This is a genomic window from Methanobrevibacter arboriphilus, from assembly GCF_019669925.1.
Classification (GTDB): domain Archaea; phylum Methanobacteriota; class Methanobacteria; order Methanobacteriales; family Methanobacteriaceae; genus Methanobinarius; species Methanobinarius arboriphilus_A.
This window is the reverse complement of record NZ_AP019779.1, coordinates 860,064-917,734: the sequence shown is the minus strand read 5'-3', so window position 1 is coordinate 917,734 and position 57,671 is coordinate 860,064. Positions and strand designations below refer to the sequence as shown.

Genomic DNA, 57,671 nt, shown 5'->3' with positions numbered 1-57,671 from the left:
ATTGTTTCTAATCCCCAACCTAAAGCTAAAGATTTTACTATGACTGCTAATATAAACCCTATTATTACAGCGCCCCATTTTACCATGTAATCACCTATTTTTTGTTAATTGTTTTTTCATAATGTTTTTAAATAAAATCATTATTCTTTATTTATAACATTATTACTTGTTTTAATATATGTTAATAATATTAAATATAATTTTTGATTTGTATAATAATTTATAAAAAATAGTAAAGTAAGCTTATGATAAAATAAACTTATAATAAAATAATAATATAATATGCATATAATAAAATAGGTATAAAGTAAAATAGCATATAAAATTAAAATAGTTTAGATAAAATAATTTAGAATTAAAATTAGTATATAGTAAAATAGCTTATATTATAATAAGTATGTGATAGGTTATTACTATGTATGTTGTTATTTAAACAATAATTTATAAGTTTTCTATTTACACATACTTAATAAAAATTTATAATATTTCTTTTCTTAATTCACTAGGGGATTTCGGTGAAAGCATTCCTAATGGAACATCAAAAACAGTTATACACCCATTTTCACCATTATTGTGCATTTTTTTCACAGCTCTTGCATAAGCTACAAGAACACTAGCTGTAAATTCAGGATTACTTTCAAGTTCTAAAACAAATTCTATTCTTTGTTTAGATCCTGTTTCAGACTGCCCAGTTCTTAGAACATATCCTCCATGAGGCATACCACTATGATTTTTTTCTAGTTCTTCTTTAGTTATGAAATTTACTTCTGTATCATATTCATCAAAGTAATTAGGCATTGTTTTTATTTCATTTTCAATTCTTTCTAAATCTTCTCCTTCTTTAGCAACTACATAACATACTCTAAGATGTTTTTCTCTTGTAGTAAATTCTGGATTTTCCCCTGATCTAACTTTCTCCAAAGCTTTTTCTATTGGAACTGTGTATTGTTTTCCATCTAAAACACCATCAATTCTTCTTATTGCATCAGAATGACCTTGACTTACTCCTTCTCCCCAAAAAGTGTATGTATTTCCCACTGGAAGTATGGATTCTCCTATTATTCTTTGCATTGAGAATAAACCTGGATCCCAACCACTAGATATTAAATTTAATGTTCCTTTTTCTTTTCCTACTTTATCAACATTATCGTAGTGTATAGGGATATTTGCATGAGTATCAAAGCTATCTACAGTATTGAACATTTTAGCTATCTCAGGAGTTTGCTCAGGTAAATCTGTAGCTGAACCTCCACACAAGATCATTACATCAATCTTGTCTTTATAATCTGCAATATCTTTAATATTTCTCATTAATGGATTGTTTAAGCTATCTGGATCTCTTCTTGTAAATATAGCTATAAGTTCCATATCTTCATTTTGATTAATTGATAGTTCAACACCTTTTCCTAAATTACCATAACCAACAATTCCAATTTTAATCTTCTGGCTCATTTTTTTTCTCCTTTTTTCAATGATCATAATCTAAAATTTGATTTTTATACTTTAGCATATTTATACTTTTTTCAATTAATCTTTATATAAAATATAAATTTACATTTTTTTATAGATTTATTGATTTTCAATATAAAAATAATAATATTTAAATAAAAAAGTGAATATATATAGCTTTTATAATATAAAATTAATATTAGTTTTAGTATTATTATTATTAATTATAAATATATTATAAATATTAATTATAGAAATGTGAATTTATAATATTCCAAAATTATAAAAATTACTAGAAATTATTTTAAAAATAATTAAAAAATAATTAAAAATGAAAGAAATAATAGGCTATAATTTATTATTATTATTATTATTATTATTTTTTCATTGATGAATAAAAATTTTTTAGGTCCTTTTTGTCTTTTTTTGAAAGTTCATGCCATCTAATCCTTTGTAAGGCTCCTTCTAAACCACAAAGCCTATTATAACATGCAGAACTATCAATTTTTCTTATTAATAACCACGCTTCTTTAGAACCTATATTTTCCAATTCTTCAATTGTTTCTATGCCTATTTCATTTAATTGGCTTTCTAAAACTTTTCCAATATTTGGCAACTTTGATAGTTCTCCCATTTTAATTCACCAGTGCTTTAATTAATTCCTAATCTATGATTTTTTAGCCTCTTTAGATTGTTCTTCAATTTTTTTCATAATTTTATCAACCTTAGAATCTTTATCTTTTTTAGAAATTTTTTCTTTTTTATTAATATCTTCATCATTAAATAATTCTGCAATTCCACCAATAGAACCAAGTATTCCAGACATTTCTGCAGGGAGGAATATTTTTGTAGAATTTCCATCAGCTACTTTTTCAAGAGCTTCTAAATATTTAATTGCTATTAAATCATTTGTAGGATTTCCTTTGTGGATTGCATCATAAACATCTACTGTAGCTTCTGCTTGTCCTTCTGCAATAGCTATTTCTTCATATTTTTGTGCATCAGCTACTTTTTTAATAGCTTCTGCTTGTCCTTCTGCTTCAAGAATAGCTGCTTGTTTGTCTCCTTCAGCTTTTTTAATTTCAGATTGTTTGTAACCTTCTGCTTCAAGAATTGCAGCACGTTTCATCCTTTCAGCTTTCATTTGTTTACTCATTGCATCTACAATGTCTTTTGGAGGTTCAATTCTTTGGATTTCTACTCTAACAACTCTTGTTCCCCATTTATCTGTTGCTTCATCAAGAACTTCACGGAGGTGTGTGTTTATCATTTCTCTTGAAGTAAGTGTTTGATCAAGTTCAAGGTCTCCTATAATATTCCTAAGGTTTGTTTGAGCTAATTTTGTTATAGCTTGATAGAAGTTTACAACATTGTAAACCGCATTAAAAGGATCGGTTACTTCGTAAAATATAACACAATCTACTATAACTACTGTGTTATCTTTTGTAATAACTTCTTGTGGAGGTACATCTACTACTTGTTCACGAAGATCTACTTTTCTTATAGATTCAATAAATGGTATTAAAAATACTAGTCCACTTTCCACAGTTCTTTGGTATTTACCAAATCGTTCAACTACAGCTTTTTCATATGGTCTTAAGATTTTAACAGATTTAAATGCTAGAACAAATACTATGAGTATTAATATAATAACTATTATTAGATAATCCATTTTATTCACCTTTAACTTAATTTGATAATCCGACTATAAATAAATTACATATAAATAGATTATATATAAATAGATTACATATAAATAACTTATATAAATATGTAAGTTATGTAAATATTTCTTGTGTAAATATATTAAGATATTAACAACAATATTTTATTCTTTTTTTCGCACTATTAGTCGAACTCCTTTAATTTTTTCAACAACTACTTCTTCTCCAACATCAATACTCTCGTCAGATATAGCTCTCCAAAGTTCTCCAGAAATTTTTATCATTCCTGTATTTTCAGGATCAATAACTTCAGTTACTACTCCTTGTTGTCCAATAAAACGGTCTGTAGTGGCCTTTTTAGATGGTGATCCTTTTGTTAATTTTCTAGCAATAGGTCGTGATATGATTAAAAATATAACTGTAAATATTGCAAAGAAGATTAACTGTGCAATTGGATCAAATCCAAGATAATTGGCAATAACTGCTGCGATTCCTCCAACTCCTACTGACAGTAAGTAAAATCCAGTAGTAATTAGCTCTAATAATAAACATATAGCTGCTAATACTATCCAAAATTCTAATGAAAATGTTATCATTTTTTCTCCTTACTTAAACTAAGTATTATTTTTTTTGGATTGATTAATATTTAGATTAATATTTAAATTATTATTTATTTAGATATTATCTTTTTAGATATTCTATTTATTTAGATATTTTTAAATATTTAGATATTAAATTTATTAAATTTAGATATTACCTTTATTAAATATTTTTAGATATTATTTTTTTTAAATATTATCTTTATTTAAATATTATTTTTAATATTTTCAGCAAACTCATGTATTTTTGTTTCGTATGAAGCTTCTAAATCCTTTTTATTTAGAGAAAGTGTTTTTAAAGGTTTTTTGGATATTAGTTTTTCCATATTCTCAAAAGTGCTTCCTTCGTTTCCACCGCATGTACAGAAAAAGGCAATATCATTAAATTTTTCTTTATTTTCTTCTAAATAAGCTAAAATAGGTGTTGACATTGTACCTGCCCAAACAGGAGTTCCAATTATTACTAAATCATAGTTTTCAGGGCTTTTTTCTATTTCTTTTATATCTGCTGGAACACTCCTTACAGCCTGAAAACCAGATATTAAATAAGAAATAGGGCCTGAACGATTTTTTTTATCAATAATTTCTTCTAAATCACAGTCTAACTCTTCTTTTAATTTGATAGCAACTTTTTCTGTTATATTGGTTCTTGAGTAGTATGTTATTAAAATATTCATGATATATTATATTATTCTTAAAATATTTATTTTTTCTTATAAATTATATTTTTATATTATATATATCACACTTTTCATAATCTCTTATATAAATCAAATTTTCATATTAATCGAGTTTTCAGATTTATTGTTAATTATTTTAGTTTATTACATTTTGTTTATTTGTGTAAAAATAAATTTAAGTTTTAGAATGTAATATAAGCATAATTAGCATTATATTGAAAAATTATATTAAAAATAGCTATAAAATTATTTTTTAGATAATTATTTGTAAGAGAAGTTTTGATTCCTAGCTTCTCCCCGAATTATTATAATAACTATTAATATTTACTAATTGAGAAGTGATCAATTTTTTTAGTAATTTTTAATAATAATCATATAACTAGGAAATACTTCTCCTACACATATTTTTTAAGACTTTTTTATTATTTAAACTTTCCGTTATTATATGGGTATAGTATTATTATTAATATTGTTCAATAATTTTTTATTAGTATTTGAGGTTGGCTCATAATTATTTTTATTCAGTAGAGATATAAATTAAAATGAACAATTTCTAAAAAATTTTGATATATAATATTTTTTATAAATATATTTCTAAATTCTAACTTTTGTCCATTGAACTTGTAATTATGAGCCATCTTCATTATTTTATTTTTTAGTTTTTTTCTTTTTCCTCTTTTTAGCTTTTATTTTTCTTTATTTTTTATTTTAAATAGTTTTAATAGAGTTTTTATGTTTAAAACTTTTTAATTATAGTCGGGGGTAGCTGATTTTTTTTCTTTTTTTCTTTTTTATGGCTTTTTTGGGGGTTAGTTTTATATATTAGTTTATTTCATAGTATATTATATGAACATAGCGAATGTTCATTTTTATCATATGAATTTTTTGTTAGGTATTTTTTTGTAGAGTATAAAAATAGGTTATTGAATTAGATATGGTGTATATGATGTTTATTTATTATAAAAATATCTAATATTATTTAATAATATCTAATAATGTTGTATAAAAGAATAAACTTTTAAATAACAATTAATATCCTAATTTTATATTAGAAGATAAGATAAAATTATATAAAGTATATAATTAAAGAGGTGAATAGTTTATGTTAACATTAAATAAGAATTATTCATTGATCCTTGTTGTGTTATTTACAATGATATGTGCTGTAGCTGTATCTGGAGATGTACATGCAGTAGAACCGGGTTATAATACATCTGGTGATTGGGTGAATGAATATAATGGTTTAGAAGATAATTTGACTAAAGCAGATGAAGATTTGAAAAATGCTAATGATTCATTTAACTCAGCTAACAAGAGTTTAAATGATAGTGAAGTTGCTTTTGAAAATGCAGTGAAAAAGCTTAATACTACGTTATCTAATCAGGAAAAATCTCTTCAGATTAAGGTATCTAAATATTCTGCTTATAAAAATAGTGTAAAAAATTACAACACTGCTAAAAATAACTATCTTAAAGTGAAAAATACTTATCTTGAACTTTTAAAAGAGTATAAGAAAAAGAAAACTAAAGATTTGAAAACTAAAGTATTGAAAAGCAAAGAAACTGCACTTAAACTTAAAAAAACTGCTTTAAGTAATAGAAATAAGGTAACTTCTGCTAAAAATGCATATATTGAAGCAACTAACGATTATTACATTAGTGTATTCCTTACAACACAAGCAGGATCCGAAATAAGTGCAAAATATGATATTGTAAATCAAAATGTAAGAAAATTTAATGATGCAAAAGATATTTTAGAGATAGCTGAATATGAGCAAGAGTCTGCTGATATTATTTTTAGTAATGCAGAGCAAGTTCTTAATAGTATTAATGATACATTCATTAAAAATATGAATGATTTATATAATCAATTATTAGCTGATGAATATATAGGTAATTTAAGTGCCTTTAATTCATTTAACTGGTCTGATCATTATATAGATTTGAATTGTTTAGGCGTTGGTTATTTATCTACTGTTTTCTTTGGTTCATTTTATGGTAATTTAACTAAGATTTTTGAAGAAGAGAATGCTACTAATGTAGGTAATGAAACTTTTATTAATCTAGCTAAAGATTCATTCTTAAATAATTATACAAATGTTGTTATGAATGATTATTTCACTAATGGTTTTGTTAATGATAATATTATTGAGGATTATATAGTTGATGTTATTAATGTGACATTGCCTGGTGAGTATAATAATGTTTATAATGATTTTATAGGTAATGCTAGTTTTAGAGCTAATGAATCTGGAGTAATTGCAACAATACTTGGAGGACAAGAATTAATAAATAATATAACTGATGTTGTAAACAATTTAGTCGAAATTGTATTAGAGGGTCAAGAAAAATTAGCTGAAATAAACAATACATTAGGAGATCTAAATACAAGTGCATATAATCTTAATCAAACAGCAGCAGATGGTAATGGTTCAACCATTGCAAATATTATAGCTTTCCTTGCAGATGGATTATATTCTACTGTAAATGCTTATATTCCTGAATCTGATGCTGAAATAAGTAAATTAATAGTGATTCAAGGTTATATAAATGGTCTAAATAATAGTGCAGGTTCTGCAACAACTTTAGATGATATAATATCTGCTTATAATCAAACAATAGGCAATGCAACAGAAATAGACGTAAATACAACTAGTGCAATAAAAAATATAAACCTTGCACTTGTACTTGCAAATGAAACATTAACAAATATAACTAACAATGTAACTGTATTAGAAGCAATAGGCAATGAAACTCTCAATGAATCATCTGATTTAGCTAATTTAAAAGGAAATTTAACATCTGTCGATACTTCTAAAGGGGAATTATCAGATATAATATATTATGTTAAACAGTATGATGATGAATTAGCTATGTTGTTACCTATTTTATGAAGTATAATTATTAGGTCAATAGGGAGAATTATATGGGTATGTAAAGGTGATTAATATTTTTTGAGCTTAGATAATTATATTATTTGAGTGGTTATTTTTCTTTTCCATTTTTCTCCCAATTTTTTATTCTTTTGTAAATCTTTTTTTTTCATTAGTAATATTCTTCTTTTAATTTGTCTTTGATCTTTTCTAAAATAGCTTTGTGCATTCTTTTTGAAAATTCTGCCTTGTCTGTCTGTGTTAAAACATCCAAATATCCTTGTGAAACAAGATTAAATGCAAATGGTGATGGAATTATTGTGTTAATCGTTTTTATTTCTAATTGCCCACTTTCTATCCATTGAAGGACTCTTGTTGCATTTTTAACATCCATAAAATCTTCAATAACTTCTCTTCTAGCTTCTTTAAGAATTGAAAAGTTATCATCCATATCTTCTACGAATTTAAGAAGAATCTTACCTCTTACTTGCTGTCTTCCAACAGATTTATCATGTCCTTTATATCTTCTAAGAGTCATTAAAGACCTTCCTGCACAGTGTCTAAAACGACTAGCTAAAGTTTCAGTTTTACTAATAGCTTGTATAAGAATATTTCTTAGGTTTTCTGAGCTTAGTTTTTTAAATGCTTCAAATCCTCCCATTTTTTTATCTGAACTTAGATAAAATCCATTGTCTGATATGGATATTGTAATATCAATATTACTTTTTTTAGCTATGATGTATGCTATTGCACGAGAGAGTGCATCATTCACTTGTCTACCAAAAAGTGAATGGAATATAAGGAACTTTCTTCCACCAAAACCACTATAATATTCAATCAATAATTTTTTGTTACTTGGAATTTGAGCATAAAGATACTGTTCTTTAAAATATTCATATATAGAATTAGCTGCAAAATCATCAACATAAAGATATTCATCTAAAAAAGATAAAATTTCATCTTTAGATCTTTTGTATTCAAATTTTCCATCCATTATAGCTCTAAATCTTTGAATATCAAGGGCAAGGTCAAATGCTAATGGAAGTTGCTCTGAAAACCAAGAAGGTATTGTTGGAGGTCCACTAGCTGGTGAAACATTGATGGTCATTCCTCTACCATAATTAAATCTATATATTCCACCTCCAAGAACAAATGTATCTCCTTTTTTAAGTTTTTCCATAAAATCTTGTTCAATTCTCCCTATAACTTCACCATCACACTTTACAGCAACACCACTACTATCAGGTATTGTTCCAACATTGGTAGAGTATAACATTCTAGCTAATCTTCCTCTTTTACCAAATTGATTTTTTTTATAGTCAATCCAGATTTTAGCATAAACATATCTCTCTTCCAACTCCCCATATTCACCTGCAAGATAGCTTAAAACATCTTCATAATCATCACGACTTAAATCCTTATAACAATAGCTTTTTTTAATTACATCATATGCATAATCAATATCCCACGGATTTTCAATACTCATACCATAAATATGTTGAGCTAATACATCAAGAGCATTATGAGGGATTTTAATTTTATCAATTCTTCCTTCTTTAGCATTTTTAAGAAGAACAGAGCATTCAACAAGATCATCTCTATCAGTAACAATGATTCTACCTTTAGACTTTTCATGTAATCTATGCCCACTCCTTCCAATTCTTTGAAGTGCTCGGGATACAGATTTTGGAGAGTTTATAAGTATAACTAAGTCTATATAACCAATATCAATTCCAAGTTCAAGGGATGTTGATGAGACAACAGCTTTAAGCTTACCTTCTTTTAGTTTATCCTCTGCCTGTAGACGAATTTCTTTCGAAAGAGAAGAATGATGTGCCATTATATTATTGGAGTTATAATTTTCAGAAAACATCTTTTTAAGATTATAAACAAGACTTTCTGTTCCTCGCCGAGTGTTTGTAAAAATAAGAGTTGTTTTATGTTCCATTATTAAATCATCAACAAGATTATACATTGCAAGTCTTGTTTCTTCTGCATCTGCAACTACAATATCATCTACTGGACTCAACACTTCCATATCCAATTCTTTTAAATAATTAACATCAACAATAAGACAATCTCTTTCTATTCCATATTCATATCCAACTAAGAAGTTAGCTATCTTTTCAAGTGGTGAAACTGTAGCAGAAAGTCCAATTCTTGTATAACCTCCTATTAAATGCTGTAATCTCTCAAGTGATAAACTAAGATGAACTCCTCTTTTGTTTTCAGCTAATGAGTGAATTTCATCGATAATAACATATTTAACATTACTCAGCTTTTCTCTAAACTTTGGTGCTACAAGCAGAATAGCTAATGTTTCAGGTGTTGTAATCAAGATGTGTGGAGGTTTTTTTAACATCTTTGATCTTTCATATTGACTTGTATCTCCAGTTCTAACAGCTTTTCTTATTCCAAGACCTTTTTCAGTTTTTTTAGGAGTTTTTTTGTAGGTTGCTCCATTTTTTATAGCTATTTCTTCTATTTTTTTTAGAGGTTCTTCTAAGTTTTTCTCAATATCATTATCTAATGCTTTAAGAGGGGATATATATATGCAGTAAACTTTATCTTCCAGTTCTTTTTTTTCTGCAAGGCTTGTTAGTTCGCTGATAACTGATAAAAACGCGGTTAATGTTTTTCCAGATCCTGTTGGTGATGAAACAAGTACATTATTTCTTTTATGAATATCTACAATAGCTTGTTTTTGTGATGGTGTAAAATCCTCGAATTCATTATCAAACCATTCTTTTACCCATGGATGAAGAATTTTATATATTTCCTTTTTAGAATAATTTTCAGTCTGTTTTTTTATCATTTTATCCTAGATTATTTTATTTTAAATATAAATTTTCAATACTTATTTTGTTTTTATTATAATTAGAATTTTTCTATTATAATTTTTTATAATTTAGTAAATTTTTTATTAGTTTAATTAAAATTAATAATCTATTGTTTTGTTTTTTCTTTTGTTTTTAATTATTTAATATTATTTTTAAATGTTTCTTAGATTATAACTGTTTTTTAACTTTCTTGTGCATTTTTACTTTTTTAGTTATATTTTCAAGTTATATTTTCATTAACTTAATTGTTATAATATTACTATTTTTTAGTATTTATCATCGAAATTATAATCTTTTTGAATATACTTATAAAGATTTCAACAAAAACTTCACTGAGCTTTTAAAATACACTTATACTGGAGAAAAAATAGAATTCAATGAAAATTTCACAAATATTATTAATTTGCCTCTTTCAGAGCCAATAAAAACTATTTTCATCATGCAAATGAAACAATTATAAGGGATGAAAAAATAAATATAATGAGTTACTATCCACCAGAAATTAGTCCTGGATTTGAATTATTGGTTAAATAAAAAAATAATTATCCAATAGTTTATGAAAAATCAGCTTATGGAACATTCATGACTGCATTAAACACTATATGGTTAAGTGATTCTAGTGCGTATGTTTTAATGGATGAATTAAATGGTTCCGGATCTAAAAATGCAGCTAACGACTATGCCATTAATTATATGGCTGAAACATGGTTTAATAACATTTTAGATAAACTAAAAGTTCCTAGCTAAGGAGTGAATATATGAGTTCGATTGCGTTATATGTTTTTTTAGCAATGATTATTGGAGTAGTTTTTTATCATTTTGAAGATAAAATTCTATCTTTTATAGAAAAAACTTTAAATGTTAAAATTAAAAGGGGAAACTGTAAAAGTTTGGATTGTTATACATATTTTGGTTTAAATATACTGTTATCCTTAATACTTATTATTTTTCTCTTTTGTTTATATTTTCCAGTAGTTATTGACACTAATAACCTCCCAGTATTTATAGGTTTTATATTTATGTTTTTATATCCTTTAATATTTATGATGATCCGTAAAAACACTTTTAATGAGAATACAATCAGTTATGCAGGATTAGGACACTCTCCTCGTAATATGCTTGAAAAGTGTACTGGCTACTGCCCTATATGGTATTGGTTACTTTCTTTGATAATAGGGGGTTCCTCTACTGTTTGGGGGTTTTCAATGCTGAACTTTCCAGAAATACCATTATATGCGGGGTTAATAATTTTATTTTCAGGTTTAATCTCTCAAACTGTCATATTATTCCCTGATATTATAGATAAATTTGTTTCTATTGATATGAAAACTATTAAAGGATTAAAATTAATGTTAATAATAACTGTCCTATTGTCTATTATTTTAATAGCTTTGAGAGTTATTATAATAACCTTTTTGATATAGTATTTTATACTGTACTCTCATTTTTCTTTATATTTTTGTTTTTATTATAATTTTATGAATATCTTTATTATGCTATGATTCGATTGGAGTTGGTTGTGCAATTCTTGTTCAAGGTTTGAGATTTTATTATTTCAATTTGTAATTTTATTAATAACTGAGTGGATGTTAAAGTTAAATCAAATTATAATAAAAATTCAAGTAAAAATAATAAGAAAAAGCTAAATTCTTCTATTAAAGCTTATAATTCTGCTAACAAATTTCATGGCTGTGCTAAAAATAATTATAAAAAATTTAAAAAAGCATATACTAATTATAAATCTACTGCTTCTTTATATAAAAAAAGTATAATCTTTGTAATAATAAAATAGTTTAAATGAGTTTAATTTTGATTTAGACACTTAGATTAATAAATATATATTAATATAGTATAAATTAATAAATATTTTTAGTTTTATATTATTATTTGTACTGTGATTATATATTTTTAGTTTTTAATTATATACTTATTATTTTATATATATCTTTATAGATATCTTTATAATACGCTTTAGATATTTTACAAATATTTTTTAGATATTTTATAAATATAATTTTATAAATATATTTATTATTTAATTATCAATTGTTTAGTGGTGAGATTATGACTAAAGATCAAGAAAAGTTATCTGTGGATGAAGCTATATCCAAATTATCTGATGATGATGTTGAGTTGAGGAAACTTGCAGTTAATAGTTTAGAGGGAGTTGAAGATGAAAAAGTAATAGAGCCTTTAATCATGGCTTTGAATGATGAAAATACTCCTGTAAGACATAAAGCTGCTGAAAATCTTGGAAATTTAAATGGAGAATTAGGGGATTTAGCTGTTGATAGGCTTCTTGAAGTAGCAGATAATGAAGAAGGAGAGTATAAAAGATTTGCTTCTTTTGCTTTAAAAGCTTCTGGTAGTGATAAAGCTATTGATTACTTTTCTAAAAGTATTAATGATGAAGATTTTGGTGTTCGTAAAGTTGCTGTAAGGTCTCTTGGTGAGTTAAAAGTAACTAGTAAAATCGATGATATTGAAAAAATCATGTTAGAAGAAGAGGATTGGGGTGTTCGTCTTGCAGCTATAAGAGCTCTTGGTGATATGGAAGTTGAAGAAGCTATAACTCCAATTAAAAAAGCTAGAAGAAAAGAAAAAGACAAAGACTTTAAAAAAGCAGCTAATAAAGCAATTAAAAAGATTGAAAAATCTATTAAAAAGAAATAATTCTTTTTAATTTCTTATTTTTATTGTTTTTTATTATTTTTTATTAATCTTTTATTATATTGTTTTTATTAGTCTTTTATTTTATTATTTTAATTATTCTAATTATTTTGACCGTTTTAACTGTTTTAATTATTTTTCTATATTTTCTAGCTTCAGTTAATTTTTTATTTTTTTTATTCTAATTATTTTCATTGTTTCAATTATTTTTGCACAATATTTATATACTACTATGATAAATATTTAGGTATACCTAAATTTATTTAGGCATGCCTAAATTTTTGTCTAGATATTTTTATCATATTTAGTTCAATTTATTTCAATTGAATTTTAGGGATTTCTGGTGATTAAAAAATGATTAATAAACGTATAAACTCTGATAGAATTTTTAATCCTATTTTAAATAATCATAAAGGGATTAATTTAAATAATAAAAATAAATATGAGAATATTTCAAGTTGTAAGTGTAATTCGACTTGTTCTTGTAATGGCAATTGTGGAAAATCATGTAAATGCACTAAATTTTATGCTGAAGATGATGATAAATTAGTATTTTTCAATGATGATAGTTATGCAGTCTATAGATTAGGAGAATGGAGAAATAAATATAAATTAAATCTATTAGGGATAGATAATGAAATTCCTGCTACTCATATAACTAAAAACCAATCATTAAATATAATTGATGAAATTAGAAAATATAATTTTAATTTCAAAGGATTTAGAATCAATGGAATGGTTGGATTAGCTATTAGATTTAATGGACTACAAAATGAAGATGTTGGTGAATTAATAGATACTGAAGAGAAAGAATATTATAATATTAAAAATGAATTGAATAAATTAAAATTAGAAAATCCATCTGATTTTATTGAAATAAATAATGAAATGTTTCTTATTTATAAATTAAAAGAAAATTGTCATGGTGCTATTCTATCAAAACCTGTTAATGAATTTACAAGAAAATATAGTACTGTTTATTTAAGCAAAATAAAGCTAAGTGGTATTTAATTTAATATAATGATTAATACTTAAAATTATAAAAAAGACATTTAATAGATTGAGTTGTTTACTTTAACACTATTTAGTTTAAAGCTATTTACTTTAAAGCTATTTGGTTTATTTCTTAATTGAAGATTTTCCAGTGATTTCATTAACCGATAATTTAAAAACTATTGTTTTTTCAACTACTTTTGATTTGAAGTCATCATTACTAAAATTATTGCTTGAATATTGTTTCATTATATATTTCAATCCTTTTAATTTCTCTTCTTCTGACAATATGCTGATTTTTCCATTTCCACACACACTTTCAAATTTCATGGTATATCTACATGGATTACTACCTTTAATTAATTCTGTAGAACAATCCATTTCAAATCCTGCTTTTTTATTGTTTTTAATAATATCTAATTTTTTACCAGTGTTTGCTCCATGAAAATATAATTCTAATTCTGACTTGTTTTTATCATAATAATATCCAAAATTAAGAGGGATTATATAAGGGTATTCATTATCAAATAGACCGATTCTTATTATATCGCATTTTTTAATAATATTAATTATATTATCTATATTTTTTACTTCTTTATCTGTTCTGTTCATATTTTAGCTCTTTATTTATATTTTAGATTTATATTAATATTTTATATCTAATTTATATCTAAATTATGAGTTAAAATGTATTTTGTTTTATTTCTTAATAATTTTTGTTTTTAATTAGATTTAGATTATTAGTAGTTTTAATATTATTTTTAATAAACTTTATTTTAATAAACTTTATATTAAACAAAATATAATTTAAATATATCCTATATGATAAATAATTCACATCGAATAATAATAAAAAATAATATAAATAATTTTGTTAATTTAACTAGTTATATCTAATTTAATATTTAATTTAATATCTAATTTAACTATTTAATTAATTATTATATCTGATTTAGTTAGTTATATTTAATCTAGATGGTTATATATAATTTAAATATTTATATTTAAGGGGATAAAATGAATAGAAGCTATATTTTAATAGTTATTTTTGTTTTGGGAATATTTGCATGTTTAAATGTGGCCTCAGCTGCCCCATCTAATTTAATACATGTAAATCCAAATGGGAATGATTTAAACAATGGAATGTCTGAAAACTCTTCTAAGGCGACACTTTCAAATGCTATTGATAGTGTTGGCCCTCAAGGAACAATACTTCTTTCTAGTGGAGTATATAAAGGTGAAGGTAATTATAATATTACAATTAATAAGAATCTAACTATAAAAGGCACTAATATCACTAATAAATCAATTATAGATGGTCAAAATTTATATAATTTGATTAATATTAATAATGGTTCAATTGTTAGATTTGAAAATATTGTTTTTACTAATGCTTATCGAGATACTAATGGTGCTGCAATTTATAACTCAGGGGATGCTACTTTCATCAACTGTATTTTTAATAATAATTTTGCAAACTGTAATGGTGATATAGCTTGTTCTGAAGGTGGTCGTGGTGCAGCTATATTCAATATTAATGGAAATCTCACTGTTTTTGACTGTTCTTTTACAAATAACACAGGAAATATGTATGGTGGAGCTATTAACAATAGATTCGGTGAAAAAGTTATTATAAACAACTCTGTTTTTATAAATAATAAAGCTTATAGTGGTGGAGGAGCAATTGACACAAATGGTGGGAAATACATGCTTATAACAAATTCTCTATTCATTGGAAACAACTTGTTATTATTTAATGGTTTAATTGGTAGAGATGGTGGAGCTATAGTTAATAAAGAAAGTAATCTCACTGTTAACTACTGTGCTTTTTATAATAATTATGATTATTATGGAAACACAATCTTTAATAATGCAGGAAGCACTAATGCTGATTTTAATTTTTGGGGAACTAATGATAACATAAGTAGCTTATATAGGGGATTTAATGTTAATAATTATTATAAATTATTAATAAGTCCAACAGTAGCTAACAATACTCTTAAAATAGGAGATAATTTAAATTATAACACTTATTTTGCTTTAAACACTGATGGATCTAAAAAAGGAATTGAAAATTTACCTATTTTTAATATTAGTGTCTATAATAATGGGAAATTATTAGGAGAATTTAGTACAAAAAACACCCCTGCAAAAACAACTAAATTAATGTCTAATGTTTCCACTTTAACTATTAAATTATTTAACTCTACTGTAAGTAGTTATGGATATAAAGCTAAAAAAGTTTCAAATACTAATGCAAAAACTCATAAACCTGATTTGAAAATAGTTAAAATTGTAAGAAAGAATAATAGGTATTATATTAAGGTTAAAAACATTGGAATTATTACATCAAATAAAAATTATCTTGGAGTTTATAGTAAGGGTAAATTAATTAGTAAAATAAAGATGAAATCTTTAAAAAAAGGTTCTAGTACTGTTCTAAAGTTAACTTTCAATAAGAAATATTTAAAGTTATTGAAGAAATTTAAAGTAGATTATAAGAATCAAGTTAATGAATTAATTGAAAATAATAATATAGCTATTTATAGATGATTTTTTCAATCTTTTTAACTTTTAATTTTTTAAGCTATACCATTCTTAAGTTATACTATTTTAAATTACAATATTTTAAAAATTATAATATTTTTAATTTTTAATTTTTTCATAATTTTATAATTTACACAATATAAAATTTAGGCATACCTAAATATTTATATACTATGAAAAACAATACTATAATTGGTGGTGTAATCCTCCAAAAAATTACATCATATCACTCAACAAAAGTTCTTAAAACTATAGTAAAAAGGTTATTAGTTCTTTCATATGTCATCTTAACTACTTATTTTCTAAACCTTTGCTATAGGTTTAAGAGCTACTCTCTTTTCTTCTTTAATAGATAATTTTTTTAAAACTTAAATTTAAAATAAATAATAGAATAAATAATAGTATTATCATATATTTTAATTAGATTTAACCTAATTTTCTAATCTACTAATTTTTAACCTCATTTATGATCTATTTTTAATCTAAGTTTTTTAACTCATAAATGTCATTTCGTCTATTTTTTAAAATAGGGAGCTCTTCTCTTACTTTATCCACTTCTTTAAGATCTATTTCAGATATTAAGAGTTCTTCTTCATAACTAGCTTTTTTAACAATCTTTCCCCAAGGATTACAAACTATAGAATGGCCATAAGCATGATAACTATTAAATTCATTAAGTGATGGTGAAACACCAATAGTAAAAACTTGATTATCAAGAGCACGAGATCTAAACAATAATTCCCAATGATCAGGTCCAGTGGTTAAATTAAAAGCTCCAGGATATATTAAAATTTTTGCACCTTTCAGTGACATGATTCTTGAAAGTTCTAAAAAACGAATATCATAACAGATACCTATTCCTATTTTACCTATTTTTGATTTTGTGTCAATTACCGTAACACTATTTCCAGAATTCAAGGTATCTGATTCTTTAAAGTAAATCTTATCTTTAACATCTATATCAAATAAATGCATCTTCCTATGATAACCTAATATTTCACCAGTATCATCAAATAAAAAACTAGTATTATAAATTTTTTCTTTTCCTGTTTTTGTATTGATTTCTTTTTCAGGAATGGAACCAGCTAAAACATGAATATTCTCATTTTTACTAGTTTCAGCTATTGATTTTAAGGTATAGCTATCTTCACTAAATTCAGCATATTCTTTAAATTTTTCATTTTCATAAGGGCAATTAAACATTTCCGGTAAAATAGCTATATCCGAACCTTCATTTTTAGCTTTTTTTATCATGCTAATAGCTTTTTTGATATTTTTTTCTTTATTATCAACTACATTCATCTGGCATAAAGCTACTTTCAGTTTCATAATCACACCTAAGTAATAGTTATATGACTAAAATTATATATTAATATCTAATATTTATATTTAATATTCATATCTCATATTCATATATTAATATTTAAAATAATTTAGAGGTTTTCAAATGGAAGGAAATAAAAGTAATATGAATGATATAAAAAATAATAATGAAAACAATAATAAAGATAATAATAAAGATAATAAAAAATATAATAAAAAATATAATGATATAGGTAATAATAAAACTAATAATAAGAATAACATCAAACCAAGTAATGAAATTAATGAAAATGATCCAAATTTTGGGAAGATTAATATTTCTTTTAGCGATGTAAATTATGCAATATACAGAATAGGAAAATGGAAAAATACCTATAAAATAAACTTAATTGGAACTTCTAATGAGATTCCAGCTACTGAAGTTACAAAAGTACATGTTTTATCTAATATTAATGAAATTAGAAATTCAAAGTTTGAACTTGGTGAAAATGAAGTTAATGGTATTGTTGCTCTTTCTATTCAATTAAATCCAGAACTCCAAGGAATGGATATTGCTCAAATAATAGCTGATGAAGAACTTGAATATAAAAATATCGTTGATGAGATAGAGGGATTAGAACTTGAAGATCCAAATGGTTTTATTGAGCTTGAAAATGATAAATTTTTAATATATAAATTAGAAAAAGATCATCATGTTACTGTAGCTAAACCAGCCAATGGATTAACAATGAAACACCACGCAGAAGAAATCCAAAGGCTTAAAGAGCTAAATAAATAATTTTATTCTTTCTTTCTTTATTAAAAAGATAGAAAGGTAATTAAATTGAAATTCACAGAAACAGATACAAAATTAATACAACTAATAAAAAGAAGAAACCTATCATTTCAACGAGAAAAAGAATATAATATTGTATTTAAGGAAATATATCAATTATTTGATAAAACACCCACACAACTTATAAAAGAAGCAAGAGCAGAACAACAACCTTTTATAGATGATAAAGGAAATCCAAGAATTTTAGAGCTAGATGAAAGAAAAGTGAATAATTATCAATTTTACTTTGTTATTTCAATAATTTACTTTTGTTTTTTAAATGTTATGTGGATCTGTATCAAATAGATTCTAAGAATTTATCAATGATATTGACTGTTTCTTCTTCTTGTTTTTCTCTAGAAATGGTAGCATTGTTATCTCCTTCTTGAAATCCATAATATCCAAAATAGCCGTGATTGCCCCCATTTATAATTTCAAAAGTAGTATTTTTTGGAAACTTAGAAATAGATTCATCAAAACTTTTCTTATCTAAAACACCATCTCTAGTTCCAACAATAGAAAGTCCTTTTATATTAATGCTTGATAAATTTTCATTGGGGTATGATGCTAAAAACACAATTCCTTTTGCTTTTTCAGGATTATTGTGAACAAAAATACTGGCGGCTGTCCCTCCTAAAGAATGACCTCCAATAATCCATTCAACATCATTATGTTTTTCAATAATAATATTAGCTTTGTTTGTATCAATTATAGCTAAATTCAATGGCATTTTCACAATAGCTACATCATAACCTCTTTCAGAGAGTTTTTTTGCAAAAGGAACATAAGATTCATATGCTACTTTTCCACCTGGGTAAAAAATCAGACCTTTTTTAGTATTTATCTGTTTATTGGATGTATTAGTCGTATTAGTGATATTAACCTTTTCTTTATATTCAAAATAAATATAATTATCAGTTTCAGTTATAGAGACATTATCACTACTTAAGTTGTTATTATTTGCTAAAATTTCAGTTGCATAAGGCATTGGACGATAATAATCATTAATATAAATAATACTAGAGATTGCGACAATAGCTAAAATTGCAGCAATAATACTAACCATTTTTATCTTTTTAGACATCTTATCACTAACTATCAAATAATTAAGAAAATGATTAATAAAAATAAAGCCTCCCTAACAATTTATTGGAATAAGAACTAAATAAATTGTTTTTCTAAAAGCGTTATTAGTTTTTTGAAATTAAACTCAGCAATTGATTATTTTCTTGATTTTCTATAAAAAAATGACTTTACTATTTAAAATCAGATTTTTAATAACATATATTAATAATTTGTTAAATGTAAAATAAATATTTTTAGGACGCTAGATTTTTTATTACATTTTAAGGTTTAAGCTAGTTTATTTTTCTTATTTTTTTTATTAAATTGTTTTTTATTTTTTAGAAGTTTTACATTTTTTAGTTGTTATATATTTTTATTTTTTCTGAATTTTTTAGATTCATGATTAATATTATTGTTATATGCTTTAATTGTTTTTCATATATTAAATTTCTAAATATTTACAAAAACTGTAAATATTATCAAAATAATATTTAAAACAAGAAAAAAAAGAACAAAATCAATTTAAAAAAAACTCAACAAGAATAATCATGTTAAATAGCTAAACTAGTCATAGATTAACAATGAAACACCATGCAGAAGAAATCTAAAGATTAAAAGAAATGAATGACGTTTGTCCTTTTTTTCTAAGTGAATCCAAATCCCATTATAAAGAGATCAAATCTGATTAACCTGTGTATCTAATCTAAATGGAATGTTAATAATTGTACAATAAATATAATCATTAAATGCAGAATCATTTAAATAATGTTTAGCAAAAATCAGACATAAACCCTTTAATGAACATTTAACTCCAAATTATTTATTTAAAGAACTATAATTAACTATTAAAAAAGTATAGTTCTGAATAATGGATAAAACAAAGATTAAAAATAATATATTTTTTTAAAGACTTAACAACCGAATTTAACCACTTATGTGTTAAAAATGATTTAGATTTTCTTTATTAACAAATAAAATTACTAAATAATGGGATAATATGATAATAAAACTGTATAAATAATTTAAAATATTAAAAAAGAAAAACTTCTGGAATTTAGATTAAATGTTCCTTTTTTATTATTTTTTTCTTTTTTCTATTTTTTAATAATTTGGTTTTTATTGGATATTCCTTAATTTTTTATACTAATTTTTCTTTTATTTTTCCTATATTTTCTTTACTTACACCAATGTTTTCTAGATATGATTCTGCATTATTATAATTTTTTTCAAGATATTTTAATAAATTCCCAATATATTCTGGTTTTGAATAGATTAGTCCTTCAGAATACTGTTTTGCTTGTTCTATTACTTTTGGATTTTCTTTTATATAGGTATGGGTTACTTGGTAGTTAGCTATAATGTCTGACTTTTTAACACCAGCTAAATCTAATAAAAGTGCAGATATAACTCCTGTTCTGTCTTTTCCATCAGTACAATGGAAAAGTATCCCTCCTTCACATTTTGCTATATGATTAAATACTTCTTTCATTGCAGATTTTGCTTCACTTAGTGCAGCTATATATACTTCTATTAAAAATTCTTCTGGATTTTCAACAATCATTTTAGTTATATCTTCAGATTCAGCCTTTTCAATATCACCAAATAATGAAATTTGTTTATATTCTAAGTTTGAATTATCTCTTATTATTTTTACTTCATCACCTATTTCAATATCTCCTCTTAAATCCAGTATATTTTTTATCCCATATTCTTCTAATAACTTTAAATCATTATTAGTGATTTCTTCAAGACTATCTCCTCTTAAAAAACTATTAAAAGAAGTGATCCCATTGTTTATAGAATAACCTCCCAATTCTCTAACATTATATGCTCCTTCTAATGGAATATGTATATATTTCATAATTTTCACCTTTTTTAATTATTATAATTTTTTCCAGTATTCTATAATTTATTTATTAATATTTTAAATATTTTCTTTATTAATTGTTTCGAAATTATTTATCATTGATAATGGCACAATGAATATTATTTTTATTTAGTGTTTCTGTAATTATTTTTTCTAATTTTTCATAGTTATATTTTAAATGGCTAAAATAATAAATAGTTAATAAAATATCAATAAAATATCATAAAATATTTACATAATGCTGCATAAATAATACATAGGTATTTATAAAATATTATGAACAGTGGGGGTTGTTAAATATTTTATTAGAAGAGAGTTTTTCTTTATTGATTTCAGATTATGAATTTTTCATGGATTTACTAATTCAACATATCCAACTTTCTTTAATTTCTATTTTAATCGCAATTGTTGTGGGAATGATTATTGGAATTATTGTTAGTGAATATGAAAAAAATAAATGGATATTAAGTGTAGTTAACTTTGTTTATACCATACCTTCAATAGCATTATTTGGATTATTAATTCCAATATCAGGTATTGGGGATGTTAGTGCAATAATAGCTCTTACAATTTATGCTTTACTTCCTATGGTTAAAAATACTCATTCAGGTATTACTAACATTGATAAAGGGATTTTAGAAGCAGCAAAAGGAATGGGAAGTACAAAATTCCAAATGTTATATAAAATAAAAATTCCATTAGCAATGCCTCATATAATGGCTGGTATTAGAACAATGGCTGTCATGACTATAGCATTAGCTGGTATAGCTGCATTTATAGGGGCTGGAGGATTAGGTGTAGCTATTTACCGGGGAATAACAACCAATAACATGGCTATGACAATAGCAGGAAGTATTTTAATAGCTATATTGGCTATCGTAGTAGACTTTATTTTAGGCCAAATTGAAAAAATAACGAAATATGGTAAAAATGATTCTAAATTTGTAAATAAATTAAAGAAAATAAATAAAATTAATGAAAATAATAAAAAACCAGTAGCAATAGTAGCTATTATATTAATCATAGGTTTAGTAGGAGGGGGAATATTATATGGTTCTAGTAATTCTGAAACAATAAACATTGCTAGTAAACCTTATACAGAACAATATATACTGGGTTATATGTTAAAGGAATTGATTGAAGAGAAGACTGATCTTAATGTTAAATTAAGTACTGGTATTGCAGGAGGAGTTAGTACAATTCATCCAGGAATGGAAAAAGGGGATTTTGACTTATATCCAGAATATACTGGAACAGGATGGATGGAAGTTTTAAAAGAAGGTGGAACTTTTACTAAGGAGCAAAATTCCGAGTTAAAATCAAAATATAATGAGAAATATAATATGTCATGGGTGGGAATGTATGGATTTGAAAATACTTATGGTATAGCTGTTAATAAAGAAATAGCAGATAAATATAATCTAAAAACTTATTCTGATCTTGCAAAAGTATCAAATGATTTAACTTTTGGTGCTGAACCAGATTTTTTTGAAAGAAATGATGGATATGATGCAATTTCTGAAAAATACAATTTCAATTTTAAAGATACTAAAGATATGGACGTTGGATTAAAGTATAATGCTATTAATGACAAAAAAATAGATGTAGTAGTAATATACACAACTGATGGTCGATTAATATCTTCAAATATAACTATATTAAAAGATGATTTAGGATTCTTTCCATCATATGAATGTGGAAATGTAGTAAGAAATGAAGTCTTAAATGAACATCCTGAATTAAGGGAGGTTTTATTAAAGCTTGAAGGACTTATTAGTAATGAAGATATGGCTAAAATGAATTATCAAGTAGAAGTTGAAAAGAAAGATCCTAAAGATGTTGCCCATGAATTTTTAAAAGAAAAAAAATTGGTAGATTAATAATTTGGAAAAATGAATGATATTGATAAATAAGAGTATACTATTGAAATTTATTGAGGTGTGAAAAATATGGATGATCTTGATAATAAAAAAGTAATCATTGAATTTCAAAATATATCTAAATCATTTGATGATAATAAAATAATCGATGATTTTAATCTTAAAATATTTGAAAAAGAATTTTTAACAATAATTGGAAGTTCTGGGTGTGGAAAGACCACTATTTTAAAAATGATCAATGGTCTTGTCAAACCTAGCTCTGGAAAGATTTTTGTAGATGGAAAAGATATCTCTAAAGAAGATATGGTTAATTTAAGGAGAAAAATCGGTTATTCCATTCAAGGAACATCATTATTTCCTCATTTAAGTGTAAAAGAAAATATTTCATATGTTCTAAAATTAATAAATAAAAAAAATAAGAATAAAATAGAAAATGATGTTGAAAAATGGATGAAAATAACCAATTTAGATCACGATCTAATTGATCGTTATCCTGAAGAATTATCTGGAGGACAACAACAAAGAGTAGGCATAGCAAGAGCTTTAGCAGCTTCTCCAAAAATATTGCTGATGGATGAATCTTTTGGAGCTGTTGATGCAATAACAAGAAAACAACTTCAAAAAGAAATAAAAAAAATACATGAAAAAACCCAAATCACTATTGTTTTTGTAACACATGATATAAATGAAGCACTTGCACTAGGGGATAGAACATTAATAATGAATAATGGAACAATCGAACAATTAGACATTCCAAAAAATGTTATGGATTGTCCTTCTTCTGATTTTGTGAAACAACTAACTGAACCAATATACTAAAAACAATATTGTTAGAGAATTTAAATAAAAATTATACTAATTAATATTGAAATATGGCTTTCAGTTTTATGATATTTCATATAACTGACTTCCAACCTCTTTTTAAGTTTTATAGAATATTTAAATTTTCCTAGAATGAAAAGTATCTTTATATAAAAAACCAGCTAATTTTTTAAAAACAAAAAAAATCTTGCTGAAGAAATTCAGGGATTAAAATAAAAAGAATGGATAAGATTAATAGGATATTATCCATTTTTGAGAAAAATATTTTCCATGCATTTTTTATTTATTCCTTTTTCTATTTATTGTCTTTAGCTATTTTTTATTTAGCTATTGTTTATTTTCGCATGTTTTGAGGTATATTTATATGCGATTAAAAGTGTTATTAGTATTATTGGGAGTAATATATCATTGTATAATGCGAAACCTGCATTTCCAGGAGCCATATTGCCTACTTGAATTATATTCATAATGTGGATATAACCATCTCCTAAATAGAATATAGATATAGCTATTATTGTTGCTGTCCAAAAATTGTCTCTTAATTTCCAACATAGAATACCCAAAATTCCATATGACAAGTTTGCAATTCCGACTTCTAACTGAAATGGACTTCCAGTAGGCCACCCTATCATCTTAGCAACCATATCTGCCATGAAAACATGACCAAAAAAAGCAAATAATGACCCAAAACCAACCATTATTACTAAAAACCATAGTAAGAATATTTCAAAAATTCTATTTTTAGTTCTTTCTTTTTTACTTAAAAATAAATGTATTAAAGCCCCAAATATTGTTATGATCCAAAATATGTAAACCATTTCCATAGGAATACCTCCTTAGTTACATAATGGAGTATTTGTTTTGATTTGTTTAAATACTTATTGATATTCTTTATTTTAATTTCTTAAATAAGAGATAAATTCTCTATATGTCTTTTATATATATCTAAATTTAAAATATTTGTTTAAAAATAAATATTATTTGAATTAAGTATTTATTCAAATATAAAATATTAATATTATTGATAAAAATATTCCAATTAGAGAAAGAGCTATTTGTATATAACCATGTTTTTTAACAGACTTATTTTGGGATTGGATTAGATAAAATGGTAAAAATAGTCCTATAATACCAAAAAATCCATAGCTATTAAATAATAAGTTGAAGACAAGTCCTCCCCAGCTGAATATTATTGTAACAACATAACTAATAATGATTAATTTTTTATAATCTATAATTAAGTTTTTTTCTTCTTTAAGGATTAATGGTCTTCCACAGTTAGAACAAAAGTTAAAACTTTCTTGATTTTCACAACCACAATATGAACATATTTTTACCATTTTTATCAAAAATATATTGTTTATATTACTATAAAATATTTTTTGTAAAGCAATAATTAAAAAATAAGAAATGATTAAAAAATTAGGATTTATAAATAATAATTTATAAATAATATAGTAAGAAATAATTTATAAATAAAATAGTAAGATTCTAAATTTGCTTATTTAGAATCATAATTAACTTTAGCTTCCATATTTTTACCAATTTTAAACTTTTTCATTTCTCCTTTAATTTCACTCATATTTTCTGATTTTAAATCTTCATCTTTACCAAGATGTAATGTTTTTGCCCATGTTCTTTCTTTTCTAGTTAGCATTTGATAACAGGTAATAAAGAATAATGGAATAAGATGGAATGAATAAATCCAATATCCAACAATACCTTTAAATATTTGAGGTATTGAAATATTATCTCGATTTAAAGTCACAATTACGCCTGGGAAAAATCCAAATGCAGAAACCATTCCTATAATTAAAGGCGCATTCATCTTTATTATAAAGTCATTTAAATAGAAATATGAAATGATATTTAACCCAAGAACAATAAAACCAAAGAATATAAATAAGTTTAAACCGTAAAATGCCACATGTTCTATGATTCCAAATGTTCTAAAAACTGGAATTTTAGATTTTATTATTTTTGGAGTGTATATAAATAGTGTTTCAAAGTTTCCAATTGCCCATCGAGTTCTTTGTCTAAATAATTGCTTCCAATTTGGTACTGCTTCTTGATAAACACAAGCTTCTCCACAATATCTGATTGCAAATCTATCTATCATTAATCTAATACTTAAGTTTAGATCTTCTGTTATAGCAAATCCATCCCATCCTCCAATATTATAGATTGCTTCTTTTTTAACTATTTGTCCATTTCCACCTAAAAAACCAGCTTTACCTAAAACATCTTTTGCTCTAACAATGTTTCCAAATACAGCAAGTTCAATATGCTGCATAGCTGTAAGAAAATTTTCATTTTTGTTATACATCTTTATACGAGATTGAACACCTTGAACTTTTTCATCATTTAAATAAGGTATGATTTTAGTGAGGAAATCTGGATCTACACGAGCATCAGCATCAAAAACAGCTATAGCTTCTCCTTTAGATATTTCTAAACCATCATTTAGTACAAATCCTTTTCCTTTTCCTGATCTTGGAGGTACTCTTGTAATTACTTTTAAATGATTGAATTCTTTTTTTAATTCATTAAGAACTTCTCCGGTTCTATCTTCTGATCCATCATTAATAACAATAAGCTCAAAATTTCTTTTTCCTTTGTAGAAATAATCAACATTTGCAAGTGATCTAACACAATCTGCAATTGTATGTTCTTCATTATGAGCTGGAACCATCATAGTAACAAAAGGTGGAACCTCATAAGGTGTAACTTTATCTTGCTTAAATAAACTCATAACTGCTAAAAATATTGTAATAGCAGAGGGTACAAATAAAACCCATTGTAGCACTGTAAAATTAAGATATAAAAATGAATAAAGTATAAGTATGGAAGAAATTCCAAGCATACCAATAACACATATTTTTTCTATTAGAAGCTCTTTATTTTTTTCTTTAACATCATCTTCTATTTTTTTAATTTTATTTAAGTTATGGGCGTGTTTTTTAAGTGCTATATTTACTGTATGTTTTAATTCAGAATCATTATAAGGCTTTGAAATAAACCCATAAGGATATGTTATTATAGCATTTTTTATATTTTCTTTTTCATCATCATTGACTAAATATATTATAGGTATATCTAATTTTTCAAGTTTCTTAGAAGTTTCTATACCATCCATATCTCCTTTTAACTCAATACTCATAATAATAAGGTCTGGATGAAGTTTTTTAGCTTTTTTTATAGCTTTTTTCCCAGTATCCTCGGTATCAATTACATTATACCCTATATTTTCAAGTTTTTGTTTGATATCTAAAGAGACAGATTCATCTTCTACAATTAAAATATTTTTTTTATTGATTGAAGCTATTTTTTCATTTTTTTCAGAGTTTTTAGAAGAATCTTTAGAATTTTCATTCTTTTTCCTTTGATAATAACTTTTTTTTGCTTTTAAATTTAAGTGTGAATTTTCATCTGTTTTATCAGAGTATCTAGAATCATTATTTCCCACTACTCCCATAGCAAGATTTAATTTTTCTGTTTCAATTTTATTATTGTTTATAGCTATTTTAACAGATCTATTAAGTTTTTCAATCTCTATTGGTTTTAAAATAAAACCTGATCCTAGGTCGATATTTTCTTTGAATTTTTCATCATTAGTATTGGAATTTAGGTCATCTATACTTGCTATGAATAAGACTGGTAGATCTAATGCTAATATTTTTTTAGATACTTCAATTCCACTATCATTTCCTTTTAAAACAAGATCTATTAAAATTAAATCTGGTCTTTTTTCTATAGCGATATTAATTCCTTCTTCTCCTGTAGGAACAATATCTATTACTTTGTAATTTAAAGATTCAAGTTTATTTTTTAAATCAATTCCAGTAAATTTATCATCTTCGACAATAAGAATATTTTTAGACATATTCTCCCCCCTTTTAATGTCGAAATTATAAAAATATTATTAATTATTTATAATATCTTTACATAATTCCCTTTATTTAAGTTAATTAACAATAATAAGCCTTATTATGTAATTATTCATACAATTATTCAAGTTAAATAAATATTAAATATCGTATGCTATTTTAATAAGTTAAATAAAATATTAATTAATATTTCAAATAGTTATAGCTATATTAAATAAAAAAAGTAAAAACATATAAGCAATCTATTAAATCATTGAACAATTGATAAATAAACAATTGTTGAATAAACAATTGATAAGAATTTGTATATTAATTTGTATATTGTTGTAAAAATATTATTATATTAATATTATTGTACTTTTTCCTTAAATAATCTATAAAATTTATTTTCATATATATGATTTTTATAATCAAATAAAAATAAACTATATATTTTTTTTGTATTATTAAATTATATGTTAAAGTATATAATGTTTTGGGTTTCTAGTACTTTATAATAATAATATATATCTTTGGACGATTAATAATGAATTAATACTTTTTTGTGTAATAATAAGAACTATTTAATAAATTTTAAACATTATTAAATTGACCTTTAAATATGAACAATACTAATTAAAATTTTTAAATATATTAAATATTAAATACTTAATATTAAATATTAATTATCTCTTATTTTTATCTCTTATTTTTTTAATCTTTTCTTTATTTTATTTTATTTTCAAGTTTTTTCTTTATTTTGCCGTTTTTTTCAGATTTAAATTTATTATAATTCTTAAATATCTATATAAACCATTTTAAATCTTCTAAATATTATATTAAATTTTTTTATTTTATTAGACGAGTTAGTATATTCATACTTCTTATTATGATATTGGTAGTTCTCTTAATTCCAATGATCATTAATTTGAAACCTTTTTAATTTCTTTTTTTTCATTTAAAAAGATTTCAAGATTCTTATTTTTAGATTTTATGCCCAAATATTTATATATGAGTTTGTTCAATATTACTTTCTCTAGAAATTGACTTTTATAAGAAAAATTTCTAGATAGTGGAGGCGGAAAATATTAATTTAAATAAAATATATTACGCAGTATTTATTATCTGTGTAGCATTTTCCATAGTATCTGTTTCAGCTACTCAAGAAATGCCAAATACTAAAAATGGAACTTCTATCTCCGATGATAAAGTTTCAAATAATTCAAAAACTATTGATCATACGTTAAAGTTTGGTGATAGTGGTGAAAATGTTGTTTCACTTCAAAAAGCCCTTTATTCTGGTGGATTTTACATTGGAAAAATTGATGGTGATTTTGGTCCTTATACTAAAAAAGCAGTAGAAATATTTCAAGCTGAAAATGGTTTAAAGACTAATGGAATTGTTGATGAAGTAACATCTTCTTATTTAAAAAAATTAGGTTATTTAAAAAATTATAATAAAAATTATGATTCTAATGTAGTAGATAGTTCTAAAAAAATGACTAGTGATTCTAAAAATCTTAAATCTAATGATAAAAAATCTAGTGATAAATCAGTTTCTAAAGATTCTTCTTTAAAGAAATCTTCTAGTGATTCAGTAAAATCTGAAAAGTCTAATATTAACACTGAAAAATCTAAAAAATCAAATATTTCTGATAATAAGTCTAAAAATTTAGATAATTCCTATGATGAGTCTAAAAAATCTTCAAATAATCATAAATCTTCAACAGACAGTTATGAATCTTCAAAAAATACAACAACTAAAAATACAATAACTATCACATCATTACCAAGTGCTGGTGGAACTGGACTTCCTTATAAATGGACTACAAATACTTGGGAAAACTACTGTCCTTTATGTGGAAAGTATGGAGGATTAGTAATAAATCCAAAAGGCGTTTATGAGAAAGAATTAACTTGTAAATACTGTGATGCTGATTATTGTGGAAGTTCTGGTAAAGATAAAGCATATGGATCTAGAGCTACATTAATTAGAGCATAATTCTAATTAATCGAGTAATATAATATAATTTAATATATTTAATATAATTTAATAATGTTCATATGATTTGAACTTTTTTTTATTATATTTTAATTATTAAAAATATTATTAATTATAAAAGAATTAACTATAAACAGATAGTTTATAATAAAAATTGTTTAATAAAGATAGTTTATAATGAAATTTATAATGATAATTAATTTATGATATAGTTTATAATAATTTGATCATCATATAATTTACATTATAATTTAATTTTACATTATAACCTATTCTTTTATATTTTTTTAAATTTATTATTCAAACGTGTTTGTATAAAAATTAAGAAATATACAAGTCCACAATAAAGTGGTATGAAAACAGAAACAATCATACTTATTATAGGGATGATTATAAAGCTTTTTTTACTTTTAGATATGGTATCAATTTCTTCTTTAGATATATCTGGAATTAATAGATTATTTTTAACTAGATGATTCCATTTAGTAATGTTTATAATTCCAATAACTAATAGATTAATGTTAAATGGGATTGTTCCTACTGTAAAGTTTCCATAGCTTGTAAAAATTGCTGTTGTTAAAGGAATACTAACAATAGCTATTAATTCATATATACTAAGCCATAAATAGCTACTATTTATATTAGTTATGTATTTAAATTGAGCATGGGAATTTAACCATAATATGCTTATAATTAAAAAGCTTATTATAAAACTTATATATTCGGGGATTATGCTTATTAGGTAATTTATAACTTGTGGTTGTGTTATATTCCCTACATTGGATGGTGGTGTTACTCCAAGAATTAATATAGTCATTGCAATGGCAAATATTCCGTCCATTAATGCTGAAAGCCTATTTTTACTTAATCTTGGATCAACAATAGTCATTAAATCATTCCATTTATTATTTATAATATTTTATTAAAAAATTGTATTTTTCTATATAAATTTCTATAATAACTTACTATAAATAATTTATATAAGTTTTAATACCTCATAAATTATACTTTTATATTATAATTCTAGAAACTATATTATTCTATATAGTTTTATTAATATTTAATTGGTAATGATTTAATTTTTGTATATAATTAAAATATTCATATAATTATTTATATGTTAATCTAATACTAAATAATTATTTAAATACTTGAAGTTTTTTATTTTTCAGTATTTATTATCAAACTATTTTTCTTATTAGAACTGATGTGTTGTTTATATTTCCTGTTGGAAGTATCATTACTTCTTTATGGAACCCTCTAGTTTCTTTTTCAGTTACAGGAGAATATAATATTGCCCTCATACCAGTATATGTTCTATATAGAACAGGTGTTTTCTCATTAATCAGCTCCCAAACATTTGCAAATACTCTTTCTTTTGGTTCAGCAAGAGCTGCAACCATAATAATATCATAATCGATATTTTGTATTGTCTTTTCATCACCAACAATTATTTCAATTTTTTCTTCCATATTTATTTTCTTTAATACTTTACGAGATAAATTAGCTATCTCTTCATCCATTTCAATCCCAATACATTTTGATTTAAAAATTTTATTAAACATGATAAGTGTTAAAGGTAAGGGACCACTTCCAATAAAGACTATTTTTTTATTTTCATCAAATTTGACAAGTTGACTTTCATTTTTAATCAAACCTTTGTATCTATCAAAGAATGTGAATGATTCAAGAGTTTTTTCAGGATTTTCTGATTCTAAAATCTTTTTTGCATTTTCAGTTTCTAATCTTGATCCAGTATAGACATAAAATTTTCTTATTAGCTGTAAAGCTTTATTCATTTTTGGATCATCTAGAATATGCTTTGCTGAGTCGAAATCAATTATATTATCATGAGCAATTATTTCAACTTCATCTAATAGTTTTAAAATGTTTTCTAGTTTAATACTATCAAGTTTAGAATCTCCGTATTTATCAATATCTCCATAGTCTTCCAATGCAGTAGCTATTTCTTCTATTTTGCCCCAATATTTATAACAGCTCATTTTATCATCCTTTTTTATCCTTTTTTATTCTTTGACTAGGTGTTCTCTTTGATAATGGAATTAATATTTCATCTTCATTTGTTTTATTGAAAATACAATTTTTTATCTATGTTTTTTAATTAGCTATTTTTTTAATTATTTTTAATAGTATAATTCTTTGTATATTTTATTATTATTTTCATTTTAATTTTCATTTATCATTAGATTTATTTTATGTATTATATTTTCATTTTATATCTCAATTATTATTTTATATTCTATATTTAATAACAAGATATATATAATTAATTTGATAATATATTCTTAATTTTAAAATAACTCTCTTAAGTATTACAATTTCGTATTTTTAGGCTTAAAAAGTAATACTTCTTGCAATAAATGGTTTGAGTATTATTTAATTGGATATAAACTTATAAAAAGTAATACTTTTTACAAGTAATTCTTCCATTTAATACTTTTATAATTATATTTGCAGATAATATTATTTTACTTATAAAGCCAAGTAATATTTTTTATAAGTAATAATCTTTTATACTACTTAATAACTGTTCATATTCTAATATTTTTATTGTGTTGGTGTAATTTTGAAATATTATAAAATTAGAACTTTGGATAATGATGGAATTTTCCCATTGAAAACTAAAAAATTTCTTTTTAAAATGATTAAAAGGGAATATGGTTATGGCTACATACCAAAATATCATGGAGATATAAAAAATTTGGAGGAAGTCTATTTAAATAATAAACGAAATAGTTTTTTCATTGCACAGGATAAAGATGAGAATATTATTGGTACATTAGCTATTAGAGAGTATGATAGGGAGTTTGAACAATTTAATAATCTTTATTGTAGGGATTCTACTGCAAGTATATGGAGAGCTTTTGTAGATGAAAATTATCGTAGATTAGGAATAGCTTCTGCACTTGTTAATGAAGCAGAAAAATTCTCAAAAAATAGTAACTATAAAAAAATATATCTCCATACTCATAAAAATGTCGATGGAGCATTAGAATTTTGGAAATCTTTAGATTATAATATTACTCTTGATACCGATAATCATCTTCAAACTGTACATATGGAAAAGAATATTAATAGTGTTTTAGGGAATATTGATTTTAATATTAAAGATTCTATAGCTTATATTTAGATTATAGCTTCATTCTTATCTTTATTTTGAAAAATAATAATTAATTAAGTTTTATTAAAATTTAAAAAGATTTACTTTTTAAAACTAGAATAAATACTAAAATAAACACTAAAATAACTACTAAAATAAACAATATAATTAAAAATAATAATTTTAGGTTAAATTTTAATTTAATAATTAAAATTAATAATAAATAAAGAATAATACTTTTTTAAAGATTATTCTTCATCTAATTCTATTCCTAACTTTCCTAAGGATCTTCCAATTATTATTGTAACAATTACAGCTATTATTGTCACTATAACTGCATATATAATTAATCCAATTGTCGCAGACCCTGCTTTTAAAAACTCATTTATTACAGCTTGTATAGCACCATTCCATGCTAAACCTGCAACAAATGCAAAAGCAGTTGTCATCAATGTGGCTAATGTTTTTAATGTTTGAACTTTCATACTATCTCCCATATTTATCACCACTTATATATTATTCATTCAATATTAATTAATATTTCTATTTAACTCTTAATTTGATTGTTAGGTCATTTTAGATATAAATATTATTTATATTATTTAATATGGTAGCTATTTTACATTTTTTCACATTATGTTCTTGTTGTTTTTAGATTTTTATATTTATTATAAAGATTATATAGAATTATAAAAATCAATATAAAATCTATTATATTATAAATATTTATTATATTGAAAATATTTATTACTTTGGAAATATCTATTATATTTGAAATATCTATTTTATTGTAAACAAATAATTGTTACAAAAATTTTATATAACAAGTGTTATAATATTATAACTTGTCATTTGCTATGATTTATAGAATATATTTTTACTAAACCTATGATTTGCATTAAAATTACAATTGAATATATAATTTATTTTTTATAGCTAATGACATTAGAAGGAAGAAAAAATAATTTATACCAATATCAAAGATCATTTAACTTTCTATCTTCCTTCTTAAAGATTTTTACTATTTTTTATTTATTATAAAATTTTTCATAAAATTAAATCTGTTAAATTTCAATGCTTAATTAAAATCGTTATGTTTATATATTCATATCGCAAATAGTATAATTAATAATCGAGGTGATATGATGACTGTTAAAATTGATTCTGAAAAATGTGGAAATATAGATAATTGTCCTGGTGATGGATTATGTATAAAATTATGTGAACAACAAGCTTTAATTGATGATAATGGTAATTTAAAAGTTATTGATGAAAATTGTGATGATTGTGATCTTTGTATTGCAAATTGTCCTAATCAAGCTATTAGCAAAGCATAAATTGGTGATATAATGGCTTCAGCTCACCGTGAAGGACAAGATAATAGGGAAGTTATTCATCACAATGATGTTTGTGTTGGGTGTGGGATATGTTCTGATATATGTCCAACTAATGCTTTAAATCTTGGTCCAATTTTGCCTATAGCTAGAGGGATAGTAGATATGGATTATATCCGAATGGATGAACATAAATGCGTTGTTTGCGGGTTATGTTCTTTTGCATGCCCTTTTAATGCTATGGAGTTTAAAATTAATAACCTTGCTGCAAAAAATATGAAAGAATATCCAAAATGGAGTCATGGGACAAATATTGATCAAGAAGATTGTATTCTTTGTGGAAAATGTGAATTATACTGTCCAAGAGATGCAATTCTTGTAAGAAGAGATCTGCCAAAGGCAAAAAATCTTGTATCTGGTGAGATAAAAACCGAGGTGGATAATTGTATAGCTTGTCATATTTGTGAAGAAATGTGTCCTGCTGATGCTATAACAATAAAAACTGATTCAAGTTCAAATATTGGGAGATTTAATGCATCTGATATTGATATAGATCCTGAAAAATGTATGTATTGTAAAATATGTCAGAAAGTCTGTCCAGAAGATGCAATTAAAGCAGTATGTACCACTTGTATGGATAGTGAAAATATACCTCCAGTTGAAATTACAGGAAATGTAGTATTAGATGAGATTTCTTGTGTAAATTGTAGTTGGTGTGAAAATATATGTCCTTCAAATGCAGCTCATACATTAAAACCTTTTAAAGGAGAAGTATTACTTCAAGAAAATGAGGAAGAAGATAAACTTTGTACTGGTGAAGCATGTCATGCATGTTTAGATGTCTGCCCATGTAATGCAATAACATTAGCTGATAATCACATGACTGTTAATGATGATGTTTGTGTTCTTTGTGGTGCATGTGAAAAGGCTTGTCCTCAAAAAATATTATCTGTAGATAGAACTAGTATGGAATTATCCAATATTAAATCTAAATCATGGCAAAATATTCTTGGAAGTTTAATTGATTAATATTGTTTATTTTTAAGTTTCAATATTTTTCAACAACTTTTAATAGTTTTTAATATTTTTCCATTTTTAATATTTTTTAATAACTTTTAATATTTCTAATAATTTTTAATATTTTTTCTATTCTTAATAATTTTTAATTTAGTTTTTTATTTTACTTATTTTTAAACACTTATTTTTTAGACAATCATTTTTTAAATATTTATTAGAATAAATACTTATTATAAAATACCTAAACCTTCTAATAATATTTTAAATCCTAATAAAATTAAAACTATTCCTCCAACGATCTCAAATTTATTTCCAAAATAATGTCCGATTCGTTGCCCAATTAATATTCCGACTTCAGTTAGTGCAAATGTGACTGTTCCTATTAGTATTATTGGAAAAAGTATGGGTGTTTTTAAAATAGCGAAAGTAACTCCAACTGCAAATGCATCTATACTTGTAGCTATTGAAAGAAGTGTTAATTCTTTAAAAGAAAAGTTTCCTTTATTAACTAATTCATTTTCATTTTTATTCTTTTCAACTGTATTTTCTTCATCTTTAGTCTGTAAACTTTCATAAACCATTTTAATTCCTATAGCTACAAGTAATATGAAAGCTATCCAAGGAGCAACTGCTGAAATTAAGTCTTTTAATTGAATTCCAGAGGCCCAACCTAAAATAGGCATAAATGCTTGAAAACCACCAAAAAATATTCCAAACCATAAAAATTGCATTTTAGTTATATTTTTCAGAGTAAATCCTTTGGTTATAGCTATGCTAAATGCATCCATAGCTAATGCAATTGCAATTAGAATTATTGTTACTATATCCATTTTTATTCCTTTAATAAGTTATTTCTATTGTTTAATTATAATTCAATAGGATAATTTTTATAATATCTCTTATTCTGTCATTATTTCTATAAATACTTTTAAAAATTTTTATAAAATTTTTTTGCTATTTATGTCTTTTTTATTGATAAAAATAGTAAAGATTATTTACTAGGAGCAACAATATATCAATAGGAAATATATTTCCTACTTGAAAATATTTATTTAAAGTTATTTTATGGTGAATTTTGTTTAAAATAATGGTATTTTTATCTAGAATATCTATCGAATGTTCATTCACATAATTATCTTAGCTTTATTTAAAATTTGTATAAATTATTAACAATCTTTAGGTTGTGATTATATGCTTCAAGGGTTGCTAAATGGTAAAATATATTTTAAAGGAAAAGAAATCGTTGTTGAAAGAGTTACTTTTCAAGAAAAGGATAAAATGAGGATTTTTCTAGCTAATGATAATGATTATGAGTTTTTAATCTCTAATAATAAGTTTGATATTTATTTTGATAATACAGCTTTACTTAATTGTAATCTAGATAAAGATAATTCCTCAAAAGAAGAATGTGTTGGTGTTTATGGGATTAAAAGAAATGTAACTTAAATTATATTTATTTAAATTATACAGTATCCTGCATACCAATTTTTAAGTTTTTATATCTTAATTTTATTATTTTAATTTTTTTATTTAGCTTTTTTTATCTATTTTTTAATAAAAATAAGTTTAAACAAGAATACGTCTAAAGAAGAATAAATTTTAAAGAAAAATAATTTTTTGATCAAAATATATCAAGAGTCACTTTTTTATCACTTTTTAATTCTTTAGGAGGATCAACAGCTTTAAATTCAATTCCTTCCTCTTCAAGAAGTTCTTTAGCATCTTCATTAATATCTGGTGCTACAAGTAATCCTCTGATTTTCTTTTTCTTTGATTTAATTTCTTTTAAATAATCATTGTCATTTTCTTCAAAGTCTTTAAGATATCTTCTTATTTGTTTTACAGCATTTGTTCCTGCTTTACGACATTTCAACTCAACTACTACAATATTTCCTTCAATATCTTTTCCTAATATGTCTATAAAGCCATGTTCAGTGTTATATTCTCTTGCTGTTGGAGTAAATCCTTGTTCAATCATGTTGGGATGTTTTATTATCATATCTCCCATATCTTTTTCATAACCTGCTAATTCTAATTCTTGATAGTCTTCAGCTAGTGCAAAACTTGCAAAATGAACTTTTTCTATTTCTACTTCTAGTTTTTCTTTTGGAGTTCTTCTATGACTTTCTAAAATTAAGTTATTTTCTTTTATCAATGCTCTATGTCTTGATTTTGGAGGTTGCCAATTAACGGGATCTATTTTCCTCTCTTGATGAACAAGAAAAGATCCATCTGGTTTCAACATTATAAAACGCTCTCCCCAATCTAGCTGACTTAATGCTCTTCCTTCATATAATACTTTACAATATGCAAATATATTTATCACTGCTTTTTTCCGTATTCCGCTATCGATAAGGTCATATGTTTCTTCAATATCGGGATTTTCTAATAATTTGTATTTCATGATATCACAGTTGATTTATAAAAGTTTAAATATAGATATTTAGATATACTTTGAGCTACAATAATCATATTATATTATTATTTAAGTAATATAATATTTATTTAAATATTTATTTAGACATCATAATTTTATTTAGACATTATAATATTTTATAGATTGAATTATATAATATAATTATATAATCATAGTTTCATAGTAATATTATGATTATTATTAGTATTATTAATACTAGTCTTATAATAATATCAACATAAGATTATTATCATTATTATTATCTTTATTATTATCTTTATTATCTTTATTATTAGCATTATTAGTGCTAATATTATTAGTGTTATTATTATTGATAGTATAGTTATAATTAGTATTCTTACAATTATTATAATTAATACTGTTGCTATTAATATTATTATATTTAGGATTATTATTGGTATTAATATTTTTATTAGTGTTCTCATAATTATTATAATTTTATTAAATTGATGATAATTTTGTTAATATTTTTATATTTCATATTTTGCAACTAAAATTTTTCAATGGTGAGTTAATGGTTTATAGAATTGAAATAGAAAGAGATTTATGTATAAGCTGTGAAAATTGTGTTAATGAGTGTGAATCGATGTTTGAAATGGATAATGGCATCTCTAAACTCATTTCTGGAGATATTAATGATGATAATATTTCAATAAAAGAATATGAAGATATTTCTTGTGGAATAGATGCTGCTGAAATGTGTCCTGCTGAATGTATAATTGTTTATGAGGACAATGTGGCTATAAACTAAATTATAATAGGATTAAATTATTATTTATTAGTAGCTATTAGCTATTAGTAGTTATTGTCAGTTGTTATTAGCTATTAGCTATTATCAGTTGTTATTAGCTATTATTAGTTTTTATTAATTATTATTAATTATTAGTAATTTAAAGTATTATTAATGATTTAAAGTGTTAATAAAGTGTTAATAAAATTTTTATAGTTTAAAGGTGATTTTTATGAGTTCTGATAATAATCTTTCTTATGATGAAAATAATTATAAAATAAATATGGATGATTTTTCTCCAGAATATTCTGAATTGGAGTCTTTTAATTTTTCATCTGGAAAAAAATTGAAAAGTCTTCCAGTTGAATATTTCACGATAGGAACTCCTATCACTGATGATCAAGGACATATAAACAATGCCATTATTTTCCTTCATGGGTGGGGAGGAGATTGTGGGTCTATAAGAAGAATTGATGAAATTATAGGTCCAAAAAAACCATTGGATACTAAAAAATTTTTTATTATATCTATAACTACTTTAGGCTCTCCAAATTCAGCAAGTCCTTCAGTAATGAACCTTGGAAGCGAATTTCCAGATTATTCTATTGAAGACATGGTTAAGTTTCAAATAGATTTTTTGAAGTCTAAATTTAATATCATTCATGTAAAGGGAATTATTGGAAATTCTATGGGTGGATTTGAAGCTCTAACATGGGCAGCTAAATATCCTGAATATATGGATTTTTTAATATCTTTAGTAAGTACTTATAAAGTTTCAGGTCATAATTATGCCCTTTTTAAGTTTATGAATCATATAATTAAGAGTGACCATGAATATAATAATGGTAATTATTCAAAACCTCTTAAAAAATCTTTGGCACTGGCTAATGAGTCAATGTATCCTTTTGGACTTTCTAAAAAATATTATTATAGTTTAAATAATAATGAAATTGATAACTATATGGAAGAAATGGGGAATGAAGCTATTGAAGAATGGGATGCTAATGATATTGTTTATAGAAATAATGCATCAACTTCTTATGATATTGAGGATATAATTTCAAATATAGAGGCTAAAACATTGATTGTAGCTATAAATCAAGATCAATATTTCCCTCCTAATTTAGATGCAATTCCAATGTCTGAAAAAATTAAAAATTCTGAAATTATTATTTATGATTCAGAGATGGGTCATATTGGAACACATGAAATAATAAAGATAGAAAATGAGTTAGAAAATTTCTTAAAAGAGTTTAAATAATTATAATAAGTTTATAAATTAAGTTTATATTAGATTAAGTTTATATAAAATGAGTTTATATCTAATAAATTAAGTTTATATAGATTTATTATTATTTTTAAATGTTCTTTAATTTTAAGTATATTCTTAACTATAATTATTTTAGATTTAATTATAATAATATTTAATTTTAATTATATTTTAATTTTAATTATATTATTTAATTTTTATTATTCTTAATATATTTTTAGTATTTTATGTTTTAAAAGTAGCATATGTTTTAAAATTGTTTAAAAAATTATGGGTAAAAAATTATGGGTGATTTAATGGAAGTAAAAGTAGAAAATTATGGTTTAGCTGAAAAAATTGATTCTGATGATAAGGAAATGGCCTTTGTAACTTATAAAGTTTCAGGGCTTGATTCAAGCTCATTAGATTTTTTAAAAGAAAATTTAGAGGGCGATATTAAAATTGACAATGATGTATTATTTATAAAAATATTTTATGATGAAGCGATGTCACCATTTCATAGTGAAGAAGCAAAATTAAAAATAGATGATTTTATTGCTAGAGAAGAAATAGAAATGAAATTTTTTATTTCTAGTTTTTTAGAAGACATGTAAAAAGAAAACTTATGAAAAACAGTTTTGTCTTATTTAGTATATTATTATTCTATTTAATCTTGTTTTACTTTAATTTAGTCTTAATTTAGTCTTAATTTAATTTTAATTTAATTTTAGTTTAATTTTAGTTTAATTCTAGTTTAATTTTAATTTTAATTTAGTTTTGTTTTATTTTTAGTTTAATTTAACTTTATTTTATATTTAAATATGAAATAAATTTATAATGGAATTAGCTATTGATCGTGCTGAATTAAAACTATATTAGCTCCATTTGGGTCTTTAAATAAAGCCATTGATCCAACTGAGATTTTTCTAGGTTCCATTACAAATTCAATACCTTTAGATTTAAGTTCCTTAACTTCTTTATTTATATCTTCTACTTCTATTCCTATAGAAAAAAGCCCAACCTCATTTTCTTGGTTTTTAATGAGTTCTAAAAATACTTCTCCTTCTCCTTTCAATAATGTTATTGTTGCTTGAGGGAGATTATATTGGCTGTCTATTTCAAAGCCCATTTTTTCTGTATAAAATTTAATTGATTCATCCATATCTTTAACTATCATTGTACTGTATTTAATTTTCATTATACCACCTTTTTTAGTAATCTGATGAAATTTCTAAACTAATATCTAAGCCAATATCTAAACTCTTAGCTGAATGAGTTAAAGCTCCTATTGAAATTATATCTACACCTGATTTTGCAAAATCAACTATATTTTCAGAATTTATCCCGCCTGAAACTTCTATCAAAACATTTTTTCTAAGTTTAAAATCATTTAAAATCTCTAAAGTTTCTTTAACAGATTCTAAACTCATATTATCTAGCATTATAATGTTTGCTCCATTTTTAGAAGCGATAGCTGCATCTTTACTATTTTCAACTTCTATTTCTATCTTTTTTGTAAAGCTAACACTTTTTTTTACTTTTTCAATGGCTTCAGACACAGAGCCTACCACTGCAATATGGTTATCTTTTATTAAAACCATATCATCAAGACAGAATCTATGACTATCTCCTCCTCCTACTGTAATTGCTAAGTTATCAAATTTGGCTAGACCTGGAGCAGTTTTTCGAGTACCTGCAATTTTCACATTAGGAGCAACACTTTTAATCTTTTCTACAATCTTATTTGTATTAGTAGCTATACCACTCATTCTCATAAGTATATTTAATGATACTCTTTCAAGAACTAAGATATCTTTAGCTTTTCCCATTATTTCTATTATTGTTTCTCCTTTAGAGATTTTTTTACCATCATCTTTAAGAATTGCAACCATTAAACCTCTACTTTCAAATATTTTTTTAGCTATTTGTGTTCCAGCAACAATTCCTTCTTCCTTAGCTATTAATTTTGCATTACCTAGTGTTTCATTAGGAATCAATGCTTCTGTAGTAATATCTCCAAACCCAATATCCTCTTCTATCCATTTTTCAATAGTATTTTTCATTAATCTCACCAGATAGCTATAATTTTCTTTCAATTCTTTTTTTAATTATTTTATTATTACTATTTTTTATTTATAGTATATTTAATTAATTTTTAGACTTTCTAACATCTATGAATATTATTTATATATTTAGACCCTAAATTATATATATTTTATTAAACAAATTTTAATAAAATAAATAATCTTAGTTAATTTTAATAATTATATTTTATTATTATATATTTAGTAAATCATATATTTAGTAATAATATTCTCAATTATCTATTAACAATATTCTTAATAATATTTTAATAATCATATTTAGTTATAATTATAGTAATCATACTTTTTTAGTTAATTATATTTATTTAAGTGATTTAATGGAAGTTACATTTTTAGGAACCTCATCTGCAGTCCCATCAAAGTATAGGAATCATCCTTCAATAGCTTTGAAGGCTTTTGGTGAAATAATGCTTTTTGATTGTGGTGAAGGAACTCAACGGCAACTAGCTAATGTTAAAATAAGTCCTATGAAAATTGATAAAATATTTATTACTCACTTGCATGGGGATCATATTTTAGGTCTTCCAGGTCTTATTCAATCAATGGGCTTTAGAGGTAGGGATTCACAAAACCCTCTTCATATTTATGGGCCAGTAGGTCTTGAAAAGGTAAAAGAATCTATATTTAATATGGGTCATTTTACAATTGATTTTCCAGTTATTATGCATGAGATTAATAATTCTGGAGATGAAATCAGCATAATTTTTGAAAATGATGATTATATTGTAGAATGTATAAAAACTCATCATAATGTTGTTAATCTTTCTTATTCTATATATGAAAAGAAAAAACCTAGATTTTTAAGAGAAAAAGCAATTGAATTAGGAGTAAAACCAGGTCCTGATTTTGGAAAACTTCATAATGGTCATTCTATTGAAATTGATGGAAAAATAATTAAATCAGAGGAAGTATTAGGGCCTCCAAGATCTGGCTCAAAGATAGTATATTCTGGTGATACAATACCTTGTGAAGAAATGATAAAGCTAGCTAAAAATGCTACTGTTTTGATCCATGAAGCTACTTATAAGAATTTGGATTTTGATAAAGCTTTAAATAATTTTCATTCGACTGCTTCTCAATCAGCAGGAATAGCTAAAGAAGCTAATGTTGATCTTTTAATATTAACTCATATTAGTACAAGATATACTAATATTGATGATTTGAAAGAAGAAGCTTTAAATATATTTGAGAATACTAAGGTTGCTTATGATTTTAGGACTTTAGAGATTTAATGAGAGATAAAATGAATCTAAATATTTTTCCACAATATCCTTTTATAGGACTTTTTATATATATCGTAATAATTTTAGTTGCTACGGTACTTGCGGTTAAAATTTCATCTTTTTTGATAAATAGAGTCACTAAAAAATTTGAAATTGAATTAACTTTTAATTATTTATTAAGGGACCTTGTAAAATATTTAATTTACATCATTGCTTTTTTAATGATTTTAGAGGTTGTTGGAATAGACATCAATGCTTTAATTGTAAGTGTAGGAGTTGTTGGAATTACTCTTGGTTTTGCTGCTAGAGACGTTATTTCTAGTTTTGTTTCTGGAATATTTATTCTTGCAGATAAAACAGTGAAAGTTGGAGAAGTTATTGAAGTTAATAATATTAAAGGTAAAGTTACAAAATTGGGTTTTAGAACTACTACTATTGTAACTCCTGATAATTTGATTGTTACAATACCAAATACTGTTCTTGCTAAGAACCCTTATATTAATTATACTTTTTTTGATAAATATAGGATTGATTTAGAAGTTATAATACCATTTAACATTGATATAACTAATTTTGAAAAAGCATTGATTCAAAGAATATCTAATTTAAATTGGGTTTTGATTGATTCTTCTGCAAAAGTTGATGTACTAGAAATGAATGAAGATGGAATAAAAGTAAAAATTAGTGCTTGGGGAGAGAATTATTCTCGAATAGATTGTTATCGTTTGGATCTTGCTAATGAGGTTAGAAAATTAATAGGAGAAATGGACTGATTTTATTTAATAAACTTTATTCTTCAATAGTTATTTTTTCAATATTTATACTTTATTTATTAATTGATTGAATAATTTGAAGAATAATCTAATATATAAAATTAATAATTTTAAAACATAAATATTATAAAAATAAATTTATTAGATATGAACTTATTATATATTATCAATATTCTTATAATTTAAACTTGTTATATTTATAATAATATTTATAATATATAATATTATCAATATTATTACATTTGATATTTTTACGATTATTATTCATACTTATTATCAATATTATTTTTATAACTATATTATCAATATTAATTTTATAACTATATTATTGATATTATTGTAATATTAATTTAATTAGCTATTTATTAGCTACTTATAAGCTATTAAAAAGCTTTTTATATTTTATTAATATATTTAACTTATTAAAATTATATTTAGCTTATTAAAATATATTAATATATTTAATATAATATACTTAATATAATATATTTAATATATATCTAAATTTTATAGGTAATTTTCATGTTAACAGATTTACAAAAAGAAATCATCGATTTGAAAGATGAAAAAAATGCAATAATCCTTGCTCACAATTATCAACCAAAAGAAATTCAAGAGGTAGCTGATTTTCTTGGAGATTCATTGGAATTATGTATTAAAGCTTCTGAAATTGATGATAAAGATTTAGTTGTATTCTGCGGTGTAGATTTCATGGCTGAAACAGCTTTTATTTTAAATCCTGATAAGAAAATTCTTATCCCTGATAAAGATGCAGAATGTCCAATGGCACATATGTTAAGTTCTTATGAAGTAAAAGAAGCAAAAGAAAAACATCCTGATGCTGCTGTTGTTCTTTATGTGAATTCTTTAGCTGAAGCAAAAGCTGAAGCTGATATATTATGTACATCTGCTAATGCTTTAAAAGTTGTAGAAAGTTTAAAAGAAGATAAAATATTATTTGGTCCAGATAATAACTTAGGAAAATTTGTAGCTAGACAGACTGATAAGGAAATTATATTGATTCCTGAAGGAGGCCATTGTTATGTCCATAAAATGTTCCATAAAGGAGACATAGCATTTGCAAAGGAAAAATATCCTAATGCTCAGATAATTGTTCATCCAGAGTGTGATATTGAAGTTCAAGATTTTGCAGATGCTGTTTTGAGCACTGGTGGTATGATTAGTTATGTTAAAGAATCTTCTGATAATGAATTTATAATTGGAACAGAAGTTGATTTAATTACAAGATTAAAAAGGGAGATTCCAGAGAAAAAATCCTATCCTCTTTTAGATGAGGCTATTTGTAAAACTATGAAATTACATTCTCTTGAAAAGGTTAAAAATTCATTAGTAAATGAAGAATATCCAATCTCTGTTCCAGAAGATATTGCTAAAAAATCTCTTAAAGCAGTTCAAAGAATGATTGATGTTTCTAAATAAACTAATATCTTTAAAAGGAAGATATTCAATGCTTTTTTTAATTTATTAGATATTTTTACTTTAAATATATTTTATTTATTAACTATTTTCAGCTATTAACTATTTATATCTATTAAATATATTTATAAGCTATTAAATACTTTTATATCTATTAAATACCATTATAAGTTATTAACTATTTTTATAAATTATTAAATAACTTATAAACTATTTAATAATTTTGTTTTTTATTAACATTTTTTATATTTTTATTTTTAATAATTCTTACTTTTCTACTTCTTTAATATTTTTATAAATAGTATTTTTTATTTTTAAATAAAAAATATATGTCATTTATCTATTTTTTATTTAATAAATCAGTATATTTATTAATAAGTTTCAATGGTTCTTAATTTATAGTTTAATCTTATTTTATTGTTTATTTTATTATTTAGAGGATATTTTTTCTTTTTTCCAAATTTATTATTTTATAAACTTACTAAAAATATTATTCTCTTTTTAGTATTATCCTCAATAGCTCTTGTTTTTCTTTGCTTTGTCAAATAAGATATAATTTACAGATTTTTCTACTAAATACTTATAATTCTTTAAGATTAAATAATTATTATATTTAAACCTATTAAATGCTCTTTTTTTGATTTAATAAGCATTTAATAAGTTTATTTTTTAAAAATAAACCCAAATATTTATATAATATATTATCAAATATTATTTTTGTCTAGAAATTAGTTTTTTAAGAAAATTTCTAGATATGGAGGCGGAAAATATTAAATTAAATAGATTACATTGCACATTGTTTATAATATGTGTAGCATTTTCAATGGTAACTGTTTCAGCTACTTCGGAAATGTCAAATATAAATGATGGAAAATCAGTAAGTGATAGTTCATCAAAAGATAGTAACAATGTGAAAAATTCAGTTAGTATAAATAATACAGATAGTACTTTGTACAACTTAAGTCTTGGAGATAATGGTACTAAAGTTGCTTCACTCCAAAAAACTCTTTATAAATATGGGTATTATTCTGGAGAGATCGATGGTGAATTTGGTCCTTATACTGAACAAGCAGTCAAACTTTTACAAATTGATGCAGGATTAAATCCTGATGGATATGTTGGAAGTTTAACAAGTTCTGTTATAGATCAATTGAATACTTTGTTAGAAAATGATTCTCAAGGAGTAATTGGTAATTCTAAAAAAACAAATCAAGAATCTAGTTCTAATAATGGTGAATATTCAAGTAAATCTTATTCTAATGCTAATTCCTATGGAAACTCAAGATCTTCAGGTTCTTCACTTTATGGAGGATATGGAAAAGGAGTAGGTGATTGTTGGGATAATAGTGAAATGCTATATCAAAAATTAAAATCTCAAGGAAATGATGTTAGAATAATCCAATATCCTACAAGCTTATCCTCTAATCATAGGTCTGTTCAATATTATTCCAATGGTAAATGGGTGGATTATGATTATAAAGGAAATGGATACAAAAAAGTCTACTATGCAACTAGTAATAAGAATGGTGCAACTGTAGTTAAACAATAAGTCATTAATATTAACTGTTTTTCCATAATTAGTTGGATATAATTGTAATCTACTAATTACTTAGATATTTAATATTAAGATACTAAAATATAGAATTAATTTTTAAAATATGTGGAGTGGGCATGATTTTGTATTTTTTTAAATATAAACATGACCTTCCTCATAATTTTAATTTTTTATTTTTTAGCTTTTATTTTCTTTTTTTCTAGTTTTTAATTTTCTTCTATCTTTAACTTTTATTTTCCTTTTTCTAATTTTTTTATTTTTGTTTTACCTATATTTTTCATGATTTTTCTTTATTTTTTATTTTAAATAGTTTTAATAGAGTTTTTATGTTTAAAACTTTTTAATTATAGTCGGGGGTAGCTGATGTTTTTTTCTTTTTTTCTTTTTTATGGCTTTTTTGGGGGTTAGTTTTATATATTAGTTTATTTCATAGTATATTATATGAACATAGCGAATGTTCATTTTCATCATATGAATTTTTTGTTAGGTATTTTTTTTGTAGAGTATAAAAATAGGTTATTGAATTAGATATGGTGTATATGATGTTTATTTATTATAAAAATACCTTATATTATTTAATAATATCTAATAATGTTGTATAAAAGAATAAACTTTTAAATAACAATTAATATCCTAATTTTATATTAGAAGATAAGATAAAATTATATAAAGTATATAATTAAAGAGGTGAATAGTTTATGTTAACATTAAATAAGAATTATTCATTGATCCTTGTTGTGTTATTTACAATGATATGTGCTGTAGCTGTATCTGGAGATGTACATGCAGCAGAACCAGGTTATAATACATCTGGTGATTGGGTGAATGAATATAATGGTTTAGAAGATAATTTGACTAAAGCAGATGAAGATTTGAAAAATGCTAATGATTCATTTAACTCAGCTAACAAGAGTTTAAATGATAGTGAAGTTGCTTTTGAAAATGCAGTGAAAAAACTTAATACTACATTATCTAATCAGGAAAAATCTCTTAATATTAAGGTATCTAAATATTCTGCTTATAAAAATAGTGTAAAAAATTACAACACTGCTAAAAATAACTATCTTAAAGCGAAAAATACTTATCTTGAACTTTTAAAAGAGTATAAGAAAAAGAAAACTAAAGATTTGAAAACTAAAGTATTGAAAAGCAAAGAAACTGCACTTAAACTTAAAAAAACTGCTTTAAGTAATAGAAATAAGGTAACTTCTGCTAAAAATGCATATATTGAAGCAACTAACGATTATTACCTTAGTGTATTCCTTACAACACAAGCAAGTTCTGAAGTAACTGCAAAAAATGATATTTTAAATCAAAATGTAAGAAAATTTAATGATGCAGAAGAAGTCTTATGGAATGCTGAGGATGATCAATGGTATGCTAATTTTGATTTTACTAATGCTGAAGAAGTTCTTAATAGTATTAATGCTGATTTCATTGTAGCTATGAATGATTTATATGATCAATTATTAGCTGATGGAGATATATATGATTTAAGTGACTTTGATGTTGAAAATTGGACTGATTATTATTTAGGTACAAATAATTTATCATCTGGTCCTATTTATTTAGCTGATATTTTTAATGAATCATTTTCTGGTAACTTAACTAAGATTTTTGAAGAAGAGAATGCTACTAATGTAGGTAATGAAACTTTCATTAATCTAGCTAAAGCTTCATTCTTAAATAATTATACAAACGTTATCATGAATGACTATTTTAGTAATGGTTATGTTGATGAAAATATTAGTAATGGTTATATAGTTGATGTTATTAATGTGACATTGCCTGGTGAGTATAATAAGGCTTATAATGATTTTATAGAGAATGCTAGCTTTAGAGCTAATCAATCTGGAGTAAATGCAACCATACTTGCAGGACAAGAATTAATAAATAATATAACTGATGTTGTAAACAATTTAGTCAATAATGTAACAGCTGGTCAAGAAAAATTAGCTGAAATAAACAATACATTAGGAGATCTAAATACAAGTGCATATAATCTTAATCAAACAGCAGCAGACGGTAATGGTTCAACCATTGCAAATAGTATAGCTCTTATTGCAGATGGATTATATGGTAATATAAATGAGAATATAGATATACTTGATACTCAAATAGTTAAATTAATTGAGTTCCAGAACTTTATAAATTCTGCAAATACAAGTGCAGGTTCTGCAACAACTTTAGGTGATATAATATCTGCTTTTAATCAAGCAATAGGTAACGCAACAGTAATAAACACAGGCATAACAACCACAATTCCGCAAATAAATGGAATAATCGGACTTGCAAATGAAACATTAACAAATATAACTAAAAATGTAACTGAATTAGAAGCAGTAGGCAATGAAACTCTCAATGATTCAAGTGAGTTATCTGATTTAAAAGGAAATTTAACATCTGTCGATACTTCTAAAGATGAATTATTAGGGATAATAGAATCTGTAGGTGAGATAAATAATGAATTAGGTGAATTTTTACCTGTGAATGATGATGAAAAATAATTATTAGGCCAATAGGGAGAAGTATATAGGTATGTAAAGTGATTAATATTTTTTGAGCTTAGATAATTATATTATTTGAGTGGTTATTTTTCTTTTCCATCTTTCTCCCAATTTTTTATTCTTTTGTAAATCTTTTTTATTATAATTAATCTATAAATAATCTTGATTTTTTTATTGTTTTTACTATTTTCAATATTTTTATTCTTTTTTTTTAGTTTGTTTTAATTGTCTATCTTTTTATTTATTGATATTTTATGAAGTCAAAAATATAAAAATCTAAAAAATAAAATTTTTGAAACATCAATATAATTAATTTTCTTATTAATTATTTTAATAGTTTGATAAATAACTACTAAAAAAATTTATCAAAACTTTTATAATTTGCATAGATTTATATACTTCTTCATACAAAGATAGTAACTGTATCTATGTATATATCATCATATATACTAATATTTATAAATTCGAATAACATTTATATTTTTAAAATTCTAAATTTCAATTATTAATTTAAATTTCAAATAGTAATTTAAATTATAATTAGTATATTTTTAATTTTTATATTTAATTTGAGGTAATAATATGGTATATTATATTCAAGAAGATGAATTTGAAGATGAAGAGATAGAGGAATCAGAGGATGAAAAACTAGAAAATAATGAAGATTACTCTGATGATGAAAATCCTGAAGAATCTGAGGATGAAGAAAGTTTGCCTTTTGCTAAAGCTGAAGTTGTTCGTTTAATGAAACAAAATCTCGATAGTGACAAAATGATTAGAGAACGAGTTAAAGTTGAGATGAATAGATTTCTTGGAGATGTTCTCAAAAATGTGTGCAAACAGCTTAATGAATATCCTTACACTACTATAGAATATGAAATGCTTAAAGAATCAACTTATCCTTATACAAATATTGAAAGGATTAATCAAGAAAAAGAAAGGATTTTATTACATTTAGAAGCTATTAAAGCTGATTGTAATGCATTATCTGCTGATGTTCAAAAAACTTTAAAATTAAAAGATGTTGTTGATGAAGAAGATGAAGATTTTAGAGATTTATAATCTATAACCTTCATTTACTAAGATTTTCATTTAAGAAAATTTTTATTCATTAAAATTTCATTTGCTAAAGTTTTTATTCACTAAATTTCTATTCACTAAAATTTTTATTCAGTAAAGTTTCATTTTTAACTTTATAATTTTTTAATTACTCCTTGTGTCACTGAGGCATTTACAATATTATCATCAGTTATATTAGTGCCAACTAAAAATGCTCCTGCAAATAAAAATATCATTAGTATACATTTTATATTGTTCATTTTTTAACACATAATTTATGTATAAAATAGTTTTTACATCAAATTTCTATTTTTTAAAATAAAAAAATAAATTATTATTATAATAATTTACTATTACTTTTTTCAATTTTTAAAGTATCATAATACTCTTGAGCTTCAGGTTTAACACTAAAACTATGCACCAAATCCTTATTCTCATCAACAATCCGCTTAACATCATCAATGGTAATATGGAAAAACTCTTTCCTCCTATTTACTTTATTTACTCTTTTATGATCAAACCTATTATGCAATTCTTTTTCTAGTTCAAAAGCCTCTTCACTAAAAATAAACACGTGATGATCAAATCTGAATGGAACTGAAGCATCAGACAATTCAGTTATCCTACCATAAGGATCATCTCTTCTAGTTACCCCTATCTTATAAATATTCTCTCCAAAAGAACCTACATTAGATAAAATATATACATAACCTGCACCGGTTCGTTTTCGTTTCTCAGCTATATCTTTTTCATCATTATTACTTTTTTCAATAGCTAATTCTAACTCTTTGAGTTTGTTTTTTAATAATTCTATTTCTTCATCAGATTCACTTCTTTGTAATAAATTATTAGTTGCTTCCATTTCTGTTTCCAATTGCATTTTATGTTTATTAACACTTTTAAGTTGGGCATCTAATTGTTTTTGTATTTTCCTTTCTTCTCTTTCTCTTTCTCTTGTTTCTCTTAATATTTCTTTTTCTTCTTGTTTTTTCAATTCATATTCAATAGCTACATTCAGTTCTTCCAATTTAAGATTTAAATATCTTGAAGTAATATTTATAAGATTTCTTTCATTCAACCTATTTAATGTTTCAAATGCTTTATTTATTCTTTTAACAGAATTTTCCATATTTGAAAGTTTTACTTTACTTATTATTGTGTCACATTCTAAATTAAAATTTTTTATTAATAATTTTTTATTAGCATTATTCATTGCTTGTCCTTTTCGTTTACTTCCATCAACAGTCCAATTATCTCCACCTATTACAGCAGTTTTGTTTTTTATCATATCTTTTTGTTTCTTTCTAATTTCATCCAGTCTTTCTTTATATAGTAATGCTGTTGAAAAATTATATTTAGGTTCATATAATCCTATTTCTTGCCATTCAAGTTCTTCTTCTATAAATATTAGTTCTTTTTGTTTTTCTTTTAACTCGTTAATGATATTATCCAATTGAATTCCTTTATCTTTTAATTTAATATTTATTTCTTCTTGTTTTGCTTTTGCTGTTTCTTCCAGTTGAGCATCAATATTAGCTAAATCATTTTCTTTTTGTTCTAATTTAATGTTTATTTCTTTTGTTTTTTCTTTTTCCATTTCATCTAACTTAATATCAATATTAGCCAGCTCATCTTTTTTATCAGCTAATTTTTCATTTATTTCCTTTTCTTTATCATTTTCCATCTTTTCTAATTTAATATCAATATTAGCTAATTCTTCTTTTTTATCATTCAATTTTTCATTTATTTCTTTTTCTTTAGCTTTTTCCAGTTCATTTAACTTAATATCAATATTAGCTATTTGGTCTTGTTTTTCCTTTAATTTATTATCCATTTGTTTTTCTTTTTCATTTACCTTTTTGTTTAAATAATACACACCTATTATTATTAATGGAATCCCTATAAAAATACCATATAATGTTATTGAGAATAATATGCCTATTATTATTATGATAAGTCCTTTATTTTCTTTAATATTCAATGTAGATGTTTTTTCTTGATTTTTTTCTGTTTCATTTACAATTTGTTCTTTTTCTTTATTTTCATTATTCTTATTTTCTTCATTTTCTGTTTTAGAAATTAGAGTTCCACATTTTTTACAAAATTTGGAATTTTCATCTAAAGGATTTCCACAATTAAAACAAAATTTAGGAACTTTCTCTTCCCCCATTTCTTCACCTCATTTATTTAAAATTTGCATTAATTATTAATGATAGTTTACATCATTACTATTTTTCAAAATAAAAAAATATAAAATTATTTTTAATGTTTAAACATTCACTTTTTTCTCAAAAATGATACTTTCATTGCTTTGTGGAGGATTGTTAAAATTGCTATTATCATAAATTATAATCCTGACACTAGTTGGCTTATTACTATCAACTCCATAATATTGTTCATTAATTTTATATTTTTGATCTTTAACGATTTTTAAAGGTTGAACCATATAATTTGAACTGATTAATGCTCCATTATTATCATAATATTCAATAAAACCTGTTACAGACTCAAAACTTTTATTAGATTGTAACATAGCTGTCACATTCCCAGTATAATAACCTATCCAAGGATCTTTCTCAAAGTTACTTTTTATATTTGATATTGTAATACTGTTTTTATCACTTGCTAACTCTTGACTTTCAATAGCAAAGCCTGCAACAAAAACTCCGATGATTGCTACAATACTTAATATTGGGATTACTATTTCTTTTTTAATCATTTGTAGTCCCTCCGATAGTTATTTCTTTTTCATTTACATAAATCAATATTGCTGAAACAATATATAATAATATTCCAATCCAACTGATAATAAATCCTGTGCCTGAAAGTATAAATGCTATTGCACCAATGAAAAGTTCTACAGAAGCATATAACTTATTTCCGTTATTATATAAATATATTGCAAGTATAACAAATATTATAGGTAATATTCCAAATGCATATGAATTAATTAAATCCATTGTACTATAATAAGATAAATTAAGTGTTACTAATCTTATTAAATATATTATGTTCATTAATATTCCTATTCCTGCTGTTAAAATTGGCAGTTTTATTTTCATTCTTTTTTCACCTCATTTTTTAGTAAACTTTCATTATTAATAATGATAGTTCTATGTTTTTTGTTTGTAACTATTAGTTATATAATTGTTTATACATGATTTTCATACTATTTTATAATTCTGAAAAGGAGGAAGTTAAGAAAAAAATATTCTTAACCTCAATGTTAAATCCCCCAATTATTATTTATTGTAAAAGATAATATATAAACTTCCGCGTGAGGTCTAAGTACTATTTCAAGTGTAAAAAACTTGTAAAAAAAGAAAAAAAGAACAATTACTCAATTATAACTAAAAATAAGAGAAAAAAGCACTATTTTAAATGTAAAAAAATAATATTTATCTTGGTTTTGTAATAATTAATGGTTCTATGAATATTACTTTTTCCTTTTCAATCAAATTTTCTATGTCTTTAATATTATTTATATTGTTAATAGTTTTAAAAGGAACTAAATAAAAAGCAACATTTTCAGTATCATTTGCCCCATCATTATCAAATAATAAAGGAAAGCTTAAAGCTTGTGCATTGCCTTCATAATTTTGTTCAAAACAAAAATAATCTCCAAAATCTTTATCGTCTGGATCTAAATTATCTCTAATTGAACTAATAGATATTTGTATTGTAGACGCTTTTTTAACTATTAATGAAAACCCTTTATTCTTCTTAATCTCCTCAAGTTTTTTCCCATAAATATTTAATTTAAAAAACAATTTTGAAGAATATAGGTTACTTCCAGTTTTACACATATATTATCTTTTCTTATCTTGTTAGTAAATTTTCTTCTTTTTGTTTTTGAAGGTTTGATTTCCCAATATCCTACTAAATTTTCTTTAGTTAGAAATAATTCTTCTATGCTTTCTATTTGAACAACTCTTAAGAAATCTTTTATTTTTAAGTTTCTAACATCTTTACTTCTAAATCCACAACTAGCCATGAATGCAAATAATGCTTTGTTTCTGAGATATGGTGTTTTTTCAATAGCTCGTTTAATTTTTTCCCATTTTAATGGTTTTTTTGGACTAGTATGATTATCAATGCTTAATGGTTCGGGTAGTTTGAGTCCTTATTTTTTTAAAAAAGGCCTAACATCGCCTATATGTATCTATTGATACATCAGACAATTCTCTGTTACTTTCATGAAAATAAAATTCTTTGAATATTTTGACAAGGTCTCCATTTTCAATATCTGCTTCTATATATGCTTGAACTGTTTCTCTTTCTCCTTTTTCATTTATAATTTCAGTTTCTTTCAAATAGCTTAATTGTTTTAATTTTGTTTCTTCGATTAATTCTAAAAATGATTTGTTTAAAAATTTTTGAAATTTTCTTAATGAAGACCGGATCCGCTTATTGATTCCTCCGATACTGTTTTATTTTGAATATATTTTTCAATTATTTTTATATCTTTTTCATTCATAATTTTTTTCATTGTATTTTATCATATAAATGTTTAGTAAATGCTATTCTTCAAATACCGTAAAACCAGTTTTTAAATTCTTTAATTCTTCTTCTGTTAATTTTTCTTTTTTAACATCAATATCCATTATATTACTCTGACCAAATGGATCTTCTATAATTAAAGTAGCATCAATATCTCCTTTAGATAATAATGAAAGTTTTTCTAATATTTTTAATCCATTTTTTTGAGATTCATCATCATCAAATATTTTTAAAGCTTTTTTCACTCCTTCTTCAAAACGAAAAATAACTCCTTCTACATTAGATACATAACCTAATGACTTTGGACCAGGTTCTACTTTTAAACCTAATTCAGTAATAGAAACTGTTGCTGATTGTGATTTAACCACTCTAGATGATAAGTTGCTACTTTTTATAGGTAATGTATATTTCACCGGATCTTTTTGTTCTAAACAGATTACATCATTGTGTTTGTATCCACAAGCATTACATATGAGTGTTGATTCAAGTATATCTCCAAAATGAGGTATATTTTCTTTTTTAGTCGTTGATTCTGCAGTTTTTTCCCCTTTACACACTGGGCAGTCAATTACCATTTTTTCCAATTTATAACCTCATGTATTTTTTATTTTATAGCAAATATAGCAAATATATTATCCAATAATTATATTATCCAATAAGTGGATTGTTTTCATTTAATTCGTTATCTTCACCTTTATATACATAACCTTTTGCATCTAAGTCTTTTATAATATTTTCAAGGATTTTTTTATCAGAAGCACATATTTTATTCCCTCTAATATTATTTGAAAGATTATAAAGATATTCAAAATCACTTTTGATCTTTGGCTTTTTTTCTAGGGATTCAATGAATTTCTTTGTTTTATCTGGGTCTGATGCACCAACTTTTCTTTTCAGAGGTTCTTTAAATCCAGGGAGTAGATATGTAACATCTTCAATGATTCCTCCGTGTTTATTTATAATTATATCTACTACATCAGCAAGCTCATCTACAGTATTTTTCAACAAAACTGTTTTACAAGTTTCAGTAATGTTTGTAAGCATGTTTTGTACAGTTCCTTCAATACTTTGAGTATTTACTACTCTTATTCCATTTTCCTCTGCTTTATCAATTAAAAAGTCATGAATAGTTCTGTTTTCAGCAAAATATTCTAATTGCTTTCCTCCTCTATGTATTTGCATAGCTCTTTTAACAAAACGTTCTTTATGATTCTCTTCATCAGACATTAAAACAAAGAAATGTATTGATGCCTCACTTTTAAACTGTTCTATATTTATTAATCCTGGAACAAGATGTACTCCCTCTATAATCACATCATCATAATCAGAAATAGCTCTACTTATAACTTTTTCAATTGCTGGAATAACAAATGATGAATGTTCAACAAAACCTGCATTTATAAGGTCTTCTTTATTATCGAATTTATTTTTATTTCTAAGAACAGTAAATGCATCAAATGATGACTTATGTAGAGCTGGAGCATATTCTTTACCGATGATTCCTCTAACAATTTCTCTAATAAAATCTGACTCAAGTAAGTGTTTTATTTCTAGTTTTTTAGCTAATTCTGCTGCTATTGTTGATTTACCAATCCCTGAAGCACTTCCCACTAATATTACATAAGGTTTTCTCAATTAAACCCATCTCCTTTCTATTTTAGCTATTATATAATATTTTATAACTTTAACCCAATTATAAATTTTTTCATCTGTTTATAAAGTTTTTAACTATTTACTATTATTTATTTTTTAAGAGATAAATATCTAATGTTTTTAAAGTAGGATCTTTTTAATAATTATATCAATTATAATAATTAAATTATTATAATAATTATTTTTAATAATTAAATTAATTTTTGAGTATTAAGTTTAAAGAGTATTAAATTTAACCAAACTATAAATTACTACAAAATATTATAAACTATTATTTGAATGAACTATACATTTAATAATAATGAAGTATAATATTTATATTAATATTTATAAGTTATAATTAACTCATGTTTATAATTAAGTATTGTTGCTATAAATTTAATTATAATTAGTATAATAAAGTTAAAGTAAAGTTATAATAAACTTGGATAGTAATAATAACTAATTTAGATATAATTAATATGAATATGATTATTTAAATGAGCTTACATTAGCAATTTATCATTAATTTTGGATTTTTTAATATTGAATCAATATTTAAAAAAATTATTATTTAAAAAAATCATCCAAAATAAACTATAAATAAAAATTATTAAATTATTAATTATTAAATTATTAGTATTATGAAATAACAATTTATTGAATTTTAGGAGTGATTTCTTGCATTCTATTGTTTCAGTTAAGGAACTTCAAAGTTTAAATCCATTTATCGTTATTGGCTGTGGTGGAGGTGGAGAAAAATTTTCTAATCTAGAAGGAATCGAAACTGTAGGATTTGTTGATGATGATAATAATAAACATGGAAAAACCTTTTGTGGATCTGATGTTTCAGAAAGCTTACTTAAAACAATCAACCAGGTAAAAGCTAAAAGTGTAGCTATAATGCTCCCTATTGGTGCAGAAGGATCAGCTCTTAAATATGCAGTTCAAGCTATTGATAATGGTATGAATGTAGTTTCCTCTTTTAGATCATTACCTCTCAATGATAATATTTCATTATTAAATTTTGCAAAAGAAA

At 24.0% G+C, this 57,671-nt stretch carries 56 protein-coding genes (2 of these 56 cut by a window edge); 26 read left to right on the top strand and 30 right to left on the bottom strand.

Annotated elements, in window-relative coordinates; genetic code table 11:
• The 6 genes from MarbSA_RS04045 to MarbSA_RS04020 all read right to left on the bottom strand — a co-directional run.
• A protein-coding gene (locus MarbSA_RS04045; protein WP_042701913.1) for a DUF5518 domain-containing protein crosses the window boundary here: on the bottom strand, positions 1 to 86 show its start. Its footprint begins 265 nt before the window's first position; only the first 86 of its 351 coding nucleotides appear in the window; the start codon lies at positions 84 to 86; its stop codon lies off the left edge, out of view.
• A gap of 391 nt (positions 87 to 477) precedes the next feature.
• The gene (locus MarbSA_RS04040) at positions 478 to 1,452 is read right to left on the bottom strand and encodes a diaminopimelate dehydrogenase (protein ID WP_221061909.1); all 975 of its coding nucleotides are present in this window, start codon (positions 1,450 to 1,452) and stop codon (positions 478 to 480) included.
• 373 nt (positions 1,453 to 1,825) lie between these two features.
• Complete coding sequence (locus MarbSA_RS04035; RefSeq protein WP_042701909.1) at positions 1,826 to 2,083, bottom strand: TfoX/Sxy family protein; 258 nt, start codon at positions 2,081 to 2,083, stop codon at positions 1,826 to 1,828.
• 33 nt (positions 2,084 to 2,116) lie between these two features.
• A complete protein-coding gene (locus MarbSA_RS04030) occupies positions 2,117 to 3,121 on the bottom strand; it encodes an SPFH domain-containing protein (RefSeq protein WP_054835795.1) in 1,005 nt (334 codons plus the stop codon).
• Between the two features lie 156 nt (positions 3,122 to 3,277).
• Positions 3,278 to 3,709, bottom strand: coding sequence for an NfeD family protein (locus MarbSA_RS04025; protein WP_054835794.1), 432 nt, complete (start codon positions 3,707 to 3,709; stop codon positions 3,278 to 3,280).
• Between the two features lie 209 nt (positions 3,710 to 3,918).
• Positions 3,919 to 4,389: a flavodoxin family protein gene (locus tag MarbSA_RS04020; RefSeq protein WP_221061908.1), complete on the bottom strand. Its 471-nt coding sequence runs from the start codon at positions 4,387 to 4,389 to the stop codon at positions 3,919 to 3,921.
• Positions 4,390 to 5,494: 1,105 nt separating this feature from the next.
• On the opposite strand from MarbSA_RS04020, the gene MarbSA_RS04015 reads away from it, so the two are divergent.
• Positions 5,495 to 7,285 carry a hypothetical protein gene (locus tag MarbSA_RS04015; protein ID WP_221061907.1) on the top strand — a complete coding sequence of 597 codons (1,791 nt, stop codon included), beginning with the start codon at positions 5,495 to 5,497 and terminating at the stop codon, positions 7,283 to 7,285.
• 151 nt (positions 7,286 to 7,436) lie between these two features.
• Here the strand turns inward: MarbSA_RS04015 and MarbSA_RS04010 are convergent, their stop codons facing one another.
• Positions 7,437 to 10,079, bottom strand: coding sequence for an ATP-dependent helicase (locus MarbSA_RS04010; protein ID WP_221061906.1), 2,643 nt, complete (start codon positions 10,077 to 10,079; stop codon positions 7,437 to 7,439).
• A 607-nt stretch (positions 10,080 to 10,686) separates the two neighbouring features.
• Between MarbSA_RS04010 and MarbSA_RS04005 the strand changes: the two genes are divergently transcribed.
• From MarbSA_RS04005 to MarbSA_RS03985, 5 genes are all read left to right on the top strand, one after another.
• On the top strand, positions 10,687 to 10,851 hold the full coding sequence (locus MarbSA_RS04005; protein ID WP_156314766.1) for a hypothetical protein: 165 nt from the start codon (positions 10,687 to 10,689) through the stop codon (positions 10,849 to 10,851).
• 11 nt (positions 10,852 to 10,862) lie between these two features.
• Positions 10,863 to 11,528 (top strand): hypothetical protein, encoded by a 666-nt coding sequence (locus MarbSA_RS04000; protein ID WP_221061905.1) that lies wholly within the window; start codon positions 10,863 to 10,865, stop codon positions 11,526 to 11,528.
• Positions 11,529 to 11,686: 158 nt separating this feature from the next.
• Positions 11,687 to 11,896, top strand: coding sequence for a hypothetical protein (locus MarbSA_RS03995; RefSeq protein ID WP_054835836.1), 210 nt, complete (start codon positions 11,687 to 11,689; stop codon positions 11,894 to 11,896).
• 272 nt (positions 11,897 to 12,168) lie between these two features.
• Complete coding sequence (locus MarbSA_RS03990) at positions 12,169 to 12,777, top strand: HEAT repeat domain-containing protein (protein WP_080460496.1); 609 nt, start codon at positions 12,169 to 12,171, stop codon at positions 12,775 to 12,777.
• 351 nt (positions 12,778 to 13,128) lie between these two features.
• A complete protein-coding gene (locus MarbSA_RS03985) occupies positions 13,129 to 13,785 on the top strand; it encodes a hypothetical protein (protein WP_054835761.1) in 657 nt (218 codons plus the stop codon).
• Between the two features lie 108 nt (positions 13,786 to 13,893).
• Here the strand turns inward: MarbSA_RS03985 and MarbSA_RS03980 are convergent, their stop codons facing one another.
• On the bottom strand, positions 13,894 to 14,379 hold the full coding sequence (locus MarbSA_RS03980; RefSeq protein WP_042701885.1) for a pyridoxamine 5'-phosphate oxidase family protein: 486 nt from the start codon (positions 14,377 to 14,379) through the stop codon (positions 13,894 to 13,896).
• 405 nt (positions 14,380 to 14,784) lie between these two features.
• On the opposite strand from MarbSA_RS03980, the gene MarbSA_RS03975 reads away from it, so the two are divergent.
• Entirely contained in the window at positions 14,785 to 16,320 is a 1,536-nt protein-coding gene (locus MarbSA_RS03975) for a CARDB domain-containing protein (protein ID WP_221061904.1), read from the top strand.
• A gap of 471 nt (positions 16,321 to 16,791) precedes the next feature.
• On the opposite strand, the gene MarbSA_RS03970 is transcribed toward MarbSA_RS03975, so the two are convergent.
• Entirely contained in the window at positions 16,792 to 17,643 is an 852-nt protein-coding gene (locus tag MarbSA_RS03970; RefSeq protein ID WP_221061903.1) for a carbon-nitrogen hydrolase family protein, read from the bottom strand.
• Between the two features lie 118 nt (positions 17,644 to 17,761).
• Between MarbSA_RS03970 and MarbSA_RS03965 the strand changes: the two genes are divergently transcribed.
• Positions 17,762 to 18,415: a hypothetical protein gene (locus MarbSA_RS03965; protein WP_244987888.1), complete on the top strand. Its 654-nt coding sequence runs from the start codon at positions 17,762 to 17,764 to the stop codon at positions 18,413 to 18,415.
• A gap of 45 nt (positions 18,416 to 18,460) precedes the next feature.
• The gene (locus MarbSA_RS03960; protein WP_054834957.1) at positions 18,461 to 18,757 is read left to right on the top strand and encodes a hypothetical protein; all 297 of its coding nucleotides are present in this window, start codon (positions 18,461 to 18,463) and stop codon (positions 18,755 to 18,757) included.
• Here MarbSA_RS03960 and MarbSA_RS03955 read toward each other — a convergent pair.
• Both MarbSA_RS03955 and MarbSA_RS03950 read right to left on the bottom strand, forming a co-directional pair.
• Positions 18,750 to 19,535, bottom strand: a complete 786-nt coding sequence (locus MarbSA_RS03955) for an alpha/beta family hydrolase (protein ID WP_221061902.1) — start codon at positions 19,533 to 19,535, stop codon at positions 18,750 to 18,752. The genes MarbSA_RS03960 and MarbSA_RS03955 overlap by 8 nt on opposite strands.
• A gap of 1,119 nt (positions 19,536 to 20,654) precedes the next feature.
• Positions 20,655 to 21,377, bottom strand: a complete 723-nt coding sequence (locus MarbSA_RS03950; protein WP_042701833.1) for a tyrosine-protein phosphatase — start codon at positions 21,375 to 21,377, stop codon at positions 20,655 to 20,657.
• Positions 21,378 to 21,673: 296 nt separating this feature from the next.
• Between MarbSA_RS03950 and MarbSA_RS03945 the strand changes: the two genes are divergently transcribed.
• Both MarbSA_RS03945 and MarbSA_RS03940 read left to right on the top strand, forming a co-directional pair.
• Positions 21,674 to 23,263, top strand: coding sequence for an ABC transporter permease/substrate-binding protein (locus MarbSA_RS03945; RefSeq protein ID WP_244987887.1), 1,590 nt, complete (start codon positions 21,674 to 21,676; stop codon positions 23,261 to 23,263).
• A 69-nt stretch (positions 23,264 to 23,332) separates the two neighbouring features.
• Positions 23,333 to 24,082 carry an ATP-binding cassette domain-containing protein gene (locus tag MarbSA_RS03940; RefSeq protein WP_221061901.1) on the top strand — a complete coding sequence of 250 codons (750 nt, stop codon included), beginning with the start codon at positions 23,333 to 23,335 and terminating at the stop codon, positions 24,080 to 24,082.
• 326 nt (positions 24,083 to 24,408) lie between these two features.
• Here MarbSA_RS03940 and MarbSA_RS03935 read toward each other — a convergent pair whose 3' ends face one another.
• The 3 genes from MarbSA_RS03935 to MarbSA_RS03925 all read right to left on the bottom strand — a co-directional run bounded on the left by MarbSA_RS03935 (position 24,409) and on the right by MarbSA_RS03925 (position 27,968).
• On the bottom strand, positions 24,409 to 24,909 hold the full coding sequence (locus tag MarbSA_RS03935; RefSeq protein ID WP_221061900.1) for a DUF6790 family protein: 501 nt from the start codon (positions 24,907 to 24,909) through the stop codon (positions 24,409 to 24,411).
• 174 nt (positions 24,910 to 25,083) lie between these two features.
• Entirely contained in the window at positions 25,084 to 25,425 is a 342-nt protein-coding gene (locus MarbSA_RS03930) for a zinc ribbon domain-containing protein (protein ID WP_042701820.1), read from the bottom strand.
• Between the two features lie 161 nt (positions 25,426 to 25,586).
• Positions 25,587 to 27,968: a glycosyltransferase gene (locus MarbSA_RS03925; RefSeq protein ID WP_221061899.1), complete on the bottom strand. Its 2,382-nt coding sequence runs from the start codon at positions 27,966 to 27,968 to the stop codon at positions 25,587 to 25,589.
• A gap of 1,055 nt (positions 27,969 to 29,023) precedes the next feature.
• On the opposite strand from MarbSA_RS03925, the gene MarbSA_RS03920 reads away from it, so the two are divergent.
• On the top strand, positions 29,024 to 29,953 hold the full coding sequence (locus MarbSA_RS03920) for a peptidoglycan-binding domain-containing protein (RefSeq protein WP_052332067.1): 930 nt from the start codon (positions 29,024 to 29,026) through the stop codon (positions 29,951 to 29,953).
• A 277-nt stretch (positions 29,954 to 30,230) separates the two neighbouring features.
• On the opposite strand, the gene MarbSA_RS03915 is transcribed toward MarbSA_RS03920, so the two are convergent.
• Together MarbSA_RS03915 and MarbSA_RS03910 are read right to left on the bottom strand one after the other, a co-directional pair.
• Positions 30,231 to 30,842: a TMEM175 family protein gene (locus tag MarbSA_RS03915; protein ID WP_221061898.1), complete on the bottom strand. Its 612-nt coding sequence runs from the start codon at positions 30,840 to 30,842 to the stop codon at positions 30,231 to 30,233.
• A 292-nt stretch (positions 30,843 to 31,134) separates the two neighbouring features.
• Positions 31,135 to 31,956 carry a nicotianamine synthase family protein gene (locus tag MarbSA_RS03910; protein WP_221061897.1) on the bottom strand — a complete coding sequence of 274 codons (822 nt, stop codon included), beginning with the start codon at positions 31,954 to 31,956 and terminating at the stop codon, positions 31,135 to 31,137.
• Positions 31,957 to 32,540: 584 nt separating this feature from the next.
• On the opposite strand from MarbSA_RS03910, the gene MarbSA_RS03905 reads away from it, so the two are divergent.
• Positions 32,541 to 33,104 carry a GNAT family N-acetyltransferase gene (locus tag MarbSA_RS03905; RefSeq protein WP_231624315.1) on the top strand — a complete coding sequence of 188 codons (564 nt, stop codon included), beginning with the start codon at positions 32,541 to 32,543 and terminating at the stop codon, positions 33,102 to 33,104.
• Positions 33,105 to 33,322: 218 nt separating this feature from the next.
• Here MarbSA_RS03905 and MarbSA_RS03900 read toward each other — a convergent pair whose 3' ends face one another.
• Entirely contained in the window at positions 33,323 to 33,571 is a 249-nt protein-coding gene (locus MarbSA_RS03900) for a DUF5654 family protein (RefSeq protein WP_054835864.1), read from the bottom strand.
• 648 nt (positions 33,572 to 34,219) lie between these two features.
• Between MarbSA_RS03900 and MarbSA_RS03895 the strand changes: the two genes are divergently transcribed.
• Together MarbSA_RS03895 and fwdF are read left to right on the top strand one after the other, a co-directional pair.
• Entirely contained in the window at positions 34,220 to 34,411 is a 192-nt protein-coding gene (locus tag MarbSA_RS03895) for an ATP-binding protein (RefSeq protein WP_042701808.1), read from the top strand.
• 12 nt (positions 34,412 to 34,423) lie between these two features.
• Positions 34,424 to 35,437, top strand: a complete 1,014-nt coding sequence (fwdF, locus tag MarbSA_RS03890; RefSeq protein ID WP_054835467.1) for a tungsten-dependent formylmethanofuran dehydrogenase subunit FwdF — start codon at positions 34,424 to 34,426, stop codon at positions 35,435 to 35,437.
• A 218-nt stretch (positions 35,438 to 35,655) separates the two neighbouring features.
• On the opposite strand, the gene MarbSA_RS03885 is transcribed toward fwdF, so the two are convergent.
• Entirely contained in the window at positions 35,656 to 36,255 is a 600-nt protein-coding gene (locus tag MarbSA_RS03885; RefSeq protein ID WP_054835466.1) for a manganese efflux pump MntP, read from the bottom strand.
• Between the two features lie 361 nt (positions 36,256 to 36,616).
• Here MarbSA_RS03885 and MarbSA_RS03880 point away from each other — a divergent pair, with 361 nt between their 5' ends.
• Positions 36,617 to 36,871, top strand: a complete 255-nt coding sequence (locus MarbSA_RS03880) for a hypothetical protein (RefSeq protein ID WP_042701800.1) — start codon at positions 36,617 to 36,619, stop codon at positions 36,869 to 36,871.
• Positions 36,872 to 37,046: 175 nt separating this feature from the next.
• Here MarbSA_RS03880 and nucS read toward each other — a convergent pair whose 3' ends face one another.
• Positions 37,047 to 37,829, bottom strand: a complete 783-nt coding sequence (gene nucS, locus MarbSA_RS03875) for an endonuclease NucS (protein ID WP_221061896.1) — start codon at positions 37,827 to 37,829, stop codon at positions 37,047 to 37,049.
• A gap of 547 nt (positions 37,830 to 38,376) precedes the next feature.
• On the opposite strand from nucS, the gene MarbSA_RS03870 reads away from it, so the two are divergent.
• From MarbSA_RS03870 to MarbSA_RS03860, 3 genes are all read left to right on the top strand, one after another.
• Positions 38,377 to 38,613, top strand: a complete 237-nt coding sequence (locus MarbSA_RS03870; RefSeq protein ID WP_054835823.1) for a ferredoxin — start codon at positions 38,377 to 38,379, stop codon at positions 38,611 to 38,613.
• 211 nt (positions 38,614 to 38,824) lie between these two features.
• Positions 38,825 to 39,853, top strand: coding sequence for an alpha/beta fold hydrolase (locus MarbSA_RS03865; RefSeq protein WP_221061895.1), 1,029 nt, complete (start codon positions 38,825 to 38,827; stop codon positions 39,851 to 39,853).
• Between the two features lie 305 nt (positions 39,854 to 40,158).
• Positions 40,159 to 40,455, top strand: a complete 297-nt coding sequence (locus MarbSA_RS03860; RefSeq protein WP_042701789.1) for a DUF5750 family protein — start codon at positions 40,159 to 40,161, stop codon at positions 40,453 to 40,455.
• 233 nt (positions 40,456 to 40,688) lie between these two features.
• Here the strand turns inward: MarbSA_RS03860 and MarbSA_RS03855 are convergent, their stop codons facing one another.
• Together MarbSA_RS03855 and nadC are read right to left on the bottom strand one after the other, a co-directional pair.
• Complete coding sequence (locus tag MarbSA_RS03855; protein ID WP_042701786.1) at positions 40,689 to 41,039, bottom strand: VOC family protein; 351 nt, start codon at positions 41,037 to 41,039, stop codon at positions 40,689 to 40,691.
• Positions 41,040 to 41,052: 13 nt separating this feature from the next.
• A complete protein-coding gene (gene nadC, locus MarbSA_RS03850) occupies positions 41,053 to 41,904 on the bottom strand; it encodes a carboxylating nicotinate-nucleotide diphosphorylase (protein WP_054835805.1) in 852 nt (283 codons plus the stop codon).
• Between the two features lie 359 nt (positions 41,905 to 42,263).
• Between nadC and rnz the strand changes: the two genes are divergently transcribed.
• The 6 genes from rnz to MarbSA_RS03820 all read left to right on the top strand — a co-directional run bounded on the left by rnz (position 42,264) and on the right by MarbSA_RS03820 (position 50,503).
• On the top strand, positions 42,264 to 43,178 hold the full coding sequence (gene rnz / locus MarbSA_RS03845; RefSeq protein ID WP_221061894.1) for a ribonuclease Z: 915 nt from the start codon (positions 42,264 to 42,266) through the stop codon (positions 43,176 to 43,178).
• A gap of 11 nt (positions 43,179 to 43,189) precedes the next feature.
• Positions 43,190 to 43,942, top strand: a complete 753-nt coding sequence (locus tag MarbSA_RS03840) for a mechanosensitive ion channel family protein (RefSeq protein WP_221061893.1) — start codon at positions 43,190 to 43,192, stop codon at positions 43,940 to 43,942.
• A gap of 522 nt (positions 43,943 to 44,464) precedes the next feature.
• Entirely contained in the window at positions 44,465 to 45,382 is a 918-nt protein-coding gene (nadA, locus tag MarbSA_RS03835; RefSeq protein WP_221061892.1) for a quinolinate synthase NadA, read from the top strand.
• 751 nt (positions 45,383 to 46,133) lie between these two features.
• A complete protein-coding gene (locus MarbSA_RS03830; RefSeq protein ID WP_082398092.1) occupies positions 46,134 to 46,928 on the top strand; it encodes a peptidoglycan-binding domain-containing protein in 795 nt (264 codons plus the stop codon).
• Between the two features lie 704 nt (positions 46,929 to 47,632).
• Positions 47,633 to 49,441: a hypothetical protein gene (locus tag MarbSA_RS03825; protein WP_221061891.1), complete on the top strand. Its 1,809-nt coding sequence runs from the start codon at positions 47,633 to 47,635 to the stop codon at positions 49,439 to 49,441.
• Positions 49,442 to 50,023: 582 nt separating this feature from the next.
• Entirely contained in the window at positions 50,024 to 50,503 is a 480-nt protein-coding gene (locus tag MarbSA_RS03820) for a hypothetical protein (RefSeq protein WP_042701776.1), read from the top strand.
• 131 nt (positions 50,504 to 50,634) lie between these two features.
• On the opposite strand, the gene MarbSA_RS10415 is transcribed toward MarbSA_RS03820, so the two are convergent.
• The 9 genes from MarbSA_RS10415 to MarbSA_RS03780 form a co-directional block, all read right to left on the bottom strand.
• Complete coding sequence (locus MarbSA_RS10415) at positions 50,635 to 50,760, bottom strand: hypothetical protein (protein WP_269432298.1); 126 nt, start codon at positions 50,758 to 50,760, stop codon at positions 50,635 to 50,637.
• Positions 50,761 to 50,837: 77 nt separating this feature from the next.
• Positions 50,838 to 52,670 carry an SNIPE associated domain-containing protein gene (locus MarbSA_RS03815; protein WP_221061890.1) on the bottom strand — a complete coding sequence of 611 codons (1,833 nt, stop codon included), beginning with the start codon at positions 52,668 to 52,670 and terminating at the stop codon, positions 50,838 to 50,840.
• A gap of 99 nt (positions 52,671 to 52,769) precedes the next feature.
• Entirely contained in the window at positions 52,770 to 53,219 is a 450-nt protein-coding gene (locus MarbSA_RS03810; RefSeq protein WP_054835038.1) for a hypothetical protein, read from the bottom strand.
• Positions 53,212 to 53,562, bottom strand: coding sequence for a hypothetical protein (locus tag MarbSA_RS03805; RefSeq protein ID WP_054835039.1), 351 nt, complete (start codon positions 53,560 to 53,562; stop codon positions 53,212 to 53,214). Before MarbSA_RS03805 ends, MarbSA_RS03810 begins: the two co-directional genes overlap by 8 nt.
• A gap of 336 nt (positions 53,563 to 53,898) precedes the next feature.
• Positions 53,899 to 54,306, bottom strand: coding sequence for a hypothetical protein (locus MarbSA_RS03800; protein WP_221061889.1), 408 nt, complete (start codon positions 54,304 to 54,306; stop codon positions 53,899 to 53,901).
• Entirely contained in the window at positions 54,255 to 54,494 is a 240-nt protein-coding gene (locus MarbSA_RS03795; RefSeq protein WP_054835041.1) for a hypothetical protein, read from the bottom strand. The genes MarbSA_RS03800 and MarbSA_RS03795 overlap by 52 nt, the downstream gene beginning before the upstream one ends.
• Positions 54,495 to 54,642: 148 nt before the next feature.
• Complete coding sequence (locus tag MarbSA_RS03790; RefSeq protein WP_156314620.1) at positions 54,643 to 54,813, bottom strand: hypothetical protein; 171 nt, start codon at positions 54,811 to 54,813, stop codon at positions 54,643 to 54,645.
• 207 nt (positions 54,814 to 55,020) lie between these two features.
• Positions 55,021 to 55,575, bottom strand: coding sequence for a ZPR1 zinc finger domain-containing protein (locus MarbSA_RS03785; RefSeq protein WP_054835042.1), 555 nt, complete (start codon positions 55,573 to 55,575; stop codon positions 55,021 to 55,023).
• 73 nt (positions 55,576 to 55,648) lie between these two features.
• Complete coding sequence (locus MarbSA_RS03780) at positions 55,649 to 56,635, bottom strand: 3H domain-containing protein (protein ID WP_042701773.1); 987 nt, start codon at positions 56,633 to 56,635, stop codon at positions 55,649 to 55,651.
• A gap of 678 nt (positions 56,636 to 57,313) precedes the next feature.
• Between MarbSA_RS03780 and MarbSA_RS03775 the strand changes: the two genes are divergently transcribed.
• On the top strand, positions 57,314 to 57,671 hold the beginning of the coding sequence (locus MarbSA_RS03775) for an N-acetyltransferase DgcN family protein (protein WP_221061888.1). Its footprint extends 710 nt past the window's final position; the window shows 358 of its 1,068 coding nt (coding positions 1–358); its start codon is at positions 57,314 to 57,316; the stop codon falls past the right edge of the window.

Bases quoted from the DNA above. Each gene is read 5' to 3' on its own strand.
- MarbSA_RS04040 (WP_221061909.1), bottom strand. From the start codon at position 1,452: ATGAGCCAGAAGATTAAAATTGGAATTGTTGGTTATGGTAATTTAGGA.
- MarbSA_RS04035 (WP_042701909.1), bottom strand. From the start codon at position 2,083: ATGGGAGAACTATCAAAGTTGCCAAATATTGGAAAAGTTTTAGAAAGC.
- MarbSA_RS04030 (WP_054835795.1), bottom strand. From the start codon at position 3,121: ATGGATTATCTAATAATAGTTATTATATTAATACTCATAGTATTTGTT.
- MarbSA_RS04025 (WP_054835794.1), bottom strand. From the start codon at position 3,709: ATGATAACATTTTCATTAGAATTTTGGATAGTATTAGCAGCTATATGT.
- MarbSA_RS04020 (WP_221061908.1), bottom strand. From the start codon at position 4,389: ATGAATATTTTAATAACATACTACTCAAGAACCAATATAACAGAAAAA.
- MarbSA_RS04015 (WP_221061907.1), top strand. From the start codon at position 5,495: ATGTTAACATTAAATAAGAATTATTCATTGATCCTTGTTGTGTTATTT.
- MarbSA_RS04010 (WP_221061906.1), bottom strand. From the start codon at position 10,079: ATGATAAAAAAACAGACTGAAAATTATTCTAAAAAGGAAATATATAAA.
- MarbSA_RS04005 (WP_156314766.1), top strand. From the start codon at position 10,687: ATGACTGCATTAAACACTATATGGTTAAGTGATTCTAGTGCGTATGTT.
- MarbSA_RS04000 (WP_221061905.1), top strand. From the start codon at position 10,863: ATGAGTTCGATTGCGTTATATGTTTTTTTAGCAATGATTATTGGAGTA.
- MarbSA_RS03990 (WP_080460496.1), top strand. From the start codon at position 12,169: ATGACTAAAGATCAAGAAAAGTTATCTGTGGATGAAGCTATATCCAAA.
- MarbSA_RS03985 (WP_054835761.1), top strand. From the start codon at position 13,129: ATGATTAATAAACGTATAAACTCTGATAGAATTTTTAATCCTATTTTA.
- MarbSA_RS03980 (WP_042701885.1), bottom strand. From the start codon at position 14,379: ATGAACAGAACAGATAAAGAAGTAAAAAATATAGATAATATAATTAAT.
- MarbSA_RS03975 (WP_221061904.1), top strand. From the start codon at position 14,785: ATGAATAGAAGCTATATTTTAATAGTTATTTTTGTTTTGGGAATATTT.
- MarbSA_RS03970 (WP_221061903.1), bottom strand. From the start codon at position 17,643: ATGAAACTGAAAGTAGCTTTATGCCAGATGAATGTAGTTGATAATAAA.
- MarbSA_RS03965 (WP_244987888.1), top strand. From the start codon at position 17,762: ATGGAAGGAAATAAAAGTAATATGAATGATATAAAAAATAATAATGAA.
- MarbSA_RS03955 (WP_221061902.1), bottom strand. From the start codon at position 19,535: ATGTCTAAAAAGATAAAAATGGTTAGTATTATTGCTGCAATTTTAGCT.
- MarbSA_RS03950 (WP_042701833.1), bottom strand. From the start codon at position 21,377: ATGAAATATATACATATTCCATTAGAAGGAGCATATAATGTTAGAGAA.
- MarbSA_RS03940 (WP_221061901.1), top strand. From the start codon at position 23,333: ATGGATGATCTTGATAATAAAAAAGTAATCATTGAATTTCAAAATATA.
- MarbSA_RS03935 (WP_221061900.1), bottom strand. From the start codon at position 24,909: ATGGAAATGGTTTACATATTTTGGATCATAACAATATTTGGGGCTTTA.
- MarbSA_RS03930 (WP_042701820.1), bottom strand. From the start codon at position 25,425: ATGGTAAAAATATGTTCATATTGTGGTTGTGAAAATCAAGAAAGTTTT.
- MarbSA_RS03925 (WP_221061899.1), bottom strand. From the start codon at position 27,968: ATGTCTAAAAATATTCTTATTGTCGAAGATGATAAATTTACTGGAATT.
- MarbSA_RS03915 (WP_221061898.1), bottom strand. From the start codon at position 30,842: ATGACTATTGTTGATCCAAGATTAAGTAAAAATAGGCTTTCAGCATTA.
- MarbSA_RS03910 (WP_221061897.1), bottom strand. From the start codon at position 31,956: ATGAGCTGTTATAAATATTGGGGCAAAATAGAAGAAATAGCTACTGCA.
- MarbSA_RS03900 (WP_054835864.1), bottom strand. From the start codon at position 33,571: ATGGGAGATAGTATGAAAGTTCAAACATTAAAAACATTAGCCACATTG.
- MarbSA_RS03895 (WP_042701808.1), top strand. From the start codon at position 34,220: ATGACTGTTAAAATTGATTCTGAAAAATGTGGAAATATAGATAATTGT.
- fwdF (WP_054835467.1), top strand. From the start codon at position 34,424: ATGGCTTCAGCTCACCGTGAAGGACAAGATAATAGGGAAGTTATTCAT.
- MarbSA_RS03885 (WP_054835466.1), bottom strand. From the start codon at position 36,255: ATGGATATAGTAACAATAATTCTAATTGCAATTGCATTAGCTATGGAT.
- MarbSA_RS03880 (WP_042701800.1), top strand. From the start codon at position 36,617: ATGCTTCAAGGGTTGCTAAATGGTAAAATATATTTTAAAGGAAAAGAA.
- nucS (WP_221061896.1), bottom strand. From the start codon at position 37,829: ATGAAATACAAATTATTAGAAAATCCCGATATTGAAGAAACATATGAC.
- MarbSA_RS03870 (WP_054835823.1), top strand. From the start codon at position 38,377: ATGGTTTATAGAATTGAAATAGAAAGAGATTTATGTATAAGCTGTGAA.
- MarbSA_RS03865 (WP_221061895.1), top strand. From the start codon at position 38,825: ATGAGTTCTGATAATAATCTTTCTTATGATGAAAATAATTATAAAATA.
- MarbSA_RS03860 (WP_042701789.1), top strand. From the start codon at position 40,159: ATGGAAGTAAAAGTAGAAAATTATGGTTTAGCTGAAAAAATTGATTCT.
- MarbSA_RS03855 (WP_042701786.1), bottom strand. From the start codon at position 41,039: ATGAAAATTAAATACAGTACAATGATAGTTAAAGATATGGATGAATCA.
- nadC (WP_054835805.1), bottom strand. From the start codon at position 41,904: ATGAAAAATACTATTGAAAAATGGATAGAAGAGGATATTGGGTTTGGA.
- rnz (WP_221061894.1), top strand. From the start codon at position 42,264: ATGGAAGTTACATTTTTAGGAACCTCATCTGCAGTCCCATCAAAGTAT.
- MarbSA_RS03840 (WP_221061893.1), top strand. From the start codon at position 43,190: ATGAATCTAAATATTTTTCCACAATATCCTTTTATAGGACTTTTTATA.
- nadA (WP_221061892.1), top strand. From the start codon at position 44,465: ATGTTAACAGATTTACAAAAAGAAATCATCGATTTGAAAGATGAAAAA.
- MarbSA_RS03830 (WP_082398092.1), top strand. From the start codon at position 46,134: ATGGAGGCGGAAAATATTAAATTAAATAGATTACATTGCACATTGTTT.
- MarbSA_RS03825 (WP_221061891.1), top strand. From the start codon at position 47,633: ATGTTAACATTAAATAAGAATTATTCATTGATCCTTGTTGTGTTATTT.
- MarbSA_RS03820 (WP_042701776.1), top strand. From the start codon at position 50,024: ATGGTATATTATATTCAAGAAGATGAATTTGAAGATGAAGAGATAGAG.
- MarbSA_RS10415 (WP_269432298.1), bottom strand. From the start codon at position 50,760: ATGAACAATATAAAATGTATACTAATGATATTTTTATTTGCAGGAGCA.
- MarbSA_RS03815 (WP_221061890.1), bottom strand. From the start codon at position 52,670: ATGGGGGAAGAGAAAGTTCCTAAATTTTGTTTTAATTGTGGAAATCCT.
- MarbSA_RS03810 (WP_054835038.1), bottom strand. From the start codon at position 53,219: ATGATTAAAAAAGAAATAGTAATCCCAATATTAAGTATTGTAGCAATC.
- MarbSA_RS03805 (WP_054835039.1), bottom strand. From the start codon at position 53,562: ATGAAAATAAAACTGCCAATTTTAACAGCAGGAATAGGAATATTAATG.
- MarbSA_RS03800 (WP_221061889.1), bottom strand. From the start codon at position 54,306: ATGTGTAAAACTGGAAGTAACCTATATTCTTCAAAATTGTTTTTTAAA.
- MarbSA_RS03795 (WP_054835041.1), bottom strand. From the start codon at position 54,494: ATGGCTAGTTGTGGATTTAGAAGTAAAGATGTTAGAAACTTAAAAATA.
- MarbSA_RS03785 (WP_054835042.1), bottom strand. From the start codon at position 55,575: ATGGTAATTGACTGCCCAGTGTGTAAAGGGGAAAAAACTGCAGAATCA.